The 56,316-nt window shown below is 59.1% G+C and carries 55 protein-coding genes (2 of these 55 only partly in view); 27 read left to right on the top strand and 28 right to left on the bottom strand.

Annotation, left to right across the window (positions count from 1 at the left end):
• The 7 genes from pstA to BM225_RS11645 all read right to left on the bottom strand — a co-directional run.
• Window positions 1-100 carry the beginning of a phosphate ABC transporter permease PstA gene (gene pstA / locus BM225_RS11675; RefSeq protein ID WP_092464408.1) on the bottom strand. It extends 1,241 nt beyond the left edge of the window, so 100 of the gene's 1,341 nt are visible here — the first part of the coding sequence; the start codon lies at window positions 98-100; its stop codon lies beyond the left edge, outside the window.
• A complete protein-coding gene (gene pstC, locus BM225_RS11670; protein WP_072706465.1) occupies window positions 100-1,572 on the bottom strand; it encodes a phosphate ABC transporter permease subunit PstC in 1,473 nt (490 codons plus the stop codon). Before pstC ends, pstA begins: the two co-directional genes overlap by 1 nt.
• Window positions 1,573-1,669: 97 nt before the next feature.
• Entirely contained in the window at window positions 1,670-2,698 is a 1,029-nt protein-coding gene (locus BM225_RS11665) for a substrate-binding domain-containing protein (protein WP_072706466.1), read from the bottom strand.
• Window positions 2,699-2,930: 232 nt separating this feature from the next.
• The gene (locus tag BM225_RS11660; RefSeq protein ID WP_092464406.1) at window positions 2,931-3,971 is read right to left on the bottom strand and encodes a sensor histidine kinase; all 1,041 of its coding nucleotides are present in this window, start codon (window positions 3,969-3,971) and stop codon (window positions 2,931-2,933) included.
• Window positions 3,972-4,097: 126 nt separating this feature from the next.
• Window positions 4,098-4,622 carry a gamma carbonic anhydrase family protein gene (locus tag BM225_RS11655; RefSeq protein ID WP_072706468.1) on the bottom strand — a complete coding sequence of 175 codons (525 nt, stop codon included), beginning with the start codon at window positions 4,620-4,622 and terminating at the stop codon, window positions 4,098-4,100.
• Complete coding sequence (gmk, locus tag BM225_RS11650; protein ID WP_072706469.1) at window positions 4,619-5,269, bottom strand: guanylate kinase; 651 nt, start codon at window positions 5,267-5,269, stop codon at window positions 4,619-4,621. Before gmk ends, BM225_RS11655 begins: the two co-directional genes overlap by 4 nt.
• A complete protein-coding gene (locus BM225_RS11645; protein ID WP_072706470.1) occupies window positions 5,269-6,156 on the bottom strand; it encodes a YicC/YloC family endoribonuclease in 888 nt (295 codons plus the stop codon). Before BM225_RS11645 ends, gmk begins: the two co-directional genes overlap by 1 nt.
• A 213-nt stretch (window positions 6,157-6,369) precedes the next feature.
• Between BM225_RS11645 and BM225_RS11640 the strand changes: the two genes are divergently transcribed.
• Window positions 6,370-6,960, top strand: a complete 591-nt coding sequence (locus tag BM225_RS11640; protein ID WP_072706471.1) for a PAS domain-containing protein — start codon at window positions 6,370-6,372, stop codon at window positions 6,958-6,960.
• A gap of 14 nt (window positions 6,961-6,974) precedes the next feature.
• Here the strand turns inward: BM225_RS11640 and BM225_RS11635 are convergent, their stop codons facing one another.
• Window positions 6,975-8,348, bottom strand: a complete 1,374-nt coding sequence (locus BM225_RS11635) for a class II 3-deoxy-7-phosphoheptulonate synthase (RefSeq protein WP_072706472.1) — start codon at window positions 8,346-8,348, stop codon at window positions 6,975-6,977.
• A 173-nt stretch (window positions 8,349-8,521) separates the two neighbouring features.
• Here BM225_RS11635 and BM225_RS11630 point away from each other — a divergent pair, with 173 nt between their 5' ends.
• On the top strand, window positions 8,522-9,547 hold the full coding sequence (locus BM225_RS11630) for a GlxA family transcriptional regulator (RefSeq protein ID WP_072706473.1): 1,026 nt from the start codon (window positions 8,522-8,524) through the stop codon (window positions 9,545-9,547).
• 3 nt (window positions 9,548-9,550) lie between these two features.
• Here the strand turns inward: BM225_RS11630 and BM225_RS11625 are convergent, their stop codons facing one another.
• The gene (locus BM225_RS11625; RefSeq protein ID WP_072706474.1) at window positions 9,551-10,615 is read right to left on the bottom strand and encodes a PQQ-dependent sugar dehydrogenase; all 1,065 of its coding nucleotides are present in this window, start codon (window positions 10,613-10,615) and stop codon (window positions 9,551-9,553) included.
• A gap of 163 nt (window positions 10,616-10,778) precedes the next feature.
• Between BM225_RS11625 and BM225_RS11620 the strand changes: the two genes are divergently transcribed.
• The 5 genes from BM225_RS11620 (at window position 10,779) to BM225_RS11600 (ending at window position 15,978) form a co-directional block, all read left to right on the top strand.
• Entirely contained in the window at window positions 10,779-11,975 is a 1,197-nt protein-coding gene (locus BM225_RS11620; RefSeq protein ID WP_072706475.1) for an ABC transporter substrate-binding protein, read from the top strand.
• A gap of 98 nt (window positions 11,976-12,073) precedes the next feature.
• Window positions 12,074-12,856: an ABC transporter ATP-binding protein gene (locus BM225_RS11615; protein WP_072706476.1), complete on the top strand. Its 783-nt coding sequence runs from the start codon at window positions 12,074-12,076 to the stop codon at window positions 12,854-12,856.
• 124 nt (window positions 12,857-12,980) lie between these two features.
• Window positions 12,981-13,664, top strand: coding sequence for an ABC transporter ATP-binding protein (locus BM225_RS11610; RefSeq protein WP_092464423.1), 684 nt, complete (start codon window positions 12,981-12,983; stop codon window positions 13,662-13,664).
• Between the two features lie 2 nt (window positions 13,665-13,666).
• The gene (locus BM225_RS11605) at window positions 13,667-14,677 is read left to right on the top strand and encodes a branched-chain amino acid ABC transporter permease (RefSeq protein WP_072706478.1); all 1,011 of its coding nucleotides are present in this window, start codon (window positions 13,667-13,669) and stop codon (window positions 14,675-14,677) included.
• Window positions 14,674-15,978, top strand: a complete 1,305-nt coding sequence (locus BM225_RS11600; RefSeq protein WP_072706479.1) for a branched-chain amino acid ABC transporter permease — start codon at window positions 14,674-14,676, stop codon at window positions 15,976-15,978. Before BM225_RS11605 ends, BM225_RS11600 begins: the two co-directional genes overlap by 4 nt.
• Before the next feature lie 52 nt (window positions 15,979-16,030).
• Here the strand turns inward: BM225_RS11600 and BM225_RS11595 are convergent, their stop codons facing one another.
• Window positions 16,031-17,569, bottom strand: a complete 1,539-nt coding sequence (locus tag BM225_RS11595; protein WP_072706480.1) for a helicase HerA-like domain-containing protein — start codon at window positions 17,567-17,569, stop codon at window positions 16,031-16,033.
• 422 nt (window positions 17,570-17,991) lie between these two features.
• Between BM225_RS11595 and BM225_RS11590 the strand changes: the two genes are divergently transcribed.
• Window positions 17,992-18,570, top strand: a complete 579-nt coding sequence (locus tag BM225_RS11590; protein ID WP_072706481.1) for an invasion associated locus B family protein — start codon at window positions 17,992-17,994, stop codon at window positions 18,568-18,570.
• Window positions 18,571-18,641: 71 nt separating this feature from the next.
• On the opposite strand, the gene BM225_RS11585 is transcribed toward BM225_RS11590, so the two are convergent.
• Genes BM225_RS11585 through BM225_RS11570 form a run of 4 tightly spaced genes read right to left on the bottom strand, consistent with a single transcriptional unit; the run spans window position 18,642 to window position 22,859 of the window.
• Window positions 18,642-19,850 (bottom strand): beta-ketoacyl-[acyl-carrier-protein] synthase family protein, encoded by a 1,209-nt coding sequence (locus BM225_RS11585; protein ID WP_092464404.1) that lies wholly within the window; start codon window positions 19,848-19,850, stop codon window positions 18,642-18,644.
• Window positions 19,847-20,104, bottom strand: coding sequence for an acyl carrier protein (locus BM225_RS11580; RefSeq protein WP_072706483.1), 258 nt, complete (start codon window positions 20,102-20,104; stop codon window positions 19,847-19,849). Before BM225_RS11580 ends, BM225_RS11585 begins: the two co-directional genes overlap by 4 nt.
• 32 nt (window positions 20,105-20,136) lie before the next feature.
• Window positions 20,137-21,231, bottom strand: coding sequence for a UDP-3-O-(3-hydroxymyristoyl)glucosamine N-acyltransferase (locus tag BM225_RS11575; RefSeq protein ID WP_072706484.1), 1,095 nt, complete (start codon window positions 21,229-21,231; stop codon window positions 20,137-20,139).
• 32 nt (window positions 21,232-21,263) lie between these two features.
• Complete coding sequence (locus BM225_RS11570) at window positions 21,264-22,859, bottom strand: L,D-transpeptidase family protein (RefSeq protein ID WP_420809850.1); 1,596 nt, start codon at window positions 22,857-22,859, stop codon at window positions 21,264-21,266.
• A 304-nt stretch (window positions 22,860-23,163) separates the two neighbouring features.
• Here BM225_RS11570 and mepK point away from each other — a divergent pair, with 304 nt between their 5' ends.
• From mepK to BM225_RS11550, 4 genes are all read left to right on the top strand, one after another.
• Window positions 23,164-23,724 carry a peptidoglycan L,D-endopeptidase MepK gene (gene mepK / locus BM225_RS11565; RefSeq protein ID WP_072706704.1) on the top strand — a complete coding sequence of 187 codons (561 nt, stop codon included), beginning with the start codon at window positions 23,164-23,166 and terminating at the stop codon, window positions 23,722-23,724.
• A gap of 181 nt (window positions 23,725-23,905) precedes the next feature.
• Window positions 23,906-25,126 (top strand): NAD-dependent epimerase/dehydratase family protein, encoded by a 1,221-nt coding sequence (locus BM225_RS11560; RefSeq protein ID WP_072706486.1) that lies wholly within the window; start codon window positions 23,906-23,908, stop codon window positions 25,124-25,126.
• Between the two features lie 2 nt (window positions 25,127-25,128).
• On the top strand, window positions 25,129-25,965 hold the full coding sequence (locus BM225_RS11555) for a glycosyltransferase (protein ID WP_072706487.1): 837 nt from the start codon (window positions 25,129-25,131) through the stop codon (window positions 25,963-25,965).
• A complete protein-coding gene (locus tag BM225_RS11550) occupies window positions 25,962-26,801 on the top strand; it encodes an NAD-dependent epimerase/dehydratase family protein (RefSeq protein ID WP_072706488.1) in 840 nt (279 codons plus the stop codon). The genes BM225_RS11555 and BM225_RS11550 overlap by 4 nt, the downstream gene beginning before the upstream one ends.
• Before the next feature lie 27 nt (window positions 26,802-26,828).
• Here BM225_RS11550 and hflX read toward each other — a convergent pair whose 3' ends face one another.
• The 9 genes from hflX to dusB form a co-directional block, all read right to left on the bottom strand.
• Window positions 26,829-28,082, bottom strand: a complete 1,254-nt coding sequence (gene hflX, locus BM225_RS11545; RefSeq protein ID WP_083595683.1) for a GTPase HflX — start codon at window positions 28,080-28,082, stop codon at window positions 26,829-26,831.
• Window positions 28,083-28,099: 17 nt separating this feature from the next.
• Window positions 28,100-28,339 (bottom strand): RNA chaperone Hfq, encoded by a 240-nt coding sequence (gene hfq, locus BM225_RS11540; RefSeq protein WP_072706490.1) that lies wholly within the window; start codon window positions 28,337-28,339, stop codon window positions 28,100-28,102.
• 128 nt (window positions 28,340-28,467) lie between these two features.
• Window positions 28,468-29,985 (bottom strand): TrkH family potassium uptake protein, encoded by a 1,518-nt coding sequence (locus tag BM225_RS11535; protein WP_072706491.1) that lies wholly within the window; start codon window positions 29,983-29,985, stop codon window positions 28,468-28,470.
• Window positions 29,986-29,989: 4 nt separating this feature from the next.
• Window positions 29,990-31,366, bottom strand: coding sequence for a Trk system potassium transporter TrkA (gene trkA, locus BM225_RS11530; RefSeq protein ID WP_072706492.1), 1,377 nt, complete (start codon window positions 31,364-31,366; stop codon window positions 29,990-29,992).
• Window positions 31,367-31,436: 70 nt separating this feature from the next.
• Window positions 31,437-32,831 (bottom strand): nitrogen assimilation response regulator NtrX, encoded by a 1,395-nt coding sequence (gene ntrX / locus BM225_RS11525; protein WP_072706493.1) that lies wholly within the window; start codon window positions 32,829-32,831, stop codon window positions 31,437-31,439.
• A gap of 1 nt (window position 32,832) precedes the next feature.
• The gene (locus tag BM225_RS11520) at window positions 32,833-35,094 is read right to left on the bottom strand and encodes a sensor histidine kinase NtrY-like (protein WP_072706494.1); all 2,262 of its coding nucleotides are present in this window, start codon (window positions 35,092-35,094) and stop codon (window positions 32,833-32,835) included.
• A 99-nt stretch (window positions 35,095-35,193) separates the two neighbouring features.
• A complete protein-coding gene (locus tag BM225_RS11515; protein ID WP_072706495.1) occupies window positions 35,194-36,558 on the bottom strand; it encodes a response regulator in 1,365 nt (454 codons plus the stop codon).
• Window positions 36,559-36,570: 12 nt separating this feature from the next.
• The gene (locus BM225_RS11510) at window positions 36,571-37,671 is read right to left on the bottom strand and encodes a two-component system sensor histidine kinase NtrB (protein ID WP_072706496.1); all 1,101 of its coding nucleotides are present in this window, start codon (window positions 37,669-37,671) and stop codon (window positions 36,571-36,573) included.
• The gene (gene dusB, locus BM225_RS11505) at window positions 37,668-38,651 is read right to left on the bottom strand and encodes a tRNA dihydrouridine synthase DusB (protein WP_072706497.1); all 984 of its coding nucleotides are present in this window, start codon (window positions 38,649-38,651) and stop codon (window positions 37,668-37,670) included. The genes BM225_RS11510 and dusB overlap by 4 nt, the downstream gene beginning before the upstream one ends.
• Window positions 38,652-38,830: 179 nt before the next feature.
• Here dusB and BM225_RS11500 point away from each other — a divergent pair, with 179 nt between their 5' ends.
• The 3 genes from BM225_RS11500 to BM225_RS11490 are packed head-to-tail and all read left to right on the top strand — an operon-like array spanning window position 38,831 to window position 40,910.
• Window positions 38,831-39,958, top strand: coding sequence for a bifunctional 2-C-methyl-D-erythritol 4-phosphate cytidylyltransferase/2-C-methyl-D-erythritol 2,4-cyclodiphosphate synthase (locus tag BM225_RS11500; protein WP_072706498.1), 1,128 nt, complete (start codon window positions 38,831-38,833; stop codon window positions 39,956-39,958).
• The gene (locus BM225_RS11495) at window positions 39,955-40,446 is read left to right on the top strand and encodes a phosphatidylglycerophosphatase A family protein (RefSeq protein WP_072706499.1); all 492 of its coding nucleotides are present in this window, start codon (window positions 39,955-39,957) and stop codon (window positions 40,444-40,446) included. Before BM225_RS11500 ends, BM225_RS11495 begins: the two co-directional genes overlap by 4 nt.
• A complete protein-coding gene (locus BM225_RS11490) occupies window positions 40,443-40,910 on the top strand; it encodes a CinA family protein (RefSeq protein WP_072706500.1) in 468 nt (155 codons plus the stop codon). The genes BM225_RS11495 and BM225_RS11490 overlap by 4 nt, the downstream gene beginning before the upstream one ends.
• Here BM225_RS11490 and BM225_RS11485 read toward each other — a convergent pair.
• Window positions 40,877-41,344 carry a type II toxin-antitoxin system RatA family toxin gene (locus BM225_RS11485; RefSeq protein WP_072706501.1) on the bottom strand — a complete coding sequence of 156 codons (468 nt, stop codon included), beginning with the start codon at window positions 41,342-41,344 and terminating at the stop codon, window positions 40,877-40,879. The genes BM225_RS11490 and BM225_RS11485 overlap by 34 nt on opposite strands.
• 100 nt (window positions 41,345-41,444) lie before the next feature.
• Here BM225_RS11485 and hpt point away from each other — a divergent pair, with 100 nt between their 5' ends.
• The 4 genes from hpt (at window position 41,445) to BM225_RS11465 (ending at window position 43,555) form a co-directional block, all read left to right on the top strand.
• Window positions 41,445-41,954 (top strand): hypoxanthine phosphoribosyltransferase, encoded by a 510-nt coding sequence (gene hpt / locus BM225_RS11480; protein WP_072706705.1) that lies wholly within the window; start codon window positions 41,445-41,447, stop codon window positions 41,952-41,954.
• A complete protein-coding gene (locus tag BM225_RS11475; RefSeq protein ID WP_072706502.1) occupies window positions 41,951-42,136 on the top strand; it encodes a hypothetical protein in 186 nt (61 codons plus the stop codon). Before hpt ends, BM225_RS11475 begins: the two co-directional genes overlap by 4 nt.
• 84 nt (window positions 42,137-42,220) lie before the next feature.
• Window positions 42,221-42,673, top strand: coding sequence for a c-type cytochrome (locus tag BM225_RS11470; RefSeq protein ID WP_072706503.1), 453 nt, complete (start codon window positions 42,221-42,223; stop codon window positions 42,671-42,673).
• Window positions 42,674-42,679: 6 nt separating this feature from the next.
• The gene (locus tag BM225_RS11465; RefSeq protein WP_072706504.1) at window positions 42,680-43,555 is read left to right on the top strand and encodes a cytochrome c; all 876 of its coding nucleotides are present in this window, start codon (window positions 42,680-42,682) and stop codon (window positions 43,553-43,555) included.
• A gap of 58 nt (window positions 43,556-43,613) precedes the next feature.
• Here the strand turns inward: BM225_RS11465 and lipA are convergent, their stop codons facing one another.
• Window positions 43,614-44,564: a lipoyl synthase gene (gene lipA, locus BM225_RS11460; RefSeq protein ID WP_072706505.1), complete on the bottom strand. Its 951-nt coding sequence runs from the start codon at window positions 44,562-44,564 to the stop codon at window positions 43,614-43,616.
• A gap of 320 nt (window positions 44,565-44,884) precedes the next feature.
• Here lipA and BM225_RS11455 point away from each other — a divergent pair, with 320 nt between their 5' ends.
• Window positions 44,885-45,436: a peroxiredoxin gene (locus tag BM225_RS11455; protein WP_072706506.1), complete on the top strand. Its 552-nt coding sequence runs from the start codon at window positions 44,885-44,887 to the stop codon at window positions 45,434-45,436.
• A 77-nt stretch (window positions 45,437-45,513) separates the two neighbouring features.
• On the opposite strand, the gene BM225_RS11450 is transcribed toward BM225_RS11455, so the two are convergent.
• Window positions 45,514-46,437 (bottom strand): LysR substrate-binding domain-containing protein, encoded by a 924-nt coding sequence (locus BM225_RS11450; RefSeq protein ID WP_072706507.1) that lies wholly within the window; start codon window positions 46,435-46,437, stop codon window positions 45,514-45,516.
• Between the two features lie 101 nt (window positions 46,438-46,538).
• Between BM225_RS11450 and BM225_RS11445 the strand changes: the two genes are divergently transcribed.
• Window positions 46,539-47,246, top strand: a complete 708-nt coding sequence (locus BM225_RS11445; protein ID WP_072706508.1) for a VIT1/CCC1 transporter family protein — start codon at window positions 46,539-46,541, stop codon at window positions 47,244-47,246.
• Here the strand turns inward: BM225_RS11445 and BM225_RS11440 are convergent.
• The gene (locus BM225_RS11440) at window positions 47,243-48,352 is read right to left on the bottom strand and encodes a DUF6456 domain-containing protein (RefSeq protein ID WP_072706509.1); all 1,110 of its coding nucleotides are present in this window, start codon (window positions 48,350-48,352) and stop codon (window positions 47,243-47,245) included. The genes BM225_RS11445 and BM225_RS11440 overlap by 4 nt on opposite strands.
• 230 nt (window positions 48,353-48,582) lie before the next feature.
• On the opposite strand from BM225_RS11440, the gene BM225_RS21585 reads away from it, so the two are divergent.
• Window positions 48,583-48,963 carry a DUF6477 family protein gene (locus BM225_RS21585; RefSeq protein ID WP_072706510.1) on the top strand — a complete coding sequence of 127 codons (381 nt, stop codon included), beginning with the start codon at window positions 48,583-48,585 and terminating at the stop codon, window positions 48,961-48,963.
• Here the strand turns inward: BM225_RS21585 and BM225_RS11430 are convergent.
• Window positions 48,873-50,417 (bottom strand): trimethylamine methyltransferase family protein, encoded by a 1,545-nt coding sequence (locus tag BM225_RS11430; RefSeq protein WP_092464400.1) that lies wholly within the window; start codon window positions 50,415-50,417, stop codon window positions 48,873-48,875. The two genes, BM225_RS21585 and BM225_RS11430, sit on opposite strands and share 91 nt — an antisense overlap.
• Before the next feature lie 196 nt (window positions 50,418-50,613).
• Here BM225_RS11430 and guaA point away from each other — a divergent pair, with 196 nt between their 5' ends.
• The 5 genes from guaA to BM225_RS11405 all read left to right on the top strand — a co-directional run.
• Complete coding sequence (gene guaA / locus BM225_RS11425) at window positions 50,614-52,176, top strand: glutamine-hydrolyzing GMP synthase (protein ID WP_072706512.1); 1,563 nt, start codon at window positions 50,614-50,616, stop codon at window positions 52,174-52,176.
• A 665-nt stretch (window positions 52,177-52,841) separates the two neighbouring features.
• Window positions 52,842-53,240, top strand: a complete 399-nt coding sequence (locus BM225_RS11420; RefSeq protein WP_072706513.1) for an SxtJ family membrane protein — start codon at window positions 52,842-52,844, stop codon at window positions 53,238-53,240.
• 35 nt (window positions 53,241-53,275) lie between these two features.
• Window positions 53,276-53,425 carry a DUF5989 family protein gene (locus BM225_RS21820; protein WP_092464421.1) on the top strand — a complete coding sequence of 50 codons (150 nt, stop codon included), beginning with the start codon at window positions 53,276-53,278 and terminating at the stop codon, window positions 53,423-53,425.
• An 18-nt stretch (window positions 53,426-53,443) separates the two neighbouring features.
• Window positions 53,444-55,282 carry a carbamoyltransferase family protein gene (locus BM225_RS11410; RefSeq protein WP_072706515.1) on the top strand — a complete coding sequence of 613 codons (1,839 nt, stop codon included), beginning with the start codon at window positions 53,444-53,446 and terminating at the stop codon, window positions 55,280-55,282.
• Window positions 55,269-56,316: the 5' portion of a hypothetical protein gene (locus BM225_RS11405; protein WP_072706516.1), read on the top strand. 215 nt of this gene lie beyond the right edge of the window; only the first 1,048 of its 1,263 coding nucleotides appear in the window; the start codon lies at window positions 55,269-55,271; its stop codon lies beyond the right edge, outside the window. Before BM225_RS11410 ends, BM225_RS11405 begins: the two co-directional genes overlap by 14 nt.

Here is a 56,316-nt window from a genome sequence, read left to right as displayed (position 1 = left end):
CATACATCTTGAAGCGGGCTTCGGCGGCATTGCGCTGTTTCACGCGCGGACTGACAGTGAGAAGCGAAGACTTCGGGGTGTTGTTGGTCGCGTCGGTCATTACTCGTACTGCTCCCGATATTTGCGCACGATCACGAGCGCGAGGACGTTTAGGCCGAGCGTCATGACGAACAGGGTCATGCCGAGGGCAAAGGCAACAAGCGCTTCGGGGCTTGCAAAGTCCGCATCGCCGGTCAGCTGGCTGACGATCTTGGCGGTGACGGTGGTCATCGCCTCGAGCGGGTTCATGGACAGGCGGGCCGCGGCCCCTGCCCCAAGAACCACGATCATGGTTTCCCCTATCGCGCGGCTTGCGGCCAAGAGGACGGCACCTACGATGCCAGGCAGCGCGGCGGGCAGAACCACTTGCTTGACGGTTTCAGATTTCGTCGCGCCAAGGCCCAGCGAGCCATCGCGCATGGATTGGGGCACGGCGTTGATGATGTCGTCGGACAGCGAGCTGACAAAGGGGATCAGCATGATGCCCATCACGAGGCCTGCGGTAGTGACCGAAGATGCACCGGACATCCAGTCGACCCCCAACGCGCCGCCCGACCCGAACACGTTCACCAAAAGCGGGCCAACGGTCAGCAGGGCAAACAGACCGTAAACAATGGTCGGGATACCCGCGAGCACTTCGATCAGCGGTTTGGCGATGCCGCGCGCCTTGGGGCCCGCGTATTCAGAGAGGTAGATCGCAGCAAAGAGTCCGATCGGCACAGCAACCGCCAGCGCGATCACTGAAATATAGAGCGTACCCCAGAGCAGCGGCAGAACACCCAGCTCCGAACCGCCGCCAAAGCTTGGGCTCCACGTGGTGCCAAAGAAGAAGTCGGCCGCAGGGTACAGCTTGAAGAATTCGATCGTGTTGAACACCAACGACAACACGATACCCACGGTGGTCAGGATCGCAATCGACGCGGCCACAATCAGAATGGCGCGGATTGCCTTCTCGACCACATTACGGGCGCGGAAATCTTTGTTCGTGCGGCCATAGGCATAGACAAAGCCCGCGATCGCCAGCCCCAAAACCAGAGCGGTCATCGCCAGATTGGCGGTCGATGCCATGGCGCGATACTCTTGCGCCGCGCTCAAGGTCGTCGCGCTCACGTCAGAGCCCAGAGCCACGCCGACATCGGCCAGAATGGCGCGCACGTCGCTGACACCTGCTTGCAGACCAGAGGCCTCTGCGCTCGTCAGCGCGCCTTGTGTCACGGCCAGATCCAGACCATCCGCCACGCGGCGCACGTCACTCATGACCAGACCAAGCGTACTGCTTTCGGGGATCGCGCTTGCGGGAATATCAGCGGCGACCGAGTTGTTGATCACAATCGGCTGCACGATCAGCCAAGCGACCATCACCAGCAGCGCCGGTACAACCACAAATAGGCTGACATTCGTTCCGTAATAGACGGGAAGCGAATGCAGGTGGCGTACATCGCCATCAGCACTCGTCATCGCCTTGTGCCGGCCAAGACCATAGCCGACGACACCAAGCGCCAGTACGATCAACACTAACCAAAGAAGGGGCATATTAGCTCCGTGCGGTCCAAAAATCGGAAAGGAGCGCCGACCCGTCGGCGGCGCTCCCTGTTCGTATCAGACGTCCCGTTGGGCGTCTTTCATCCACTTACATGGTTTCTTCGTTCGCAACAGCTTCCTGAGTTGCGGTCAGCTCGGGATCCGAAACCAGACCGTACTCGGCCATCGGGCCATCGGGGCCAGCAATCTCGTCTGCGACGAAGAATTCTGCGTACTCTTTCAGGCCGGGGATGACGCCGATGTGCGCCTTCTTCACGTAGAAGTACAGCGGACGCGACACAGGGTATTCGCCGGTTGCGATCGAGTCAGTCGAGGGAACGACGCCCGACATGGTCGCCACTTTCAGCTTGTCGGTGTTGTTCTCGTAGAAGGCCAGACCAAAGACGCCAACACCGTTAGTGTTGCTGTCGATGCGGGCCAGAGTTTCGGTGTAGTCGCCGTCGATGTCGACCGATGCGCCATCGGTGCGGACTGCCATACACGCGGCTTCAACTGCGTCTTCGTCCATGCCCATTTCGGTCATAGCAGCTGCGGCGCCGGTGTCTTCACAGCCCTGCAGCAGAACTTTTTCTTCGAAAACTTCACGGGTGCCGTGCTTGGTGCCAGGGATGAAGGCAGCGATTTCTACTGCGGGCAGCTCTGCGTTTGCGTCGGCCCAAGTTGCTGCGGTGTTGGCAACCATTGCGCCATCAACGGGCTTCTCTGCGGCCAGAGCGTTGTACCAGTCTGCAGGCTCGAACGCGTTGAACGCGGGGCCGTCGATCTGCGAAGCGAACACGATGCCATCATAGCCGATGCGGACTTCGATGATGTCGGTCACGCCGGCTTCGGCACAAGCTGCGATCTCTTTGTCTTTGATTTTGCGCGATGCGTTTGCAACGTCGATGGTGTTCTCGCCAACGCCTTCACAGAAGCGCTTCAAGCCTGCCGACGAACCGCCCGATTCAACAACAGGGGTCGGGAAGTCGAAGTTTTCGCCAAAGGCTTCGGCAACGATCGAGGCGTAGGGCAGAACGGTCGACGAACCAGCAACCTGCACGTTGTCACGTGCAGCAGCGGCGGTGGCGGAAACAGCGGCGATCGCCAGGGTCGAGGCGGTCAGTTTCACGAAGGACATAGGGTAGCTCCTGTTATACTCGAACGGTCCGGATCGTTGTGGACCTTGAGGTGGGTGCTAAAGGTTGCTGACAACGCTTTTGCGACAGTTCTGTAACAGGTTTATGACACATACAGATTTTGTGCGTTTTTTGTGCGTGGACAGTTTTAAGTTACTGTTCAGCAATGGTTTTTTATCACCGCTCCACTCCAAATTTTTACCGGTGCATAGCATTAGCCAGACACCGCGCCGCTCAAAGTCTCGGTAATGTAACAGTAAATGTAGAGCCTTCACCCAGCGCACTAGAAATCTGAATCCGCCCGCGATGACGGTTAATGATATGCTTAACAATCGCCAGCCCCAATCCAGTGCCGCCCATCTCGCGAGAACGGTGTGAATCGACGCGGTAGAACCGTTCAGTCAGGCGCGGGATGTGAATCGGATCGATCCCCTGCCCTTGATCCGTGACCTCGACCCGCACAGCCGGGCCACGGACCGTAGGATCGCGGTCCAAGACCGTGACGGTGACGCTCACATCACCGCCGTTGCCCCCATACTTGATCGCGTTTTCGATGAGGTTGGTAAAAACTTGGTTCAACTGGTCGCAATCACCGTTCACCATCACCTCGCCGTTTGGCGCGGTCAGGTTCACGCTGATCCCCTTATCCTCGGCGATGGGCTCCAATGCCTTCACCGTGCTCTGGACCGTCCCAAGCAGATCAAGCTGCTGGCCTGGTCGAATGCGCTCTTCGCTTTCAACACGGCTCAGGGACAGTAGATCGCGGACCAAGCGATTCATGCGGCTGGCTTCGGTCTGCATGATCCCTAGAAAGCGATCCCGTGCACGTGCGTCATCTTTGGCAGGGCCGCGCAATGTCTCGATGAAGCCAAGCAGCGCAGTCAACGGTGTGCGCAATTCATGACTGACATTTGCCACGAAATCGCGGCGCATCTGACCGACATCTTCCAGCGGGCTCACGTCTTCGAAGGTGACAAGGACCCCTTGGAAGGCCTCGCCCTCAATCGCTGCTACTTTCAACGAGAACGTGCTCTCGCGGCTGCCAATGATCGTGCTGATCCGCGTCTGAAAGGTTTTGCGATCGCGAAAGCACTCGGCGATCGCACCGGTCAAGACGGGATTGCGTAGGGCCACTTCGTAATGGCGGTTGGCAAGTCCGGTGCCCCAAATCTCTTCGGCCAGAGTGTTCAAACAGACCAGTCGGCGACTTTGGTCAACCACCATTGCAGCCAGAGGCAGACCATCGACAATGGTCTTGATGGGCATAAGGTCCATGCGAACGCTCCTCATTTTTCGAAAATTATCGCCGCTGCTTGTCACGAGAATGTAACAGTTTTGCTACAGAGCGGCCTCGGACAGCGGCACTGGGGTGTGCGGCCGTAGCGGCACACCCCGTCCAGATCAGTCGATCTTGGTCAGTCCGGCACGGAACCGGCGCATGTTTTCTTGGTAGCCGATGGCCGATTTGCGCAGACCTTCGATGGCCTCTTCGCTCAGTTCGCGCACGACTTTCCCCGGCGCGCCCATCACGAGCGACCCATCGGGGATCTCTTTGCCCTCGGTGACCAAAGCCCCTGCCCCGATCAAGCAGTTGTTCCCGATTTTGGCGCCGTTCAGGATGGTTGCGCCCATGCCAATCAGGGTGTTGTCTCCAACGGTGCAGCCATGCAGCATCGCCTTGTGGCCGATGGTACAGCCCTCGCCAATCATCAGCGGGTACCCCATGTCGGTGTGCAGCACGCAGTTCTCTTGCACGTTGCTGCCCGCGCCCACGCGGATTTCCTCGTTATCGCCGCGAAGGGTGCAACCGAACCAAACCGACCCTGCCGGTTCAACCACGATCTTGCCAATCAGGTTGGCGTCAGGGGCGATCCACGTGTCTTCGGCAATATCGGGTGAAATTCCGTCCAATGCGTATAGTGTCAAATGTCGAGCTCCTCGAATTGGTCCTGAAGGGCGCGGACGTGTTTCACCAGACCGGGCTGTTGCAAGCGGCGCAGGCGGGTGGCGGTCAGGATCGACTTCAGCATTTCTTCGGTCTTATCCAGATCGTCGTTCACCAGCACATAGTCATAGCTGCCCCAGTGGCTGATCTCGTCCCAGCTTTTCTTCATGCGCTTGGTAATGGTGTCTTCGTCATCCTGATTCCGGCTGATCAGGCGGCGGTGCAATTCGGGGATCGACGGCGGCAGGATGAAAATCGACAGCGTGTGCTGCCCAAGCGCCGAATTTCGAATTTGCTGTGCGCCCTGCCAATCGATGTCGAACAGCACATCATTGCCATCGTCGATCGCAGCCTGCACCGGGCCCTTGGGCGAGCCGTAGAAATTCCCAAAAACGTGGGCGTGCTCCAGCATCTCGTCATCGCTGACCATGTGTTTGAAGTCGGACTCGCTGACGAACTGGTAGTCCTTCCCGTCCACTTCACCGGGACGGGGTTTACGCGTGGTCGCAGAAACCGAAAAGGACAGCGTCGGATCCCACGCCATCAGGCGCTTGGCCAAGGTCGATTTGCCCGCTCCCGAAGGCGAGGACAGGATAACAAGAAGGCCGCGGCGGGTATCGTGGGGCATTATTCTACGTTCTGAATTTGTTCGCGCATCTGGTCGATGGTGACTTTCATCTCAAGCCCCAATTCGGTCAGACCGCTGTGTTGCGATTTCGAGCAAAGCGTGTTGGCTTCGCGGTTGAACTCCTGACACAGGAAGTCGAACTTCCGGCCAATCGGTACATCAGTGGAAACCAACTGGCGCGCGGCGGCGACGTGCGCGTCCAGACGGTCCAGTTCCTCGGTCACATCGGATTTGACGGCCAGCACGGCGGCCTCTTGGTGCAGACGGCCCGCATCCAGTTGCTCTGTCTCCAGCAGACGCGCCATCCCTGCGCGCAAGACTTCGGCCTGCGCTTCGGCGCGCGCCGGCAGGATGGCACGGATGGAGGTCAGCTGCCCTGCAATGGCATCCAGATGGCGGGTAATCACCGCAGACAGAGCGGCCCCTTCGGCGGCACGGCTGTCGACAAACGCCTTTAGCGCAAAGTCAAAATCACTGAGCAAGAGCGCACTCAGGGCATCTGTCATCCCGTCATTGCGCGCATCTTCGGACAGGACACCACGCATCCCAAGCACATCCGCAGCCGAGGTCGCCCCAAGGGCCAGACCACGATGCGCGGCTCGCTCTTGGACCAACGCCAACAGATCAAGCGTACGGTCCAGATGATCTGTATCAATTGACGTACCTGCTGTGCTGCCATCTGCATAAATGCGCAGGCCGATGGTGACATTGCCCCGCGCGATGGCCGCGCCTATGCGTTTGCGCATCTCAGCTTCTAGTGTGGAACACCAGTCAGGCATCCGGATGCGCAGGTCCAGCCCCTTGCCGTTGACACTACGCAACTCCCATTGCCAGCGCAGCCCTTCGCCTTGGTTTTCGAGACTGGCATATCCGGTCAGTGATTTCATGCTCGTTCCTTTATTCTGGCGCCCACTATGCCTGCCATGGCCCCACGTGCAAGAGGCAGCCCCGTCCACGCGTTAACCGGTTCTTCAGGTTTGGCGGGATTTTAAAGAGAAACTCTGTCAAATTCCCCTCGTAAGCGATGGAAATACCCCGAAACTTCCAAACGAGTTTTCGGCTCCTTTGCATCAACGAATTGAAAAACAGGAGGCTGCACTATGGGAGTGGTGCTGAGCTTGGCCGATTTCATCAAAGGGGCCCCACCGAGTGCCCTGCAGGACGTCGGCGCATACTGGCAAAGCTTGCGCGTGGACGGCGCTCTGCCGAAACGTAGTGATCTGCGGCCCAAGGATATGGCTGATCATCTGGACAAGGTCTTCTTGCTAGAGCGGATCGGTACAGGCCACGTCCGATTTCGGTTGTGTGGCAGTGTCTTGTGCGACGTTCTTGGCATGGACCTGCGGGGAATGCCCCTGTCTGCCCTGTTCGAGATGCCCTATCGTGACCAGCTGAGCGGATTGATCGAAGAATGTTTTCAGCGTCCTGCGATCCTGCAGATGCGGCTGTCTGCCGGATGGTCCGCCACGGGTAATTACCGCATGAACCTATGGCCGATGCTGTCGGATTTGGGCGATGCGAGCCGTATTTTGGGCTGTCTTGTCGCCGATGATGGCAGCGGCCCGACCAAACGGTTCCGGCTGGATTATGCCTCGACCGATGCGTTGTGCGGCGCGGTGCACCCCCCGAAAATGGAAAAACCGGCCCCGCTCGGGACCGGCTTCGAATTGATCGACGGTGGGGCGGACTAACCGCCCCATTGCCTTTAGCTGGCCAGCGCGGCGGCTGCCTGCTCTGCGTTGCGCTTCGACAGTTCTTCGGCCACGAGGAAAGCGAGCTCCAGCGATTGCGATGCGTTCAGGCGCGGGTCGCAAGCGGTGTGGTAGCGATCCGACAGATCCTCGTCGGTGACAGCGCGAACACCGCCGGTGCACTCTGTCACGTCTGCGCCGGTCATCTCGAAATGCATGCCGCCGGGGATGGTGCCCTCGGCTTTGTGGATCGCGAAGAACTCTTTGACCTCATTCAACACGCTGTTGAAGGCGCGGGTCTTGTAGCCGGTCGACGATTTGGTGGTGTTTCCGTGCATCGGGTCACAGGACCAAACGACGTTTGCCCCCTCTTCCTGAACGGCCTTGATCAGGCGCGGCAGGTGATCGCCAACGGCGCCAGCGCCAAAACGCGCGATCAGGGTCAGACGGCCCGCTTCGTTCTGGGGGTTCAGCTTGTTCAGCAGGATCTTCAGATCTTCAGCGGTCGTGGTCGGGCCGCACTTCAGGCCGATTGGGTTCTGAACGCCGCGCAGGAATTCCACATGCGCCCCATCAGGCTGACGGGTACGGTCGCCGATCCACAGCATGTGGCCGGAACCAGCCAGCCATTTGCCGCTGGTCGAATCTACGCGGGTCAGCGCTTCTTCGTACTCAAGCAGCAGGCTCTCGTGGCTGGTGTAGAAATCCACACTCTGCAGGGTGTGCTGCTGGCTGCTGTCCACGCCTGCGGCCTTCATGAAGTCCAGCGCGTCGCTGATGCGGGTCGCCATGGCGCGATATTTCTCGGCCTTCTCGCCTTCGGTAAACCCAAGGGTCCAGCTGTGCACTTCGTTTACGTCGGCGTAACCGCCGCTCGAGAACGCGCGCAGCAGGTTCAGAGTCGCCGCCGCCTGAGTGTAGGCCTCCAGCATCTTGTTCGGGTTCGGGATGCGCGATTCCGGCGTGAAATCCAGATCGTTGATGATGTCGCCACGGTAGCTGGGCAGTTCCACGCCATCCTTGACCTCAGTCGGGGCCGAGCGCGGTTTCGCAAACTGGCCCGCCATGCGGCCAACTTTGACCACGGGCACCTTGGCACCGTAAGTCAAAACCATCGCCATCTGCAGCATCACCTTGAAGGTGTCACGGATCAGGTCCGCGCTGAACTGCTGGAAACTCTCTGCGCAATCGCCACCCTGCAGCAGGAACGCTTCGCCGCGGCCCGCTTTGGCCAGCTCGGCCTTCAGCTTGCGGGCCTCTCCGGCAAAAACCAAGGGTGGATACGAAGAGAGTTTGGCCTCTGCAGCCGCCAGGGCGGCAGAATCGGTATACTCAGGCATCTGCACTCGGGGCAGGTTGCGCCAGGTCGATTTGCTCCACTCGGTCATCTCTCTCTCCGCTTATGAGATGTGAAAAGTGCAACCGCTATACATAACCAGAAAAGCGATGGCCATAACCGTTTTGCCAAAGACCCTTGACGTCGGGTTTCAGACTGGTCGAAATGGCTCCTTAAAATTTGGCGGAAGTCACTCCCGCCCCACGCCTATGACGGAGCGCTGGCATGGCCCAGACGGAAAGACTCGTTATCCCGATCGAAAATGCGGGCAACAAACCCAGACATTTTGTCTTTGCCCTGTTGGATCGTTTTACGCTGATGGCCTTCACCTCGGTGGTCGAAGGTCTGCGCATTGCCAACCGTATGGCCGATAAGCAAATCTATACGTGGACTCTGGTTGGCGAAGGCGGTGGTACCGTTACCAGCTCTTCTGGAGTTGAGTTCAAGCTGGATTCCGACCTTGAGGACCTGCCCCGCGATTCCACCATTCTGGTGTGTGGCGGCGTCGAAGTTCAGAAGTCGACGACCAAGCGCTTGCTGAGCTGGTTGCGGAAGGAATCCCGCCGCGGAGCGCCCATCGGCGGGCTTTGTACGGCCTCTTACGTTCTGGCCAAGGCGGGCCTGCTGGATGGCAAGCGCGCGACCATCCACTGGGAGAATCAGGACAGCTTCACCGAAGAGTTTGACGAGATTGATCTGACCAAATCCGTGTTTGTGGTGGACGGAAACCGGATCACAGCGGCTGGCGGCACTGCCTCGATCGACTTGATGCTGAAAATTATTGCAGATGATCACGGCGAAGATTTGTCGAACGCGGTGGCTGACCAGCTGATCTACAGCTCGATCCGAACGGACCGCGACACCCAACGCTTGTCGATCCCGACCCGCATCGGCGTGCGCCATCCCAAGCTGTCGCAAGTCATCCAGATGATGGAAAAGAACATTGAGGAGCCGATCAGCCCAGCCATTTTGGCCAAAGACGTGGGCATGTCCACGCGCCAGCTGGAACGCCTGTTCCGCCGCTATCTGAACCGCAGCCCCAAACGCTATTACATGGAACTGCGACTGTCCAAGGCCCGCAACCTGTTGATGCAGACCGACATGAGCGTGATTAACGTGGCGCTGGCCTGCGGCTTTGCCAGCCCCTCGCATTTCTCCAAGTGCTATCGCGCGCACTATGAAACCACTCCCTATCGTGAGCGCGGCAGCCAAGGCACACGCCGCAACGAAGAGCCCGAAGATCTGGAATAGTCCTTAGGGCTCAAGCCGGTAGAGCGCGCCGTTAATTTCTGACAGGAAATAGATCGCACCATCCGGCCCCTCGACCACGTCGCGCACGCGCATGGTTTCGGGGGTCTGGATGCGCTCGACCTCTTGCATCGTGTCTGCATCAACGCGGGCGATCATGTCGAACTTCAGCGACCCGACGAGGAAGTCCCCCTTCCATTCGTCATTCAGTGCACCGCTGTAAATCGCCATCCCGCTGGGGGCGATAGAGGGGTCCCAGTAGAACTCGGGCTGCTCCATGCCGTCTTTGGCCGTGCCCTCGCCGATTCTGGCCCCGCTATAGTGGCGGCCATAGGAAATGACCGGCCAACCGTAGTTTGCACCGCGCTTGATCCGGTTAATCTCGTCGCCACCCCGTGCGCCGTGTTCGTCCACCCACAGATTGCCTTGGGCATCCAGCGCCGCGCCCTGCGGATTACGATGTCCGTAACTGTAGATTTCCGGCTGCACACCCGATTGCCCGACAAAGGGGTTGTCCTCTGGAACCGAGCCATCCCGATTGATCCGAATGACGCTTCCGTTGTGCCGGTTCAGATCCTGCGCCAAGTCGGCATCGCCACGTTCGCCAATCGTCAGGAACAGCGTCCCATCGGTGGCTTCGACGATCCGGCTGCCAAAGTGGTTCCCGCCGCTGCTGCCTGCGGTCATCACGAACAGGTCGCGCACATCCGTGAGTTCGGACGCGCCGTCTGCCAGAATACCCCGAGTAAGCGCCGTTCCTTGACCGCTTGATAAATTCTTGGCGTAGCTCAGAAAAACCTCTCGGCTGTCAGCAAAGTCCCTCGGAACCATGACATCTAGAAGTCCGCCCTGCCCGATCTCGCGGATTTGAGGCAACCCGCCGATGCGCGTGGCGGTGCCATCCGACAACAGGATCAACTCTCCTGCCTTTTCGGTTACTAGAATGCCACCATCGGGCAGAAAACCCACAGCCCACGGCGCATCAAAACCGCGCGCCACTGGTGTAATCTCGGGCTCCGCATGGGCGGCCCCCGCTAGGCAAATCGTCAAAGCTAAAATGGATCGGCGCATAGTGTCCTCCTTTACGTAAGACCTAGCATGGCTGAACGGTCTCTGGGCTGACGATTGCGTGTATCAAAGGGTCAGGAGGTGCCGTCGCTTCACCTCTTTCTTTTTCCACAAAGCCGTCCTAGGCTTCGCACCGGACAACGCGTTCCAACTGGGAGAAAAATCAATGAAAAAGCTTCTGCTGGCCACTGCGGCCACCGCTCTGACCGCAGGTGCGGCGATGGCCGAAGGCCACGGCGAAACTGTCAAAATGGGCGTTATTCTGGGCTTTACCGGGCCTATCGAATCCCTGACCCCCGCGATGGCAGACTCGGCCGAACTCGCGATGAAAGAAATCAACGACGCTGGCGGTCTGCTGGGTGGCAAGATGCTCGAAGCTGTGCGCGCGGATTCGACCTGCGTTGATGCAGCGGGCGCAACCGCAGCCGCTGAACGCCTGATCACCTCGGATGGTGTGGCCGCGATCATGGGCGCGGACTGCTCGGGCGTGACCGGCGCGATCCTGACCAACGTGGCTGTGCCCAATGGCATCGTCATGGTCTCGCCCTCGGCGACCAGCCCCGGCCTGTCGACCGTCGAAGATAACGGCCTGTTCTTCCGCACTGCTCCGTCGGACGCGCGTCAGGGTGTCGTTCTGTCGGACATCCTGATGGACAAGGACATCAAGGAAGTCGCCGTCACCTACACCAACAACGACTACGGCAAGGGCCTGAGCGATAGCTTTATCGCAGCCTACGAAGAAGCCGGCGGCACCGTCACCATCAACGCACCCCACGAAGACGGCAAAGCCGACTACTCGGCCGAAGTTGGCGCTCTGGCTTCGGCGGGTGGCGACGTGCTGGTCGTGCTGGGCTACACCGACCAAGGCGGCCGCGGCGTGATCCAAGGCGCGCTCGACACCGGTGCATTCGACACCTTCATGCTGGGTGACGGCATGTATGGCGACCAGCTGGTTGCTGATCTGGGTGACGACATGGAAGGCTCGTTCGGTGCGGTTCCGTGGTCCGAAGGCGAAGGCACAACGGCCTTTGCCGCTATGGCAGTTGACGCGGACATCAACCCCGAAGGTGCCTACACCCGTGAAAGCTATGATGCAGCGGCGCTGATCGCTCTGGCGATGGCAGCAGGCGGCGAAGCGACCTCGGCTGCGGCAGCATCCAAGCTGCTTGAAGTGGCGAACGCCCCTGGCGAGCCCATCCTACCCGGTGAACTTGGTAAAGCGCTCGAGATTCTGGCGAATGGCGGCGACATCGACTACGTCGGCGCAACCAACGTCGAACTCATCGGCCCCGGCGAAGCGGCTGGCACCTACCGCGAGTACGTGATCACCGGCAGCGCGTACGAGACCGAGAACATCCGCTAAACGTGACCTAACGTTACACAGTGCAGCCCGGCTTGTCCGGGCTGTGCTTTTATGACAAAGCGCCAACGCTTGAATAAAAAGCACGGAGAGAACACACCGTGATACGGGTTGAAAACCTGCACAGACATTTTGGCGGCTTTCGCGCGGTGGATGGGGCCACGCTAGAGATTGCCAAAGGGTCGATTACCGGATTGGTCGGGCCAAACGGCGCGGGCAAGTCCACCTTGTTTAACGTCATCGCTGGCGCACTGCCCCCGACGTCGGGAAAAGTCTACTTGGATGGCGAGGACATCACCGGTCTGCCGCCCCACGAATTGTTCGCCAAGGGGCTGCTTCGGACGTTCCAGATTGCCCACGAGTTCAGTTCAATGACCGTGCGCGAGAACCTGATGATGGTTCCCCCTGCGCAAACGGGCGAGAATCTGTGGAACAGTTGGTTTCAGCGCGGCAAGATTGCCCGCGAGGAAGAAGCCCTGCGCCGCAAGGCCGACGAGGTTCTGGAGTTCCTGACGATCACCCACGTTGCCGATGAAAAGGCCGGCAACCTGTCGGGCGGTCAGAAAAAGCTGCTCGAACTCGGCCGCACCATGATGGTCGACGCCAAGATCGTATTTCTGGACGAGGTCGGCGCGGGCGTAAACCGCACGCTGCTGAACACCATCGGCGACGCGATCATCCGCCTGAATCAGGAAAAGGGCTATACCTTCTGCGTGATCGAACATGACATGGATTTCATCGGGCGCTTGTGCGACCCCGTGATCGTCATGGCCGAGGGCAAGAAGCTGGCCGAAGGTACGATCGAGGAGATCAAGTCCAACGAACAGGTGATCGAGGCCTATCTGGGCACGGGCCTGAAGAACAAAGATCAGGTGGGCGTATGAGCGGCTGGCGTAGCTGGGGGGCCGTCTGCCCCCCGTCGATGCGCGGCATCGACTCCCCCCGAGAGTATTTTGGCAAAGATGAAAGGGGCGCGTTGTGACTTCGTCCTTTTTGAGTGCGACCGACATGGTTGGTGGCTACGGGCGCGGGCCGGACATTTTGCATGGTGTGACGATCGAGGTGGATCGCGGCGAGATTGCTGTGATCGTGGGCCCGAACGGCGCAGGCAAATCGACCGCGATGAAGGCTGTGTTCGGGATGCTGAATGTGCATTCCGGATCGGTGATGTTCGATGGCGAAGATATTCGCACCCTGACCCCGCAGGCCCGCGTGGCCAAGGGCATGGGTTTTGTCCCGCAGACGCACAACATCTTTACGTCTATGAGTGTGGAAGATAACCTCGAGATGGGGGCTTTTCTGCGCAAGGATGATTTCGCGGACACCATGGAACAGGTCTATGATCTGTTCCCGATCCTGAAAGAGAAGCGCAACCAGCATGCGGGCGAGCTGTCCGGCGGTCAGCGTCAGCAGGTGGCCGTGGGCCGCGCGCTGATGACCCAGCCCAAGCTCTTGATGCTGGACGAGCCGACGGCAGGTGTGAGCCCGATCGTGATGGACGAGCTTTTTGACCGGATCATCGAAGTCGCGCGCACGGGCATTTCCATTTTGATGGTGGAGCAGAACGCCCGACAAGCACTTGAAATCGCGGACAAAGGCTATGTTCTGGTGCAGGGCGCGAATGCTCATACCGGAACGGGCAAGGAATTGCTGGCCGATCCGCAAGTCCGCAAATCTTTCTTGGGGGGCTGAGGATGGACATCCTGAATACACTCGTCCTGCTTGCGAATTTCGTGTTCGTGCCCGCCATTGCCTATGGCAGCCAATTGGCGCTCGGGGCGCTGGGAGTCACGCTGATCTATGGCATTCTGCGGTTCTCGAACTTTGCCCACGGGGACACCATGGCCTTTGGCACGATGGTGACGGTGCTGGTGACGTGGCTGCTGCAAAGTTGGGGTGTCTCGCTGGGGCCGCTGCCTACGGCGCTACTTGCCCTGCCCTTTGGTATTGCGGTGACGGCGGCGCTGGTGCTGTGGACGGACCGCGTGGTTTACAAATTCTATCGCAAACAAAAGGCCAAGCCGGTCATTCTGGTGATCGTCTCCATGGGCGTGATGTTCGTGATGAACGGTCTGGTGCGTTTTATCATCGGGCCCGATGACCAGCGGTTCGCGGATGGTGAACGCTTCATCATCGGCGCGCGGGATTTCAAGAAGATGACCGGCCTGGACGAGGGCTTGGCGATCAAGACCTCTCAGGGTTTGACCGTTGTGACCGCTGTTCTGGTGGTCGCCGCGCTGTTCTGGTTCCTGAACCACACACGTACCGGAAAATCCATGCGTGCCTATTCGGACAACGAAGATCTGGCACTGCTGTCAGGGATCAACCCCGAACGGGTGGTTGCCGTAACGTGGATCCTCGTGGCAGCTTTGGCCACGGTCGCAGGTGTGCTCTATGGCCTAGACAAGAGCTTCAAACCCTTCACGTATTTCCAGCTCCTGCTGCCGATCTTTGCTTCTGCCATTGTGGGCGGATTGGGCAGTCCTTTGGGCGCGATCGCGGGTGGTTTTGTCATCGCGTTTTCCGAGGTGACCATCACCTATGCATGGAAAAAGGCCGCTGGCTACATCCTGCCTGAATCGCTGGCGCCCGATGGGCTGCTGCAGCTCTTGGCGGTGGATTACAAATTCGCTGTCAGCTTTGTCATTCTGGTGGTGGTGTTGCTGTTCAAGCCCACCGGCCTGTTCAAGGGGAAATCGGTATGAACGACACCGTGAAAACAACCGCGCTGTTCGGTCTGGTGGCGGTTCTGATCCTTGGCACCGGCTTTTTCCAAAGCTGGAACTCGGCGCTTGGCATTCTGAACATGGGTCTGATCAGCGCGATCATGGCTATGGGCGTGAACCTGCAATGGGGCTTTGCGGGCCTGTTTAACGTCGGGATCATGGGATTTGTCGGGCTTGGCGGTCTGGCGACTGTGCTCGTGTCGATGCCGCCCGTACCCGCCGCTTGGGCGGCTGGGGGCGTCAACATCTGGGTCGCACTTCTGGTTGGGGCGCTGTCTTTGGCGGCTGTGATCTTGGTGCGCTCGCGCCTGCCCCAAGGCAACCTGCGCGCCGTCGTGACTTGGGTTCTGCTGATCGCAGGGTTTGCCATCTACCGCAGTCTGTTTGATCCTGCGCGCGACGCCATTGAAAAGGTGAACCCCGCCCTAGAGGGATACCTCGGCGGCCTTGGCCTGCCCGTTCTGTTGGCGTGGCCTGTGGGCGGTTTGCTGGCTGCGGGCGCCGCGTGGATCATCGGCAAAACCGCTTTGGGTCTGCGCAGCGACTATCTGGCCATCGCGACGCTTGGCATTGCCGAGATCATCATCGCGATCATGAAGAACGAAGACTGGCTGGCGCGCGGCGTGAAAAACGTAAACGGCCTGCCCCGCCCGCTGCCCTACGAGATTGATTTGCAAGCCGATCCGTCCTTTGTGGAAAAGGCAGCGTCGTTCGGGCTGGACCCAGTGACCGCGTCAACGCTCTACGTGAAGCTGGGGTATAGCGTTCTGTTCACCATCGTTCTGCTGATCATCCTGTTCCTGATGCAGCGCTCGCTGCACAGCCCTTGGGGCCGGATGATGCGCGCGATCCGCGATAACGAAGACGCCGCCCGCGCGATGGGCAAGAACGTGACCCGTCGCCACCTGCAAATCTTCATCCTCGGCTCTGCGATCTGCGGTTTGGCGGGTGCGATGATGACCACGCTGGACGGACAGTTGACACCGGGCACCTATCAGCCTCTGCGCTACACCTTCCTGATTTGGGTGATGGTGATCGTGGGCGGGTCGGGCAACAACCTGGGCGCTGTGCTCGGGGGGTTCCTGATCTGGTTCCTGTGGGTGCAGGTCGAACCCTTTGGCCGCTGGCTGATGGAGCTCGTGACCGCTGGCATGGAGCCTGGCAATGCTCTGCGCGAACACCTGCTGGCATCCGCTGCGCATATGCGTTTGCTGACCATGGGGCTTGTGATGCTCGTGATGCTCAGGTTTAGCCCGCGCGGCTTGCTGCCTGAGAAATAAGGTACAAGGGCGCTCTGATCGGAGCGCCCTTTCTCTTTTCTGTACTTGCGGTCTAGCGGGCTTTGAACAGCCCGCCAAGGATACCGCGGACAATCCGCCGCCCCGTGGTGCCCCTCAGTTCTTTGACCAGAGCCTCTGTCAGCGCGCCGCTAAAGCTGTCATCGCGGCTCATGCGCTTGGAAGTCGACCGGCTGACCCGCGATCCCGTATAGCGCCGCGCAGTGCGGTATTCCCGCTCTTGAGCTTCGACCTGCTCTTCTTGAGCCTCGGCCTGTGCTGCGGCAGCTGCCGCGGCGTCCGCCCGCTTGGTCAGAATTTCGTGGGCGCTCTCGCGATCCACGGCTTGATCGTATTTGGCCGACATGGGTGACGCAGCAATCAGCGCGCCGCGTTCCGCCACGGTCAAGGGTCCGATGCGCGAAGACGGCGGACGGATCAATGTGCGCTCCGACATCCCCGGCACGCCCTTCTTTTCCAAAAACGAAGTCACCGCCTCGCCGACTCCGACCTCGCGGATCGCTTCTTCGACGCTAAAGGCTGGGTTCTCGCGATAGGTCTCGGCGGCCAGCTTCAAGTTCTTTTTGTCCCGCGCGGTAAAGGCCCTCAGGGCGTGCTGGATCCGGTTGCCAAGCTGGCCCAGAATATCCTCGGGGATGTCGGCCGGATGCTGCGTGATAAAGTAAACGCCAACACCTTTGGACCGGATCAGCCGCGCCACCTGCTCGACCTTGTCCACCAGCGCCTTGGGCGTGCCGTCGAACAGAAGATGCGCCTCGTCGAAAAAGAACACCAGCTTTGGCTTGTCCGGATCGCCGACCTCTGGCAGCTCTTCGAAGAGTTCCGACAACAGCCAGAACAGGAACGTCGCATAGAGCCGCGGTGCCTGCATCAAGCGGTCAGAGGCCAGAATGTTGACCGCGCCGCGCCCCGTGTCATCCACGCGCATCAGATCAGCCAGTTCCAGCGCAGGCTCGCCAAAGAAGCCAGACGCGCCCTCATTCTCGAGCATTAGAATAGACCGCTGGATCGCGCCGACACTCGCCGGAGAGATGTTGCCATACCGCATGGAAATCTCTGACCGGTTGTCCCCAAGCCAAACCAGCATCGTCCGCAGATCATCCAAGTCTAGCAGCGGCAACCCTTGCTCGTCTGCAATGCGAAACGCGATGTTCAGCACGCCCTCTTGCACCTCGGTCAAGTCAAGCATCCGCGACAGCAGCAATGGGCCCATCTCGGCCACGGTGGCGCGCACGGGGTGACCTTGCTGCCCCCACAGATCCCAGAATGTGACGGGTGCCGCGCTGTAGGTCAGGTCGAGCCCAATTTTCTGGGCGCGTTCCATAAACGGTGCGTGCAATTTGTGCGTTTCCGCCCCTGCCGCGCCAAGGCCGGACAGATCGCCTTTGACGTCCGAAACAAAGACCGGAACACCGGCATCAGAAAAGGCCTGCGCCAGAATCTGCACGGTCACAGTCTTGCCCGTGCCTGTCGCGCCGGCGATCAGCCCGTGCCTGTTTGCATATTTCAGCACAAGTTGTTGCGCCTCACCGTATTCTAAACCACCACCACCAACAAAAATGCCATCCGACATGCCGAAACTCCCTTGGGTACGGTCCGACAATACAGCGTTAACCATCTGGTGCCAGCATTGGGTTGTGTCGTGATGAAGGGCACATTTCCTCCCTGTTGAACTGGCCGCGCCCTTGAAAAGGCGCGGCTTTTTTCGCGTTTTGATATCAAGAAAAAGATTGTTGAAGATAACTGATGTTTATCTGTTGACGATCCCGAGAGGACTTCGTAGCGTTCGGTCAATTACTAAGTCGGCCAGTCCGACAGGGAGCAAAAAATGAAAGGAGGCCTACGGTCTCCTTTCTTCTTTTCTGCATTACAGGGTCATCTTTTATCGCCCGCAACATCCTGCCTTCACGATTATTTTCATAGAATCCGGACTGCCATCAGGCGCCAACCCGTGTTAGGCATTTGCCAAAGAAATTTGAGACACTGGGGAAACAAATGCCCAAGCACTATCTGAGCCTAACTCTTGCCACCATTCTCGCTCTGGGAACGCCTGCACTGGCGCAGGACGACGCAGCCCCTGCGGCTGATGTCGATCTGGGCACCGAGGTCGCAGAGCAGGGCAACGCTCTGGGAACAACCTACGACGCGGAAACCAGCGGTGACTGGATTGTGCGCTGCCTGCGCACCGAGCAAGAGCAAGATCCCTGTGAAATGAACCAGATGCTCGACGATGGCGAGGGCAACACTGTGGCCGAAGTCAGCCTGTTCAAGCTGCCCGAAGGTCAGGCCGCGGCCGCTGGCGCGACCATCGCGACGCCGCTAGAAACTTTGCTGACCGAGCAATTGATGATCTCGGTCGATGGCGGCGCAGCCAAGAAATACCCCTTCCGCTTCTGCACTCAGCAAGGCTGCTTTGCGCAGATTGGCTTTACTGCAGCGGAACTGGACGCTTTCAAAAAGGGTAAAGAAGCCAGCCTCGTCATCGTGCCCCGTGTTGCACCGGACCAGCAGGTCACCTTGACCATGTCGCTGTCAGGTTTCACCAGCGCCTTCGACGCGATCCCCGCGCGCTGATCTGACAGTCTCTCGAAAACACAAAGGCCGCCTCATCTGGGCGGCCTTTTTTGTTGAGCGCTGTCTATGGCTCAGTGCTTGCGCAGGGCCAACACAGCATTCAATCCCCCAAAGGCGAAGGCGTTTGACAGGACCACGTCAACGTTGGCCTCGCGGGACTCGTTCGGAACGACGTCGAGCGCACATTCCGGATCGGGCTCCTCGTAGCCAATGGTTGGCGCAATGATGCCATCCCGCAGCGCCATGATGCACGCCAAGAGCTCCACCGCGCCGGTGCCGCCAATCAGGTGCCCGTGCATGGATTTGGTCGATGAGATCATCAATTCGTCCGCGTGATGGCCAAAAACATCCGCCACTGCCGCGCATTCGGTTTTGTCATTCGCTGCTGTGCCAGTGCCGTGGGCGTTGATGTACCCGACATGCGATTTGTCGATTTTGCCGTCTGCCAGAGCCCCAGAAATCGCTCGTGCCGCACCCTGCTTGGACGGCATCACGATATCGCCCGCGTCAGAGGTCATCGCAAAGCCACTGACTTCACAAAGAATTTCCGCGCCTCGTTTCTTCGCATGGTCGTATTCTTCGAACACAAAGATCGCTGCACCTTCGCCCTGAACCATGCCATTGCGGTTGGCAGAGAACGGACGGCAGGCGTCTTTGGACATGACACGCAGACCTTCCCACGCCTTCAGGCCACCAAAGCACAACATCGATTCTGAGCCGCCTGTGATCATCACATCCGACATCCCTGCACGCACCATGTGAAAGGCTTGGCCCATGGCGTGGTTCGAACTCGCACAGGCAGTCGCCACGGTGTAGGACGGACCCTTCAGGTTATGGGCCATCGATATGTGGCTGGCAGCGGCGTTGTTCATCAGCTTGGGCACGACAAAAGGGTGAACGCGGTTCTTGCCCTCTTCGTACACCGTCCGGTAGTTCTCGTCAGAGGTTTGCAGACCGCCGCCCGCCGTTCCCAGCACGACGCCGGACCGCGCGGCCAGATCACCGGTAAAGGCCAAACCTGACTGCTGCAGCGCCTCTTCTGCGGCAATCATCGCAAATTGCGTGTAGCGATCGTACAGAGCGATTTGCTGGCGGTTCCAACGGTCCTCGGGGTGGTAGTCCAGAATTTGGCCGCCGATGCGGATGGCCAGACGATCCAGATCACGGATGTCCAGCTCGGCGATCCCGCAACGCCCCTCGCGCAAGGATTCCAAAGTCTTGGGGACATTAGACCCCAGCGGGTTAATCGTGCCCGCGCCGGTGATGACGACGCGTCTCACGACTGCTCCGCAACCAGTTTTTCAACCGCGTCCACGATTGCCTGGACAGAACTGATGTCAAAGTCGCTTTCCGAGGGATCGTTGGCGTTGAACGGAACCGAGATATCAAAGGCTTCTTCGATGGCAAAAATGCTCTCGACCAGACCCATGCTGTCGATTCCAAGGTCCTCTAGGGTGCTATCCATGGTCACATCCGACGGCTCCAGAACGGCCTGTTCGGCGATGATTGCGATAACTTTATCCTTCACGGTCATGGGTTTACCCTTCTCGTTGGCTTCTTGGCGATTTAGCCACTTAACCCGTCTTTTGAAACAGTTTTCTTAAGCTCCGCGAATTCCCGCAAGAGACGTGGCAATCTGCGCAGGGCTTTGTAGGTCTCGACATGGGTGTCCATCTTGACCGCCGGATAGCCGAGCATAGCACGACCCGCAGGAACGTTCGACAAAACTGCCGATGCCGCGCCGATCACCACGTTGTCGCCAATCTTGATGTTGTCCGCGACGCCGGATTTGCCGCCAAGCACACAGTTGTTCCCGATCACGGTCGACCCCGCCACCGCTGCCTGCGCACAGAGCAAGCAGTCGGTGCCGATAACGACGTTGTGGCCCACCTGAACAAGGTTATCGATCTTGGTGCCACTGCCGACGCGGGTTGCGCGCACGGACCCTTGGTCGATGGTCGAGTTCGCGCCAACCTCGACATCATCGCCGATCTCGACCCCGCCAAGGGAATGGATCCGCGCCCACGCCTGCGCTCGGGTCCCGCTGCTGTCACCAAGGGTATCGCGAACCTGTTCAACCGCTGACTTTTCGGGCGTGACAAAGGAGAAGCCGTCGCCCCCGATCACCACGTTCCCGTGCAAGATCACACGATCGCCGATCCGCGTATCGGCCATGATGCGAACACCGGGGTGGATCAGGGCGTCCGCTCCGATCGACACACGCGGCGCGATGGTGACGTGGCTGGCGATGACGGCGTTGTCGCCAATCACCGAACCCGCGCCAATAATAGAGAACGGCCCCACGCTGGCATCCGCGCCGATCTGCGCAGTCGGGTCAATGATCGCTGTGGGGTGAATGCCGGGTGCATAGCCCTGCCCCGCGTCCATCATGGCGGACAGCTTGGACATGCCATAGCGCGGTCGGTCCATCAGGATCGCTCCCTTCAGACCATAGCTTTGCCAATCCGCGCCCTGCCAAAGCAACGCCGCCTGAGCAGCGCCCGCTGAAATCTGATCCGCAAATTCGGGTTTCATGGCCAGCGCCAGATCAGCGCCCGTGGCCGTCGCAGGTTCTGCAACCCGCGTGATGGTCAAAGAGCCGTCGCCCTGAGCGTCCACGCCCAAGGCGGCGGCGATTTCGGCAAGTGTAAAGGTCGTCATTCAGTGCCTCCCGGCCTAGTCCGGGATTTGATCTAGCCCTGAATGCCGCGCAGTACCACCCCCCGCTGTTCCAACGCGCGCCAGATCGCGGCGTCACGCCCATAGACATCGCGGCGGTATTGCACGTGTCCTTTGGCCGACGTGAATGCGGTCCTATATATAATGTGTACCGGCACAGGCTCCTTCAACGGGACCGTGGTCTCGCGGCCCGTGCTCAGAACGCTCTGGAAGTAGCCCTGCGGGTCGGCTTCTTGTTTGGCCAGCAAGGCGTAGGCGAAGTCAAAGGGTTTGTGCAGACGCACGCAGCCATGGGAATAGGCCCGCACTTCGCGCCCGAACAGGCTCTTTGCCGGAGTATCATGAAGATAGATATTATAGGGGTTCGGGAACATGAATTTCACCAAACCCAGCGCGTTGCCTTGGCTCGGCGGCTCTTTCAAGCGGAAGGGAAAGGTCTTGCCCGAGTACTGGGCAAAGTTCACCGCCGAGCGCGGAACAACGCGGCCGCGGCTGTCGATCAGATTCAGGTGACCGACGGCGTTGGGGTTCTTCTGCAGCATCGGCAGGTATTCTTTGACTGTAATCGAGCGCGGCACGTTCCAGGTCGGGTTGATGACCATATGCTCCATCACATCGCTGAACTCGGGCGTCCGGCGGTCTAGGGATTTCGCACCGATCACCGAGCGGGTCTCGAACGTGATTTTGTCGTTGTCGATGATTTTGGCCGTGAAGTCGGTCAGGTTCACCAGAACGTGGCGTTTGCCGCGTTCTTTGTTCAGCCAACGCTCTCGCTCCATCGCAACGATGACCGAGGCCAAACGCTCTGCGGCTGACTTGTTAATCTCTTCGATGGTGGCGGGTCCTGCCACACCGTCAGCGGTCAAGCCGTGGTCCATTTGGAACACCTGAACCGCCTGCTGAATCGAAGGATCATAGGTGCTGGTCGCGCTGCGCCCCAAATAGCCCATGGCTTGCAAACGGTTGCGCAGGATGGCCACGCTGTTGCCAGTCGCGCCGGGTTTCAGCGCCCCAGGGACCTTCTGGCCCCAATCGCCCAAGCCCACCTGACGCTCCAGATCGGCTTTGACACCGAACAAGCGGTTATACTCTTGGGTTTGCGGCGCCAAAGCGCGGAAGAACGGACGCGGCGACGATTTCACCAGCGAGGTCAGGTATGACACGCGCGCGCGGTACGGGATTTCCCGCACAATCAGGGAATCGATCCGCTGCGGGACCAGAACACCGGTCTGCAGATCGCGCGCATACTTCAAAAACGTCTCGCTGATTGCGACTTCGACCGCACCTGCCTGCCGCGCAGTCGTCGCATTGGCGATGTCGTTGCGCAGCGCATCAACTTTGTAGCTGGCAGTCGGGAGCCCGTGGTTCCCACTGGTTTCCAGCGCTTCGAACAGAGCCTGAAGACGGCGCTTGTTTTTCCCGCGGCCAAGCCAGATCGGCTCAAAATCCGTTTCACGATAAAAGGATGCGATGTCCTCGTCCCCGACAGAGGCCTCGGCAATAGCTTGTTTTATTGCTGCACTCTGCGCCTGCGCAGGTGCCCCGACACTCGCAAAGACAAAAGCGATCACAACAACGATAAGCTGTATCCGCATTAGTTTTTTAGCCATTAAGGAAAGCATGGCACGTCCTTTGCAGTTCTGAAAATGTTCACATCAATCATCGTGTCCTGACAGGCTTTGTCCATTCACAAAAGAACCAATCAATACTGGGGAATGGAATTAACCAAGCTTTGTATACTTTGGGTCACAATCGGGGGGTGTTGAGCGGAAAAATGCCAATTGGTGATATCAGTATGGAACCAATTGGATTCGAGCCTTGGTGTGTTTCGGCAGATATGTCATAAAGTGCGCACATCTGGGGATGGATCAAAAATCCGCGAAACTGCGGAACAAGACGAATGGGACAGGCATAATGACGATCACGAATGTGACTCGACGTGGGTTGCTACAGGCTTTCGCTGCGACTGCTGTGGCCGCCGCCCCTACCTACTCTAACGCTTTCGGCTTCCTTCGTGGGTCGGGCGACGTACGTCGTGTTCAAATGTATTCTGGCCGCACTGGCGAGAAGATCAATACGATCTACTGGGTCGATGGGGAGTATATTCCCGAAGCCCTCGACGAGATTAACTATTTCATGCGCGATTGGCGGACCAATCAGGTCAAGAACATCGATGCACGTACAGTAGACATCATGTCTGCAGCGCACCGTCTTATGGACGTGAGCGAGCCCTACATGATGCTGTCGGGCTACCGCAGCCCGAAGACCAACAACATGCTGCGGTCGCGCTCCTCCGGCGTGGCAAAAAATTCGCTGCACATGCGCGGTCAGGCTGCTGACCTGCGTCTTGCCTCGCGCTCGGTCAGCCAGATGGCCAAAGCAGCGGCAGCCTGTAACGCAGGCGGTGTCGGCAAATACAGCCGCTCCAACTTCGTTCACATGGATTGCGGTCAAGTTCGCAGCTGGGGCAGCTAATCGCGCCTCTCAAATCAAGACTCTGCCAAGAGATGAAGCCGCCCTTTGAGGCGGCTTTTTTCATTTTTCTGTGACCCTCTCTTTTGCACTGTCACAATAGCTTTGTCTTTGCTTCACAAATGCTAGGCTTACCTCAGATAATGATTTGAAATCTGATAATTACGTCCGAAATGAGGTTGATATGAAGATCGCGGTTCTAGGCGGAGACGGTTTCGTAGGATGGCCCACAGTGCTGCATCTGTCCGATTTGGGGCACGAAGTGCACATCATCGACAACCTGTCGCGCCGCTGGATCGACACAGAGCTCGGAGTTCAGTCGCTGACCCCCATGGACTCGATCCAAGAGCGCTGCCGGATTTGGAAAGAAGTCACAGGCAAGACACTGCGCTTCCACCTTCTGGATCTGGCCAAAGAATACGAACGCCTGAAATCCTGGCTGGTCGAAAACAAGCCTGACGCGATCATCCACTTTGCCGAACAGCGCGCCGCACCCTACTCGATGAAAACCGATCGTCACAAGGTCTACACGGTTAACAACAACGTAAGCGCAACCCATAACCTATTGGCAGCAGTTGTAGAATCCGGAATAGACCCACATATCGTGCACCTTGGCACTATGGGGGTGTACGGCTATTCGAGTGTCGGCGCCGCAATCCCCGAGGGGTATCTGGACGTCGAGATCGAGAACCTAGAGGGCGAGAAAAAGGAACTGGAAATCCTGTATCCGACGAAGCCCGGCTCAGTCTATCACATGACGAAGTCGCTCGATCAGATCCTGTTTCAGTTCTACGCGCAGAATGACGGGCTACGGATTACCGACCTGCATCAGGGCATCGTCTGGGGCACACATACAGAACAGACGCGCCGCGATGAGCAATTGATCAATCGCTTTGACTACGACGGCGATTACGGTACGGTTCTCAACCGGTTCCTAATCCAAGCGGCCATAGGATATCCGCTGACCGTCCATGGCACGGGCGGGCAAACCCGCGCCTTTATCCACATTCAAGACTCCGTGCGTTGCATCGAGCTGGCATTGTCAGACGCCCCCGAACGCGGCGACAGGGTCAAGATTTTCAATCAAATGACAGAGACACACCGCGTCCGCGATCTGGCCGCGCTGATCTCGAAGCTGACCGGCGCCGAGGTCATGAACCTGCCGAACCCACGTAAAGAGGCTGCCGAGAATGATCTAATCGTGAAGAACGAGCAGTTCCTCGCGCTAGGCCTGAACCCGACCACCCTCGAAAACGGTCTGTTGGCCGAAGTCGTTGAGGTGGCCAAGAAGTACGCCCATAGGATTGACCGCAGCCGTGTGCCCGCGGTTTCCGCATGGACCAAGGACATTGCCCCAACGGTAAACCACGATCCCGAAGGCAAAGCGTTGAAGTCGGTCGGCTGAGAATGGAAGGACTGACGGCCTCGCGCCCTGCCCGCGCGCAAACGGCGTATGTAACCTTGGTGACGAACGCTGACTACGCCATGGGCGCGACGGCTTTGATGAAGTCTCTGGTTTGGGCCGGAACGCAGGCCGATCTGGTGGTCATGTACACCGGCGGGGTCGCACCCGAGGACCTAAACCCGCTCGAAGCGCTTGGAGCGCGGCTGATCCAAGTCGCGCTGCTACCGACGTCCGACGCTTTCAACGAACGGCACGCGCGGCGAAACCTGCATGGCGCGGCCCCATTCACCAAGGGCGAGAAACCCAGCTTTCACACGCCTTTGGACAACTTTGCGAAACTTCGCCTCTGGCAGATGACTGACTACAGTTCGGTCGTCTTTCTGGACGCGGATACGCTGGTTTTGCGCAACATCGACACTCTGTTCGCCTATCCACAATTCTGCGCGGCCCCGAATGTCTACGAAAGCCTCGGCGATTTTCACCGCATGAACAGCGGCGTCTTTACCGCGCGGCCGTCGCTGCAAACCTACGACTCGATGCTGGCCCAACTCGACCAACCCGATGTCTTTTGGCGCCGCACAGACCAAACATTTCTGGAACATTACTTTCCCGATTGGCATGGTTTACCAGTGACTTACAACATGCTCCAATATGTGTGGTTTAATATGCCGCAACTCTGGCGCTGGTCTTCGGTCAAGGTGTTGCATTACCAGTATGAAAAGCCATGGCAGGACCCGCACCCCAAAGCCGCGGAACTGGCGCCGCTCATCACTCTGTGGCACCGGTATCTGGACGGCAAGGCGGCGCCTGATCTGGATATTTTGGAGAACCCCGCATGAAAATAGCTGTCACCGGCGCTTCTGGATACCTTGGTCACTTTGTGATGAACGGCCTAAAGCGCGCGGGACACGATGTATTAGCACTGAGCCGCCAGCCGTGTGCGTCTCATGATCATGTAGAATACCAATTGGGCGATGCGCCCGACATGGCTGGCGTTGATGCCGTGGTGCACTGTGCCTTCAGTCACGTCCCCGGGAAATACCGTGGCGGAGAAGGCGACGATCCCGAAGGTTTCCGCATGTTGAACGTGGACGGGTCGATCACCCTGTTCAAAGCGGCCAAGGCCCAAGGCATCAGCCGTCTGATTTTCCTGTCGTCTCGGGCCGTCTATGGGACGCACCCCAATGGTGTGACGCTTGCGGAACACACCCCCTGTGCGCCCGACACGCTCTATGGGCAGGTCAAATGGGAGGCGGAGGTCGCTCTTCTTGCGCTGGCTGACGCTGGATTTCATCCAACCACCCTGCGTGCGACGGGGATTTACGGTGCAGCGTATCCCCAAGGCTGGCACAAATGGCGCGGACTCTTCGAGGAATTCGAGCAAGGCGCAGAGTTGCCCCCGCGCCAAGGCACCGAGGTCCATGGAGAGGATTTCGTCGATGCGGTGAACCTGATCCTAGGCGCTGCGAAGCCTCCACAGATTGCAAACGTCTCGGACATCCTACTAGATCGGCGCGATTTGCTGGCAGAGTATGCGGCCTTGCGCGGTGCCAATCGGCCCCTGCCCAATGCTGCCGCGTCCACGCCAAACGTCATGACGTGTGACGTCCTCAAGAAGCTTGGTTGGCGTCCCGGCGGGCGCGATCGGCTGACGGCCTTTTTACAGAGCCTTTAACGAAAAAGCGCCCCAAAGGGCGCTTTCCTAGATTTCTCGGAACCGTTTGGCGTCTTTAGCGCTCCACCGGACATCAATGTCGTATCCGGTGTCTGTTTGCGTTTCCTCCAGAACAACCCCGCGCTGGAACAGCCAAGCCCGCTCTTTGCCTTCGGCAAAGGTCAGGGAAAGTGTTTCTTCCCAGCGTCCGCCTTCGAGCCGATCGGAGACCAGTTCCAACAGCTGATCCATCCCCGTGCCTTCGAGCGCGGACAGGACCATTACGTCGTCAGACCGGTCTGCCATATTTTCCAGCGCGATCCGGTTTTCCTCGTCCACGCGGTCGATTTTGTTCCAAACCTCGATCATTGGCGTCGAATCGTTCACGCCCAAGGTTTCCAAAATCTCGCGCACGTCGGCGGCTTGCTCTTTGGTTTCAGCGTGGCTGATGTCCCGCACGTGCAGGATCAAATTGGCGCTCAGCACCTCTTCCAAGGTGGCGCGGAAGGCCGCAACAAGTTCCGTAGGCAGATCGCTGATGAAACCCACGGTATCAGATAGAATGACCTCTGGGCCGTCCGGCAGCTTCACCCCGCGCATGGTCGGATCGAGCGTCGCAAAGAGCATGTCTTTGGCCAAAACGTCCGCTCCGGTCAGGCGATTAAATAGGGTTGATTTGCCAGCGTTTGTGTAGCCAACCAACGCCACGATCGGAAATGGGACCTTGGCCCGTGCAGCGCGGTGCAGGTTGCGGGTCTTTACGACCTTTTCCAACTGGCGACGTAGGCGCACCAGTTGTTCATCAATGGCGCGGCGGTCAGCCTCGATCTGGGTTTCGCCGGGACCGCCGACAAAGCCCAATCCGCCCCGCTGACGTTCAAGGTGGGTCCAAGCCCGCACCAGTCGCGTCCGCTGATAAGACAGGGCCGCCATCTCGACCTGCAGCACACCTTCGCGGGTGGCAGCCCGGTCAGAGAAGATTTCAAGGATCAGACCTGTCCGGTCCAAGACCTTGCATTTCCACTCTTTTTCAAGGTTGCGCTGTTGGATCGGGCTCACTGGGCCGTCGATCAGCACCAGCTCTGCTTCCATGTCATGGATCTGCTCTTTCAGCTCTTGGATTTTACCAGAGCCGAACAACATCCCGGGATGCGGGCGTGGCAAGCGCACGACAGATGACCCCACCACCTCGAGGTGCGGCAGGGCTGCGGCCAGTGAGACGGCCTCTTCTAGGGCGGGACCAGCGTCACGCCGTTGACTATCGCTACGGATGTCCGGATGCAGAACTAACGCGCGAGTCAGTTCGGATTTTGTTTCGGTCAATTGTCGCCGTCACCGTCATAGAGATTCAGCGGTTGCGCCGGCATGATCGTCGAAATCGCATGCTTGTACACAAGCTGAGATTGGCCATCGCGGCGCAGAAGCACACAGAAATTGTCGAACCAAGTAATTACGCCCTGCAATTTAACCCCGTTGATCAGGAAAATCGTGACCGGGATCTTGGTCTTCCGGACGTGGTTTAAAAATGCGTCCTGCAGGTTTTGCTTATCGGAAGCCATTGTATTTTTGCCTTTATTCTTGCCAATGCTGCTCGGGATACCCCGCGCTGCTCATGCAGTATGGAGACGGAAATTATGAGTTTCCAGTCCGAATTTTGATTGAGTGGGCGAAAATCGGCAAAGATGTGTCAGTTTCGCCAGAAATTTGGGTTGAAGACCGCGATAAGCGCAAGCGCCTCTAACCGGCCAAGAACCATCGCGAAACACAAGATCAGCTTGGCCCCAGATCCCAAAGCGGCATAGCTAAAAGACGTCTCGGCCGCTGCATGGGCCAGCGGACCAGTGGTCGAGAGCGCCGCAACCGCAACCACCATCGCCTCTTCGAAGGTGACGCCGACAGCCGTTAGCATCGCCATGATCGCCGCAATCGACAGGGCGAAGATCATAAAAAACAGCCATGCCAGATAGGCACCCTGCTGGTGGATCCGCCGACCCGGACCACCGATCGCGCGGACCGAGGACGGGTGGACCAGCTTTTCCATCTCGCGCAGGCCATGCATATAGAGCGCGTAGACCCGCAGCAATTTCACACCGCCTGTCGTTGTCGCCACGCCGCCCCCGATAATCGCGAGCCCGATCAGCACCACACCCGGCGCGGGCAGCCCCGACCATCCGCGCGCGGCCTCCCAGTGCATCGACTCGTACCCAGTTGTCGTCAGGAACGACATCACAGTAAACATCGAGCCCCAAAAGGCATTGATGCCCGCGACCCAGTTGGCCTGTTCGTTCACCTCGATTGCACCAATCCAATGGCGCAGGAAAAGCAGCGACGGCACGCACACGACGATCAGCATCCCGACCTTGAACTCGGGGTCGATCAAGACGCGCTCTGGGTTCAGCAACACCTCGCGCGAGAAGGTCATGCGCGACAAAGCGGGAATCAGGAACAGGAACAGCACAACTTCGCCGCCGACACCGCTCGACGCGTACTCGGTCCCTCCGACCGGCGAAATACCAGAGGTCGACAGCACACCCATCGCGTGGCACAGCGCGACCAAGGGGCGGTCCCCGGCGATCAGCAACAGCACCCAAAGCCCGAGCGTGAGCGCGGCATAGAGCGGGGCCAACACACCGGCGGTTTGCCATACCCGGCCAGCTTGGGTCTTTTTCCCCATGCCGCGATGGACCACGGATTGATCGCCGCTCACCGTGCCCGCGCCGGTGATTTCAAACCCGCCCAAGTTCATCGGCGCGAGGGTCGCCGCCGCGACAATCCAGATCAGCAGACCGCCCATCCACCCAACAATCGAGCGCCACAAATGCAGGCTTGGCGACAGGCTTCCTGCCTTGTCAAACAGGGTCGCGCCGGTCGTCGTAAAGCTTGAGACCATCTCGAAATACGCGCTCAGAAATCCGATGGTGCGCGTGGCCTCTTGGAATGGCACCGCCATGATCACAGGCAAGAAGACAAAGGACACCACAAGGGTCAGCAGTTGGTCGCGCTGGCTGTAATGCTTGGTCCGTCCAGAGATGGCGATCCCGATAAAGGTGGTGATCACGAACACCAGAATGCCCGCGTAAAAGAAGGTGCGCGCCACGTGGAATTCTTCGATCACCAAGGCATGGGCCGCAGGCACCAGCATGGCCGCCCCTGCGATCAAGCACAGGTGCAACAGAAGCGGCAGTTTGGCGAGCGCGCTGAGCATCGGCCTAGAAGTAATCGATCGAGACCTGAAGCAGGCGCTCGACTTCGGGGACGTCTTTGGTCAGTGCAAAGAGGGCAACGATATCGCCTTCTTCGACGATTGTTTTGCCACGGGGTCGAATGAATTTGTCATCGCGCATGATCCCGCCAAGCAGCACACCTTCGGGGAAGTCGATGTCCCCGACTGCGGTGCCGGACATCGGGCTGGTGGACAGGACCTGCGCTTCGATCACCTCAGCCTCGGCATCGCCAATGGAGTAGACGTTGCGCACACGGCCATGGCGGATATGGCGCAGGATCGAACTCACGGTCGTGGCGCGTGGGTTGATGAAGGCATCGATCCCCAGCGGTTCAATCATTGGCAGCAGCGTCGGGTCGTTGATCAAGGCGATCGACATCGGGCACCCCAACGACTTCGCGCGGGTCGCGGCCAGCATGTTCGTTTTATCGTCGTCCGTCACGCAAAGGACAGCGTCGGCGCGTTGGATGTTCGCCTCTTGCAGGATTTCGGCGTCCAGGCCATCGCCGTGCAGAACAATTGTCCGCTCCAGCGCATCGGCAGCCTTCTCGGCGACCTTGCGGTTCTTTTCGATCACCTTCAGGCGCACGCGGTTTTTCTGGCTTTCCAATTCTTTGGCCACCGCCAAACCGACGTTTCCGCCACCGACCAGCACCACCCGCTCTTGTTTGCGGGGGTTCTTGCCGAAAATCTCCATGCAGCGATTCACGTCCTCTTCGTAGGCAAAGAGGTAAATCTGGTCACCCGCAAAGATCTGGTCACCTGCCTCTGGGGCATACAAGGTCCCCTCGCGGCGGATGCCCACCACAGTCGCCCGCAGAGTCGAGAACAGGTCGGTCAGCTGACGCAGCGGCGTGTTCAGAACGGGGCAGTCTTCTTCGGCCACGATCCCAAGCAAACGCCCACGCCCGTCAAAGAATACATCCGTGTCAAAGGCATCAGGGGCTGACAGGCGCTGCAAAGCGGCCGCAGCCACCTCGCGTTCGGGGCTGATCACCACGTCAATCGGCAAGTGTTCGCGGCGATACAGGTCTGAATAGATAGCGGTCAGATAACTCTGGGCCCGTAGGCGCGCGATCTTGCGCGGAATGTCGAAAACCGAGTGCGCGACTTGACAGGTGACCATGTTCACCTCGTCGGAATAGGTTGCCGCGATGATCATATCGGCGTCCCGCGCCCCTGCCCGTTCCAGCACGTCTGGATAGCTGGCAAAGCCCGCGATCCCCTGAACATCCAACGAGTCCGTCGCGCGGCGCACCAGTTCGGGGTTGCTGTCCACGACAGTCACATCGTTCAACTCGCCGGACAGGTGCCGGGCAATCTGCCAGCCGACCTGACCTGCACCGCAGATGATCACTTTCATCGCCGGAAGCCTCCTGCTCTTGGGCCTTTTCCTTGGCAGTTTGTCAGTGCCCCGTCAATCGGGGGCACGATCACTCTTCTTCGCTGCCGTCGGACTTGCTGCCGGTTTTGGCACCAATTCCCAGCGATTTCAGTTTTCTATGCAGCGCGCTGCGCTCCATGCCAACAAACTGTGCCGTCCGGCTAATGTTCCCGCCAAAGCGATTGATCTGCGTCATCAGGTATTCCCGCTCAAACGCCTCGCGGGCTTCACGCAGGGGCAGCGCAGCCAAAGCGCCGGACAGAACCACGCGATCGCCGCCCGCGTCCGACGGCGTATCTGTTCCAGACACTTCAGCAGCGGTGATCGGACCGTCTCCGTCCCCAAGGATCAAGACGCGCTCAATCAGATTGCGCAACTGACGCACGTTGCCCGGCCAAACATGAGACTGCAGCACAGCAGCCGCCTCTTCGCTCAGGGTTCGCTTGGGCAGGCCCTGCTGCGTGTGCAACTCGTCAATGAAATGGTCCACCAGCAGCGGCAGATCCTCGCGGCGGTCCGACAGCGCGGGCACTGCCACGGGTACCACGTTCAGGCGGTGATACAGCTCTTCGCGGAAATTGCCTTGTGCGATCTCGTCCTTCAGATCGCGCCCCGTTGACGAAATCACGCGCAGATCAACGCGCACCTTGTCCGTGCCGCCAACCCTCTGAAACGTCTGATCCACTAGCACGCGCAGCATCTTGGACTGGGTGCCGAGCGGCATGTCGGCAACTTCGTCCAGATAAAGGATGCCGCCGTTCGCTTGTTCCAGCATGCCCTTCTCGACACCGCGCTCTGCGTTTTCGCGGCCAAACAGAACCGTCTCCATCTGGTCGGGCTGGATCGAGGCGCAACTCACGGTCACAAACGGCGCCGTTGCGCGGTTCGAATGCTGGTGGATATAACGGGCGGCCACTTCCTTGCCGCTTCCTGCGGGGCCCGTCAGCATGACCCGTCCATTCGAGCGCGTGACTTTGTCGAGTTGCCCGATCAGCGCGCGGAACACGGCGCTCTCTCCCAGCATGACCAGCGGCTTCTGGTCCACCCGCTTCAGGCTCTGGTTTTCACGGCGCAAGAGGCTTGTCTCCATCGCGCGGCGGATCACCACCAAAAGCTGGTCGATGTTAAACGGCTTTTCGATGAAGTCATACGCGCCCTGCTTGATCGCAGCGACCGCAATCTCGATGTTCCCATGCCCTGAGATGATAACCACTGGAATGCCAGGATTGTCGCGTTTCACGACTTTCAGGATGTCGATCCCATCCATCTGGCTGTCCTTGAGCCAGATATCGAGGATCATCAGCGCTGGCGGCGTGGCATTCAGCTGCTGCATACATTCGTCCGAAGACCCCGCAAGACGGACGGCATATCCTTCGTCTTCCAGAATGTCTCCGATCAGCTCTCGGATGTCGCGCTCGTCGTCAACGATAAGAATGTCGCTCATCTTACTCAGAAGCCTCGTTTTTTGGCGTTTTACCTTCGTCCAGCGGCAGAACAATCTCGGCGCGGGCGCCGCGATGTGCCCCGGGGGCAAAAGGTTCGGCGTCCTCTAGGGTCAGAAGACCGCCATGTTCTTCGATAATCTTTTTAACAATCGGCAGACCAAGGCCGGTGCCTTTGTCGCGGGTGGTCACATACGGTTCAAACAAGCGCGCGCGATCCTCGGGCAGTCCGATCCCGTTGTCCGAGATTGTGATCCGTGCGCGGGTATCATCATGGGTCATGGCAATCCTGATTTCGGGCTTAAACCCATCTGGAACACCATTTTCCTGCAAACTTTCAATAGCTTCCCCTGCGTTCTTGATCAAGTTGATCAGCGCTTGGGAAATCATGGTTTCGTCCAGAAGCGAAGTGACTTCCTCTTCCGGAATATGCGCGTCGAAACGTACACCGGTCTGGCCGATGTCCTGCAAAACAACTGCATCACGCAGGATTTTGGACAGATCCACGGGGCGGCGTTGGGGCTGCGGCATCCGCGCGAACTTGGAGAATTCATCCACAATCCGGCGCAGGTCTTCGGTCTGGCGGACAATCACATCGGTGAGCTGCTCCAGCTTCTCTGCGTCGTCCCCCGCCACCTTGACAAACTTCCGGCGAATGCGTTCTGCGGACAGCCGGATCGGCGTCAGCGGGTTTTTGATCTCGTGGGCGATCCGGCGCGCCACGTCGCCCCATGCGGCCATACGCTGCGCAGAGACCAGATCGCTAACGTCATCAAAGGCCAGCACGTATCCTTCGAGCATGCCTTCGTGGTTCATCCGCGCCGACATACGCACCAGCAGGGTTTCTGTCCGCCCATCACGGGTCAGACGCACCTGCTCTTGGGCCGCATCATTGGGATCATGGCTCAGGCGTTCGAACACTGGGATGAATTCGGGGACGATCAGGCTCAGCGCTTGGCCTTCTTCGTCGCCCTCCAGCCCCAGCAGAGACATGGCAGAGCGGTTCGCCAGCGTGATCTGACCCTCGCGGTCGAGCGCGACCACCGCAGAGGTCACGGAACTCAGGATCGAGTCAAACAGTCGGCGCCGACGCTCGATCTGATCCGTATTGTCCAGCAAGGTGTCGCGCTGCACCTTTAGCTGCCGCGTCATCTGGTTAAAGTAGCGCCCCAGCATGGCGATCTCGTCATCGCCCTTTTCCTCGCGCACCTGAATGTTCAGATCGCCAGACCCCACACGCTGCGCCGCGCCGGCCAACCGCCCAATCGGCCGCGCCAAACGCTCGGCGAAATATAACCCAAGCCAGATCGCAGCCAAAATCAGGATCAGCGCAAACCCCAAGTAGAGCAGCCCGAACTCGAACAAAAGCTTGCCGCGATCATTTTCCAATTGCTGGTAGAGCTTTACGGTCTGCTGCGTGTCATCCAAGAGCCGCAAAATATCGCCATCCACGCGGCGACTGACATACAAGAACCTGTCCACAAATCCGGGCAGGTTCACGAGGGCGCGGAATTCGTCCAGATCCCAGTCTTCGATCACCTCGAGCCCATTCAAACGGGCCGCATCCAGCTGTTCGGTCGAAGGCGCCTCGTAGTTGAACAGATAAGAGCTTTCGCCCCGCGCCTTGATTTCACCGGCGGAGTTCACAACGAACGCCTCGCTCAGGCCGCGCTGGATTTGGCTTTGCCCTTCGGCCAACAGTTTGCGCACATCCCCGTCAGTCAGATAGCCTGCGGCACGGCGATTGAGCTCCAAGAAGCTGGCCAGAGCGCGGGCATCCTCGGACAAGTCTTGACGATGCTCTTGCTCATACGCCTGCGCTGCCGCGAGAGAGCTGCCCAATACGCGCTGGACACGATCAGAGAACCAGCCTTCGAGACCGAAATTCACGGTCAGCGTCGCGAACACCGCCACGCACACGGTCGGCACCAGCGCCAGCATCACGAACACGCCGGTCAGACGCAGGTGCAATCGCGACCCAGCGGACCGCGCACGCCGCGCTGCAATCATCTGCGCAACGCGGCCCAAGACCAATGCAGCCACCAGCAGGACATAGACAAAGTCTGCCAAGAGCACGCCGCGCAAATGGGTCGAGGACATGCCCTGATCCAACGGACCCAGCACAAGGAAGGTCGCAAGCGCCAACATCGGCCCCAGGATCACCAACCCAAGGGCGGCGACATTCTGGACCTTTCGCTGGAAACGCAGTTGATTGACGCGTTCCCAAGTCAGAGCGCGGCCAAGCCGCTGTGCCCCTGTTACCACGGACCTACCTCAAGTGATGGGGGCCATGATGGCCACCGACGCAATATAGGCCGCAATACACCAGAAGTGATCCCGAAATGCCAGCCTACTGTTGCGTAATTACATCAACTTGCGGCGCCGTGTCACCTGAATATCGAGATCGGTGATTTTTTTCCGCAGAGTATTCCGGTTGATCCCCAACAAATCCGCGCATTTGGCCTGATTTCCGCCCGTCGCATCCAGCGCAATCTCTATCAAAGGCAGCTCAATCTCGTGCAGGATCCGCTGATACAGGCCAGGGGGCGGCAAGACGCCTCCGTGTAGGTCAAAGTAACGGCGCAGGTGGCGGGCCACGGCGGCCGAGAGCTTTTCTTGGGGCGCGCCGCTGACCATGGGTTCGATACTGGGCTGGTTGCCAAGCACGGATTCAACCTCGGTCTGGGTGATGCTGGGCTCGCGAGAAGTCACCACCAGACGCTTCATCGCGTTTTCCAGCTGGCGCACGTTGCCAGGCCAGCTGTAGGCGCGCACCATCTTTTCGGCCTCTTCCGAGAGCTGACGCGAGGGCGCACCGTCCTGTTCTGATTTGGCCAGGAAATGCGCGGCAAGCAGCGGAATGTCATCCACCCGTTCGCGCAGTGCAGGCACCTGAATGGTAACGCCGCCAAGACGATAGAACAGATCCTGACGGAATTCGCCGCTTTCCATGCGGTTGGTCAGATCGGTCTGGCTGGTCGCCATAATTCGCGGGGCGTTGTCGGTCAGACTATCCAGCATCCGCACCACACGGGCCTGCGCCTCGGCACTCAGGTCGCCGACTTCGTCGAACAAAAGAGAGCCGCCACGGGCCTTGGCCAGCGCCTGCGCGGGGCCTTCGAGGGTTTCCAGATCGTTGGAGTTCACGGTCACAAAAGGCAGGGTCCGGCGATCACTGAAGTCATGAATTGCCTTGGCAATCAGGGATTTACCAGAACCACTTTCACCGGAGATCAACACCGGCAATTCGGTATTCATCACCCGCGCGACCAGCCGGTACAGCGCCTGCATTGCGGGCGTGCGGCCCACCAAGGGCAACTCGCCGGGGCGATCGGGTTCTTCGACGGCGCGGGGGGCGCTGCGGGCACTGCTCTCCAAGGCGCGGGCGGTGCGCTTCATCAGGTCGGGCAGGTCAAAGGGTTTGGGCAGATAATCGTAGGCCTTGGCCTCGGCGGCCTGAATGGCGGTCATGATCGTGTTCTGTGCCGAAATCACGATAACCGGCAGGTTCGGACGCTCTTCCCCGATCTTGGGCAGCATCTCGAGACCGTTCCCGTCGGGCATCATCACATCGCTGATCACAACGTCGCCTTTGCCCTCGCTGACCCACCGCATCAACGTGGTCAGAGAGCTCGTGGCGTGCACTTTACAGCCTGCGCGAGTCAGGGCTTGGGTCAACACCGTGCGAATGGTGCGATCGTCATCTGCGACCAATACAGTTCCGTCCATAACCCGTTCTCCTTACTTCGAATTTGCTTCTTGGGCTGCCTTCATCTCCTGGCGCACCGCACGGGGCACCTGAGGCAGCGAAATGCGAAAAGTCGTTTTGCCGGGGACCGAGTCCACCGAGATCCAGCCGTCATGTTCCGAGATAATCTTGCTGACCAAAGCAAGCCCCAGTCCAGTCCCGTTCTCCCGACCCGAAACGAATGGATCGAACACATCGTCGGCGATTTCCGGCGGCAGACCGGGGCCGTCATCCTGAATCTCGATCTGTAGGGGCAGAGCTTTGCCGCCTCCGTCCTTTCGGCGCAAACGCAAGGAATACTCGTAATAGGTCCGCATCTTGATGGTCCCGCCGCCGTTCCCCGCCGCTTGGGACGCGTTCTTGAGCAGGTTCAGGACCACCTGAAGCAATTGGTCCGCATCCACCCATGCTTCGGGCAGCGATGGGTCAAAATCCTCGACAAAGGTCATGTTCGCGCCAAAGCCAAGGATGGCCGACCGGCGGGCGCGGTCCAGAATATCGTGCAGGTTCACCGCCGCCAGCTTGGGCGGACGCTGGTTACCGAACTGTTCCACCTGATCCAAGAGTCCCGCGATCCGGCGGGTTTCCCCGACGATCAGGTCAGTCAGTTCCAGATCCTGCTTGGGCAGGCTCATGGACAACAGCTGCGCCGCGCCAGCAATGCCCGCCAGAGGGTTCTTGATCTCGTGGGCCAGCATCTGCGCCATGCCGATGGCGGATTTTGCGGCGGATTTTACAGTCTGTCCTTGAGTAATCCGGCCCGCGAATTCACGGGTCGACAGTAAGAACAGAAATTTGCCCGGCGCGCCGATCAGCGGCGCGATCTGCAAGGTACACTGCAAGGGCGCGCGGTCCCCCGTCCCCACATCTACATCGTTCACGATCAGAACCGAGTTGTCTTTGCGGGCGCGGCCAAAGGCCTCTTCGATGGGCGCGTCCACGGCCAGCACGTCGAACACCGGATAGCCGATCATCGAGCGGGTCGAATGGTTCAGGAACCCCTCGGCGGCAGGGTTCATATCCGCGATCTTGTTCTCTTCGTCGATCAAAAGGCCGGGAATGGGCAGCGAATTCCATAGGGTATCAAGGGTCATGCCGCCTCTCCCATGGGGTTCAGCAGCGCCTCTTCCAGATGCTCGAAAACAGCGGACGGCTCTTTTGCCGTCAGGATGTGACGCCGTGCTGCGGCGTTCGTTTGTGCGTTGTCCATATACCAGCCTAGATGTTTGCGCGCGACCTTGAGGCCAAGCTCGCCGCCATAAAAAGAGAGCATTTCGTCGTAATGTCCGGCGACCATATCCACGAGCGCCTGCCCCTCGGGGATGTCCGGTGCGGGGGTCCCAAAAAGCTCATGCGCGATCTCGGCCAGCACCCAAGGGCGCCCCTGTGCGCCGCGTCCGATCATGACCCCATCCGCTCCGGACTGATCCAGCGCCATACGGGCCGTGTCCGCATCCACGATATCGCCATTTGCAATGACTGGAATGCTGACCGCCTGTTTGACGTTGGCAATCGCAGCCCAATCGGCAGACCCTTTGTAAAACTGACAGCGGGTGCGGCCATGAATGGTCATCATCTGCACGCCCGCTACTTCGGCGCGCTTCGCCAATTCCGGTGCGTTCAGGCAGTCATCATCCCAACCAAGGCGACACTTCAGGGTCACGGGCACATCCACCGCGGCCACCACAGCCTCGATCAAGGTCAGGGCATGATCCAGATCGCGCATCAAAGCCGAGCCAGAATAACCGTTGGTCACCTTTTTGGCGGGGCACCCCATATTGATGTCGATGACACGCGCACCGTCACCGGCCACGCGCTTCGCAGCTTCGGCCATCCAGTAGGCGTCCTTGCCCGCGATCTGCACACTGGTCCTGTCTACACCAAGCCCTAACTCAGCCTTGGCCCGCACACCGGGTTTGGACTGAATCATCTCTTGGCTGGCGACCATTTCACTGACCACCAGTCCGGCACCAAAGCGCGACACCAGATTGCGGAAGGGCAAATCGGTGATCCCCGCCAAGGGGGCCAAGAGAACTGGAGGCTCGATCGAGAGGTTTGCCACGCGAATGGACAAATGATTAATCCTTGTGCAATTGGTAATGTGTTACCCAGCATGCGCCTTTCTTTCAACGGCACGGTGCTGATTTAGCGCCCGCAATTGAGCGAACGCACATTTTTTAATCACAACCGAGGGGTGGATTGCCAGCGCTGTTTGGACAGCCTAAGCAGGGCGGGAATTACAGGACGAGGGCTATGACCACAGCAGCAGTCATTGTCGCCGCAGGCCGCGGCACCCGCGCAGGCGGCGATATTCCCAAGCAATGGCGGTCTTTGGGCGCGCGTCTGGTGGGCGAATACAGTGTCGCGACGCTGACAGCGCACCCCGATGTGGCGCATGTGGTCGTGGTCGTGCACCCGGACGATCTGGCGCGGGCCGAAGCCTTGGGCTGGAGCTGCGTCACGGGTGGCGCCAGCCGTCGGGATTCGGTGATGAACGGGCTAGAGGCTCTGGCGGGCAAGGGCGTGACCAAGGTGCTGATCCACGACATCGCGCGCCCCGGACTGACCGATCAAGTGATCGACGATGTGATCGCGGCGCTGGATACTCATCAGGGGGCTGCACCCGCCCTGCCCGTTGTCGATGCGCTCTGGATCGGGGCGGACGGGAATGTGAACGGGACCCAAGCACGCGACGGGCTCTATCGCGCTCAGACGCCCCAAGGGTTTCACTATGATGCGATCCTGCACGCCCATCGCACGCACGGACAGGACGCCGCCGATGACGTTGAGGTCGCCCGCGCCGCAGGCATGACCGTCGCGATCACCGCAGGGTCCGCAGATAATTTCAAGATTACGCACCCGCAGGACTTTGCCCGCGCGGCGCGACTGTTGGAGACAGGTATGGATATCAGACTAGGCAATGGCTACGACGTGCACGCGTTCGAAGAGGGCGATCACGTCATCCTCTGCGGCGTGAATGTGCCGCACACCAAGGCATTGAAGGGCCATTCGGACGCGGATGTGGGCATGCACGCCATCACCGACGCGATCTATGGCGCTTTGGCCGAGGGCGACATCGGCCGCCACTTCCCCCCGTCGGACCCGGAGTGGAAGGGGGCCGCGTCAGAGATTTTCCTGAAACATGCGGTGGATCTGGCGACCGCTAAAGGGTTCACCATCAGCAACGTCGATTGCACCCTGATCTGCGAGCGCCCCAAGGTCGGCCCCCACGCGGATGCTATGATGGAGGCCCTGTCGGCGATCATGGGCATCGCCAAGGACCGCATCTCGGTCAAGGCGACCACCAGCGAGCGTCTGGGGTTCACGGGCCGTGAAGAGGGCATCGCCTCGATCGCAACAGCAACATTGGTGAAGCTATGAGCAAGTTTATCGCAACCTTCTTTGGCGTCGGAAACCTGCCCAAGGCACCGGGCACTTGGGGGTCACTGGCCGCCCTGCCCGTCGGGTATGTGCTGCACGAAACCGTGGGCTTCTACGGGTTCGCCATTGCCACTGTGGCGGTATTCATCATCGGCTGGTGGGCGACGGCCGCCGCGACCAAGGGCAGAGACAACCATGACCCCAGCGAAATCGTGATCGACGAAGTCGCGGGCCAGTGGATTGCCCTGCTGCCGGTGTCATTGGGCGCGACACATGCGGGCGCAGATATGCTGGCCCTGTGGCCGGGCTGGGTTGTGGCTTTCGTCGGCTTCCGCCTGTTTGACATCTGGAAGCCCGGGCCTGTGGGTTGGGCAGACCGCCGCGGCGACGCGCTTGGCGTGATGCTGGACGACGTTTTCGCAGGAATCATCGCGGCCATCTGTGTTATGATCGGCGCGGGTATCAGCCACGGGTTGCTTGGCGTATGAGCTTGGCCGTCGAAATTCTGAATCGCTACAAGGCGGAGGGGCGCATGATCGCCACCGCCGAAAGCTGCACGGGCGGCATGGTCAGCGCCGCCCTGACCGACATCGCAGGGTCCAGCGCTGTGGTCGAGCGTGGCTTTGTCACCTACACCAATCTGGCAAAACAGCAGATGCTGGGTGTGAAAGCCGCAACGCTAGAGGCTGTGGGCGCTGTGTCCGAGGGGGTCGCGCGAGAAATGGCGAGCGGCGCCTTGGCTAATTCCGCGGCGCAGGTCGCTGTCAGCATCACAGGAATTGCTGGTCCTGGCGGGTCAGATCACAAGCCCGAAGGTCGCGTCTGCTTTGGCATCGTGACCGAGGCTGGATACCTTCATACCGAGACGATTGAGTTTGGTGCCTTGGGCCGCGACATGGTTCGTGCCGCGGCGCGGGATCACGCGCTCGCGCTCTTGCTGTCTGCGCCGTAAAGGGTGTTTGCGCGTTCTAGAAACGCGCGGACAATCCGCTGCATCGCTTCGTTGAACACGAGGCCGATGATCCGCTGCAGCATGGCGTTCTTGAATTCGAAATCCACAAAGAACGCCACTTCGCAGCCCCCTTCGACATCTGTGAACGACCAGTTGGACTTCATGTACTTGAAGGGACCATCCAGATATTCGGTGTCGATCTTCTTGTCGTTCGGCCACAGGGTCACGCGGCTGCCGAACCGTTCGCGGAACACCTTGAAGCTGATCACCAGATCGGCGTCCATGACGGTCGCCTCGCCCTGTTCGGTGGTCTTGCGCACACGGGCAGCGGCACACCACGGCAGGAACTTGGGATAGCTGTTCACATCCGCCACCAGATCATACATCTGTTGGGCGGTGTACGGCATAAAGCGGTTTTCAGAATGGGTCGGCATAGCACCAAGGATTATTCGTGACAGTGGTGCAGCATTTCGTAGTATACGCCCGAAACTTCAAGGGGGATCTCCTGTGTCGCGTCCATATGTCATCGATGAAATGATCTCGGCCAAGGCGATTGCCGCCCGGATCGAAGAGCTGGCCAAGGAAATTTCACAGGAATACGCAGACACCGAACAGGTCGTCGTTATCGGTCTGTTGCGGGGCAGCTTCGTGTTCATCGCGGACCTTGCCCGAGAGCTGGACCTGCCGGTCGAGGTCGATTTCATGGAGGTCAGTTCCTATGGCAACGAGATGGTCAGCTCGCGGGAAGTCCGCATCCTCAAGGATCTGCGCGGCCAGATCGAAGGGCGCGATGTGCTGGTGGTCGAGGATATCGTGGACACCGGATACACCCTGTCGCACGTGATTTCCCTGCTGAAATCGCGCAAGCCCAAGCGTTTGAAAACAATCGCTCTTTTGGATAAACCCTCGCGGCGCGAGGTGGATTTCAAGGCGGACTATATTGGTTTTGAAATTCCAGACGAATTTGTTGTGGGCTACGGGATCGACTATGCGCAGCGCAACCGGAACCTTGGCTATATCGGCAAAGTCAGGTTCCCCGAATGAACCTGATCTGGCTGGTCCGCATGTCGAAATGGGCGCGGAACCCTCCGTCGCCCCAACGGGTCAAACTGGTTCTTGGCATCATCGCCCTGTGCTTGATCATCGTCGGGATCGAATTCTTTTTCGGTTGGCCCGACTGGCTCACCACCAACGGAAACCTGCGCGGCGGCGCGCCAAAATTCTAACGCGACTGTGAAAAACATCACAGAGTTCGCGGGCCGGATTGCCGCTCCTCTGTGCTAGCCTTCTGGTCAGAAGAGGAGATTTTCATGAAAACTTTACTGACCACTATTGCACTCAGCGCGACCCTCGCCTTGCCTGCCGCCGCGCAGGACATGTCGGCCCAGCTCAAGGCACGCCAAGGCCAATTCCGGATCATGGCCCTGAACCTTGGGGTTCTGGGGGACATGGTCAAAGGCGCCACTGAATATGACGCGACCGCCGCGCAAGCAGCAGCGGAAAGTCTGGTAGGGATTTCCATGGTGCACCAGCCCACGCTCTTTGCCGAAGGGTCCGATGAAATGAGCGTCGATGGCACCCGCGCCCTGCCCGCCATTTGGGAAAACCCCGATGATTTTGCCGCCAAGTGGGCCGCCTTTGGCGAGGTTGCGGCGCAAATGCAAACCGCTGCCGCCACTGGCACCGACGCGATGGGGCCTGCGATGGGCGCATTGGGCGGGGCCTGCAAATCCTGCCACGAGACCTACCGCGCACCGCAGTAAAGACCGATGTCCAAACTACTCAAAACGGCCGCAATTCTGGCCATCCTCGGGGGAGGCACCGCTTGGTGGCTCTCTCGTCCAATTCATGCCGACCCCTCTGATTTTGAGGGCTTGACCGGCGACGCCACCCATGGCGAGCAAGTTTTTTTGGCCGCGGGTTGCGCCTCGTGCCACATGAACGAAGAGACCAAGGAAAAGACTGTCTTGACTGGCGGCATGGAATTGCCGTCGCCCTTTGGGTCCTTTGTGGTGCCGAACATCTCGACCGATCCGGAGCATGGCATTGGTGGATGGACGGTAACCGAATTCGCGACCGCGCTGCAAAAGGGCGTGTCGCCAAAGGGCCAGCATTACTATCCGGCCTTCCCCTACACGTCCTACACCCACATGGCCGCGCAAGACATCGTCGATCTCAAGGCGTATATGGACACCCTGCCCGCCTCGTCGCAGGAAAACGCAGACCACGATATGCCGTTCCCCTTCAACATCCGGCGCAGCCTTGGATTGTGGAAGCAGCTGTATCTCAAGGACAGTTACGTGGTGACAAACACCCCGGGCAGTGAAATCGAGCGCGGACGCTATCTGGTCGAGGCGATGGGCCATTGCGGCGAGTGTCACACTCCGCGTGACCAGTTCGGCGGGCTGGACCGGTCAGCGTGGCTACAGGGCGCACCCAACCCGTCGGGCAAAGGCGAAATTCCCGGCATCACCCGCGGCATACTGAACTGGAGCAAAGAGGATATCGCCTACTATCTGTCCTCTGGCTTCACCCCTGATTATGACAGCGCTGGCGGCCACATGGCCTTGGTGATCGAGAACACATCAAAGCTGCCCGACGAAGACCGCGACGCGATCGCCGCCTACTTGCTGGCCTTGCCCTGAGGGGAAATGCAAAACGGGGCCAAAGCGGGCCCCGTTCGAACGTCGATCTTTCTGAAAATCAGGCCTCGGCCAATTTCTTCAGGCGGTTTTCGCGCAGGCGCGCAAAGTCGTCACCCGCATGGTAGCTTGAACGGGTCAGCGGTGTCGCCGACACCATCAAGAAGTTCTTGGCCCACGCAGCTTTCTCGTAGGCTGCGAACTCCTCTGGGGTCACAAAACGGTCGACAGCGTGGTGCTTGGGCGTCGGCTGCAAGTACTGGCCGATGGTCAGGAAATCCACGTCAGCGGCGCGCATGTCATCCATGACCTGGCGGACCTGTTCGTTGGTTTCGCCAAGGCCGACCATAATGCCCGACTTAGTAAAGATGGTCGGGTCGATCTCTTTGACGCGTTGAAGCAGGCGCAGCGAGTGGAAGTAGCGCGCACCGGGACGCACGGTGGGGTACTGGCCGGGAACAGTTTCAAGGTTGTGGTTGAACACGTCGGGCTTTGCAGCAACGACCGCCTCGAGCACCGACGGATCACATTTCAGGAAGTCCGGCGTTAGAATTTCAATTGTGGTGGTCGGGCTGCGATGGCGCACGGCGCGGATGGTCTGGGCAAAATGCTCTGCCCCGCCGTCCTCCAGATCGTCGCGGTCCACCGAGGTGATGACCACGTGATTGAGCCCCAGCTTTTGAACGGCATCTGCGACGCGGCCTGGTTCGAACACGTCCAGCGCATCGGGACGACCTGTCGCGATGTTGCAGAACGAACAACCGCGGGTACAGATGTCGCCCATGATCATCATGGTGGCGTGACCCTGCGACCAGCATTCCCCGACGTTGGGGCAACCCGCCTCCTCGCAGACGGTGACCAGTCCATGGTCGCGCATGATTTTGTGGGTCTCGCGGTATCCCTCGCTCGTGGGTGCCTTGACGCGGATCCACTCTGGCTTCTTGGGCTGAGCGTTGTCAGGGCGGTGCGCCTTTTCGGGGTGGCGCTGGCTGGGGATCTTGAGGTCTCGCACGGGGTGACTCCAGACGGGGTTTTGTTGCGTTGTCCTACTTTAGTGCGCGTTTGATGAAAGTTCCAGTTCTGTCCACGTGGTTTGCATGTGACGCATCGCGCGTTTGCGTTACGCGAATAGCTGCCCGAAGCTGCATGTTTTTATGGCAAAATCCCAAAGTCTCGCGGGCATAACCCTTCGCTTTTGCGTGAGAATTGGGGTGTGGCTCGAAATTGCCACAGACGGGATTGCACCCGACTTGGAACGATTCTATTTCTTGCTGCAGGCGCAGCACTGCGTCGCAGCATACCTCCCTTCCCCAACTCTACGGAGAGACCGACATGAAGCCTGGCATCCGTCTGCCCGAAGTCACCTTCCACACCCGCGTACGCGACGAAGCTGTTGGTGGCCCCAACCCCTTCCGCTGGGAAGACAAGACCACTGCCGACTACTTCGCTGGCAAGCGCGTGATCCTGTTCTCGCTGCCCGGCGCGTTCACCCCCACCTGCTCGACCTACCAGCTGCCCGGTTTCGAAGAGAACTTTGCCAAATTCCAGGACCTGGGTGTCGACGAGATCTACTGCATGTCCGTGAATGACAGCTTTGTCATGAACAAGTGGGCCCAGATGCAGGACATCAAAAACGTCAAAGTCATCCCCGATGGCTCGGGCGAATTCACCCGCAAGATCGGCATGCTTGTCGCCAAAGAGAACCTTGGCTTTGGCATGCGTTCGTGGCGCTATGCCGCTGTCGTAAACGACGGCATCATCGAAGCATGGTTCGAAGAGCCCGGCCGTTGCGACAACTTTGGCGAGGATCCCTATGGCGAGAGCTCGCCCGAGACCCTGCTGGCCTATCTGGAAAACGCGTCGAAGCCCGTCGCAGCTGAGTAATCGGCGTTCCTGATTGTTTGCGCCCTGCGCTCCTGAGCGGAGCGCAGGGCGTTTGCGTATTTAGAGCAAAAAGAAGCCTAGAAGGCAGCGCGGGCGTCGTGAACCAGCTCTTCGCCCACGCGTGTCAGGATATCGCCGAGTTCCGTGAACCAGCCATCGTCCCCGGCCACGTCACGACGCACAAGGCCGATGGTCCGATTTGGCTCGGGCCCATGAAAGCGCGAGAGCGCCATGTCTGGCGCAGCGCGGCATTCGGTGACGGCTGCAATCTCAGGCAAGAGCGTCAGGCCAAACCCGGCTGCCACCATTCTGGACAGAGTCGCGAGAGATGACGCACCCATATTGATTTGATGGTTCGAGCGGCCGCAAACTTCGAGCGCTTGGTCCGTGAGGCAGTGGCCGTCTTCGAGCAGAAGGAGTTGGTCTGGGTCTAGTGAAACCGGTCGCAACTCTTCGAGGCTTTGGCCAAGGTTCGCGATCCGTGCGTGAGAGCCTGCGAGAAGAAAGCGATCCTCGAACAGGGGGCGTTCGACCAAACCAGTCGCCTCGGCTGGGAGGGCGATGACAGCAGCATCGAGCTCCCCTTGTTGAAGCGCCGTCAGAAGGCGCGCCGTCTTGGCCTCTTGGACTTGAACATCAAGGCTCAGGTCGCGCGCGCGCAACTCTGCCAGCGCCGAGGGCAAGAGATAGGGCGCGACGGTAGGAATCATTCCGATCACCAGTTTGCCGGCTAAGCCGTCGCGCCACCGGGCAGAATGCTCCAGAGCGCGCACCTGCGCCACAATCTCTTTGGCTTGTTCCAGCGCAAGGCGCCCGAAGGGCGTCAGGGTCAGGTCGCGCGCGTGCCGCTCTACCAAGGGGCCACCAAGGGTCGCCTCCAGTTCCTTGATCTGCACGGACAAGGCAGGCTGGCTGATGTGGACCTTGGCCGCTGCATGACCAAAGTGGCGCATCTCGGCCAGAGCGATGAAGTATTCTAGCTGTCGAAGGGTAAGTTTCATAAGAACAGATTATCGCTCTTTGACGGGGTGTGCCAGAGCGCGCGCTTGTGGTCGCGGGGGATGAGTTTACTGTGGGCACGCCATCCAAAGGGACAGCCCAAATGCAGACAGCGCCACAGAAACCAGAAAGCAGAAGCATCGCGCGGACGCGGGACTTTCTGAAGCAAATCGTGTTTGGCGGGAACGATGGAATTGTCACAACCTTTGCCATTGTCGCAGGATTTGCGGGGGCGCAAGCGGACGGGACGGCACAGATCGGCGGAATCGCCGTGCTGGTGTTTGGTTTGGCGAACCTGTTTGCGGATGCGGTCAGCATGGGCTTGGGCGAATTTCTGTCCCTGCGGTCGCGCCACGCCATGTATCGTACGCGCCGCAGCCAGTTCGAAGGGACGCGGTCTGCCGCGACAGTGCGCCGGTTCTTACTGGCGCGCGGTGTGGCGGATCAGAACGCCGCGCAGGTGACCGAAGTTCTGGAAAGTCACCCAGATGTACTGGCGGATCTGGCCATGACCTTTGAGCACGGCATGACCGATCCCGATCAGGAAAGCCCTTGGGTCAGTGGGCTGGTGACCTTTCTGGCCTTTGTCGCATTCGGCTCCCTGCCCTTGCTGCCCTATTTTGTGGGAGGTGTGGGCGACGCGGCACTGGGGGGGTCGGTGGCCACCACCGCGAGCGCCCTGATCGCTTTGGGGCTACTGCGTTGGCGGGTGACAGAGGACCCTGCCCTGCGCGCGGTGGGCGAGACTGTGCTCGTTGGGGCCATTTGCGCAGGGGTGGCTTATGGGGTGGGCTGGGTCGTCGGCGGCTAGCCGATCAACTGACCCGAGCTCTCGAAGAGTTGGTAATAGCGCTTGAGCCGTTGCAGCGCGATCCGAAGAACAATTTTGCCAGATCGAGCTGACCAACCGAGCTGCTTTTCGGCATTTTCCAACCCTTCGAGCAAGCAGCAGCAGCGCAGCACCACATCGCCAAGGCCGGGCCCCAGATCGCGCAGGGCTGCTGCGACACGGGCGCGGGCCGCTTCGGGGCTGTAGCCGACCATATCGTCCCCTTGGTACGAGGTCTGTGCTGCACCGCTCAGAACCTTTTCCCAGTCTTGATCGCCGGACCTACCCATCTGAGCCAGCTCGAAATCCTCTCGCAGGCGCTCACCGGCGCGAACCAGATCCTCTTCGAGGAAGAGCGAGCCGTCTTTGTCGCGGCGCCGCGCCAGCACGGCCAACGGGGTCTCGTAACTGGTAAAGCGCATGCGCCGCTCGGACCCTTCGGAGGGGCCTGCAACACCGGCGGCCTGCGCCATAAAGGGGGTCTGCGCTTCGGCAAAACCGCTGGCACGGTTCTCGTCCTCGGCCAACATGCGTTTGAGCGCGGCGCGCCCCTCGGGCGTGATGCAATATTTGGAGATGCGGCCCGGATCCGTGCATTCCAACCAGTCCTTGAGCGCCAGAGCGCGGGCAATCGCCCGATCAGTGACGGCGGTGTTCTGGGCTTCGCCATTCGTGCTGCGCACAACGACGGCTTTCTCCATTCCCTCTGCCACGGCAAGCACAGCGCCCCGCTCGGCCAGATGGCGCAGGATGCGTTTGCCTTCGCGGCGCAGGGTGTCGGGGTCTGGTTGAACAGCGGGCTGATAAGCGGTTTGGGACATGGCAGTGTCCTCCTCTGGGTGTGGGTCTTTGGCGCCGGACAGCGCATGGCCCAACTGCAAGAGCACTTCGTCAACCAGAGGATCGTCGCGCCGCGTTTCGACCTTTTGGACTTGGCGCAGAATGGTCGAGGCATGACACCCTGCCGCTCGCGCCAGTTCACGGATCGAGAGCCCTTCTTCGGTGTGGGCCAAATAGCGACGTGCGCCACTGGGCACCCATTGGGGCAACGTGTTGGCCAGAGAGCCGGACGGGCGCGACGAATGCATGTGAACCTCCTTGTGTGTCTCGTCGAGAGCGCAGGGCAACCTGGCTGCGGGATCATGGTTAACGTATTGGAACAGCTGTTACCGATGCGTTAAAAATCCTTTGCAAAGCCATTTTTTGTTTCCATTTGGAAAACAGTCTTAAAGGCACCGTGCGCCCCTCCGTACGGTGACGCAACACCTCGGAAGTCGTGCTGTGATGATCTGACCCCAGACATCAAAGAGAGCGCGAAATGACTGATATTACGCAAGAACTACAGAACCTGCGCCGCCCCAAGCTGCTGGCTCGTGCCGCCCGTGCAGGGGCCGCAATGTATGATCGGAGTCGTCATCTGTCCCGAATTTTGGGCACAGATATCCCCCAAAAACATGAGGTCATCCTGGAATTGTTGCTGAACCGAGAACAAGAACTGGAGTCGCAACGCAAAACGGGCAACGCGGAATATCGCGCTGCCCGTCATGTAGAGGTGCTGATTGCCCTAAGGTGCGAGGCCGCTCAACGAGAGGCTGCGCAGGACGAAGATCAGGTAAAGGCGTCCGGCATGGAGGCTTTCTTCTCGGCCACATATGCGGCCAGTGCCTCGTTGATGGCGGGATCAAGCGCGGGCTGCTGATAGTCGGACAGCAACTTCTTGACCTTGATGCTGGCGAGCGTCTGGGTGTCACGCGCACCTTCTTCGTACCATGTCTCGAAGGGCTTGTAGTCCAGCACATTGGTGCGCCAGAACGCGTCTTTGAAGTTCGCCTGTGTGTGGGCACACCCAAGATAGTGACCACCCGGGCCGACTTCCCGAATAGCGTCCATCGCTTGGGCGTTCTCGTCGAACTTCACGCCCTCGGCGATGCGGTGCAGCACGCCAAGCTGGTCGGCATCCATTACGAACTTCTCGTAGGATGACACCAGACCACCTTCGAGCCAACCGCACGAGTGCAGCATAAAGTTCACGCCACCCATCAGGGCCGCGTTCAGGGTGTTCGCGGTTTCATATGCAGCCTGCGCATCAGGCAGCTTAGAACCACAAAGGCTACCACCCGAACGGAACGGCAGACCCAGACGGCGCGCCAACTGGCCTGCACCATACAGGATCAGGCTCGCTTCGGGGGTGCCGAAGGTCGGTGCACCAGAGTTCATGTCGATCGACGACACAAAAGTACCAAAGATCACAGGGGCGCCCTGACGGATCAACTGGCTGTAGGCGATGCCGGCCAGAACCTCTGCCAGAACCTGTGTCAGCGTGCCAGCCACAGAGACAGGCGCCATCGCACCGCCCACGATGAACGGCGAAATAATGCAGCCCTGACCCGCTTCGACGTAGACCTCCAGCGCACCCATCATCACGTCGTCGAAGGTCATCGGCGAGTTGATGTTGATGAGCGAGGTCATAACAGCGTTGTTCTGCACGAACTCCTTGCCGAACAGGATTTCCGACATCTCGACCGAGTCGCGCGCACGGCTGGGTTCGGTCACAGAGCCCATGTACGGCTTGTCCGACAGGGTCATGTGCGCCATCAGCATATCAAGGTGACGCTTGTTCACGGGCACGTCGGTGGGTTCGCACACGGTGCCGCCCGAGTGGTGCAGCCACTTGGACATGTAGCCAAGTTTCACGAAGTTGCGGAAGTCTTCCATGGTCGCGTAGCGGCGGCCGCCTTCGAGATCGCGCACGAAGGGAGGTCCGTAGACAGGCGCCAGAACAAGGCTTTTGCCACCGATTTCTACGTTCCGCTCAGGATTACGAGCGTGCTGGGTGTAGCTCGACGGTGCGGTTTCGCAGAGCTTGCGGGCCAGACCACGGGGAATGCGCACGCGATCACCCTGCACATCAGCACCAGCATCACGCCAGCGCTGCAGCGCTTTGGGGTTCTCGGGGAAGTTAACGCCGACCTCTTCGAGCAGGGTGTCGGCGTTATACTCGATGATTTCCAGTGCTTCCTCGTTCAGCACCTCGAACAGCGGGATATTGCGTTCGATAAATTTGGCGCTTTCGATACGGACTGCGGTGCGTTCTGCCCGGCGGGCTGCGCCGCCACCCCCACGTGCGCGTTTGCGGGTCGCTGTCTCGGTCATTCGTGAAACCTCCAATTCGTGCGCAACTGCGCATGTTTGGACCAGTATATACCCTGCGTCACCGCCGCAGGGATTCAAGGTTTGCGTCCTCTCCGTCGCGAAAGCGACATTTGGGGATCGTGAACATGCCAAAACACTATCACAACCCGCTCTGCTTCCCCTTGCCTAAAATGTGATCTCGCCCTAAGGGGTGGCCATGACACAGCACGAAGCCCTCCTCATCATCGACTTTGGCTCTCAGGTCACGCAGCTGATTGCGCGCCGCCTGCGCGAGCTGAACGTCTACTGCGAAATTCGCCCCTACCAGAACGTGACCGCGGACAGCATCCGCGAGCTCGCGCCCAAGGCCGTCATCCTGTCCGGCGGCCCTGACAGCGTCACCCGTGACGGCAGCCCCCGCGCCCCTCAGGAACTGTTCGAGATGGGCCTGCCCATCTTTGGTATCTGCTATGGCCAGCAGGTCATGATGGAGCAGCTGGGTGGCAAGGTCGAAGGCGGCCACCACGCCGAATATGGCCGTGCCTTTGTGACCCCGGCCGAAGGCCACAAGCTGGACGGCATCTTTGCCGGTCTCTTTACCCAAGAGAACAAAGAACAAGTCTGGATGAGCCACGGAGACCGCGTCACCAAGATCGCCCCCGGTTTTGAAATTGTCGCGACCTCGCCCAACGCGCCGTATGCCATGATCGCCGACGAGGATCGCCAGTTCTACGCTGTGCAATTCCATCCCGAGGTGCACCACACCCCGAACGGCAAAATCATGCTCGAGAACTTTGTTCGCAAAGCGGGTTTCACCGGTGACTGGACCATGGCCGCCTACCGCGAAGAAGCCATCAAGGCGATCCGCGCGCAGGTTGGCGACAAGCAGGTGATCTGCGGCCTGTCGGGTGGCGTTGACAGCTCGGTCACCGCGATCCTGCTGCACGAAGCGATCGGCGACCAGCTGACCTGTGTGTTTGTGGACCACGGCCTTCTGCGTCTGAACGAAGCCGAAGAAGTCGTCGCAATGTTCCGCGACAACTACAACATCAAGCTGATTCACGCGGACGAAGCTGACCTGTTCATCGGCGCGCTCGAAGGCGTGTCTGACCCCGAGGTCAAGCGCAAGACCATCGGCAAGCTCTTCATCGACGTGTTCCAGAAGCACGCCGACACCATCGAAGGGGCCGAATTCCTTGCCCAAGGTACCCTGTATCCCGACGTGATCGAGTCGGTCTCGTTCTCGGGCGGTCCTTCGGTTACCATCAAGTCGCACCACAACGTGGGCGGTCTGCCGGAAAAAATGGGCCTGAAACTGGTCGAGCCCCTGCGCGAGCTGTTCAAAGACGAAGTCCGCGCTTTGGGCCGCGAACTGGGTCTGCCCGCCAGCTTCATCGGTCGTCACCCCTTCCCTGGGCCGGGTCTTGCGATCCGCTGCCCCGGCGAGATCACCCGAGAGAAGCTGGAGATCCTGCGCAAGGCAGACGCGGTCTATATCGACCAAATCCGCAAGCACGGTCTGTACGATGACATCTGGCAGGCCTTCGTGGCGATCCTTCCTGTTCGCACCGTTGGTGTTATGGGCGATGGCCGGACCTACGACTACGCCTGCGCTCTGCGCGCCGTAACCTCGGTCGACGGCATGACAGCGGATTACTACCCCTTCACCCACGAATTCCTTGGCGAAACCGCCACGCGGATCATCAACGAGGTTAAGGGCATCAACCGCTGCACCTACGACATCACCTCGAAGCCTCCGGGCACCATCGAGTGGGAATAATCCAAGTCAAAGCCGCCCCGAAACGGGCGGCTTTTTCATTGGCGTCTGCTCGTAATCAACCGACAAAAAAGTCCGCCCGAAGATCTTATGCGTCGGCGCACACCAGCGTGCTCACAACGGCAGTGCGGGGTGCAGGCTCAAACTGATCCCCCAAGTCGGCAGACCTCTGCTTGCGTGTCTCGCATCGTAGGAATCACTCCGCCGATCTGAGGGCGGGTTCGCCAGCGCATGATCCTGCATTTCTGAGCATCGCCCCGATAAAGTTTTCAGGACGTGTTGCTCTGCGGCACTCTGACAATCGGAGTCTTTGGCGATACCTGCTGCTACAGCTCATGCAGGTCTGCTTACGCGACCCCGTGGCAGCCTATCCCATCTATTCAAGCAAAATCAGCAGTCTGATCACGCGTCCGTGAGAATTCAATCAAGCCGGAAAGGTAGCCGTTTTGAAAGATGATCGCGCAGCCAAACTTTATTTTACAGGGGTTCCAGACCCCCAGAAAATGAGCCGCGGCATTAAATCTGATTGAATCCGCGATTCAAAAGATCAATAATCTGGATGCACGAATTTGAAACATGATCCATTGGATCGAATTATATCAAAGTGAAATAATTAACTGGCAGCTGCGCAAACTTAAATTTTGCAAAGCACTATCTCAGGGAAGCCAATGAAACTGCCTGACACTGATTTACCGTCAAACAAAAAGTTTGGCCTGTTTTTCGCGTTTGTATTTATCGTAGTCGCATGGCGGTTTTTCGCCCATGATGCGACAACCTTTGCAATTATCTCCGTCGTTGCGGCGATTGCATTTTTCATCATCTCTTTTGTCAAAGCAGACATTCTGCTGCCTTTAAACAAGGCATGGATGGGGCTCGGGCTGCTGCTTGGGATGATCGTCAGCCCAATTGTCCTCGGCGTTATTTACTTCGGTCTTTTCACCCCGATCAGCATGATCATGCGGGCGATGGGCCGAGACGAACTGGGTCTGAAAATGCAGACCAGCGGATCCCACTGGAAAGTGCGCGCGGACGATGCGGCACAGGGATCTTTCAAAAATCAATTCTAATGAACAAGTGTTACTTTTGGAGTGAGGGAAATTTTATGGAATTTATCGGCGAGCTCTATTCCTTTTTAGGGGCCAAAAAGAAACTTTGGCTTCTTCCCATTATTACTGTGATGTTCATTCTCGGCGGCCTGCTTATTCTGGCGCAGGGCTCGGTTGTGGCACCGTTTATTTACACCCTATTTTAAGTTCGGTCTGATCTTACAATGTATATTTTGGGTATTTCCGCGTTTTACCATGATAGCGCGGCCTGCCTGCTGAAGGATGGCGTGATCATCGCAGCAGCACAGGAAGAACGTTTCACACGCAAGAAACACGATCCGGGATTCCCCCATAAGGCGGTGCAGTATTGCATCGCCGAAGCTGGGATTTCGGCCGCAGACGTGGACAAAGTCGTCTTCTACGAGAAGCCTTTTGTGAAATTTGAACGCCTACTGGAGACCTATTTGGCCTTCGCGCCCAAGGGCTTCAAAAGCTTCCGGACCTCGATGCCCCTGTGGATCAAGGAAAAACTGTTCCAGAAGTCGATGCTGACCAAAGAGCTCGAGGCCACGTTGGGCAAGGACGTCAAATGGCGTGACAGGATCCTGTTCTCCGAACACCACCTGTCCCACGCGGCGAGTGCGTTCTACCCCTCGCCCTTTGACAGCGCAGCAGTGCTGACGCTGGATGGTGTGGGCGAGTGGACCACGACGTCGCTGGCAATCGGCAAGGGCAAAGACCTGAAAGTGCTCAAGGAACTGCACTTCCCGCATTCTTTGGGTCTGCTCTATTCGGCGTTCACCTACTACACGGGTTTCAAGGTAAACTCCGGTGAGTACAAGGTGATGGGCCTCGCTCCCTATGGCGAGCCGGTCTATGCCGACAAGATCCGCGAACATCTGATCCACGTGGCCGAAGATGGCAGCTTCCAGCTGGACATGAGCTACTTCGACTACGCGACCGGTCTGACCATGACCAACAAGAAGTTCGACGATCTGTTCGGGGGCCCTGCGCGGACCTCGGAAACTGAACTGACCCAGCGGGAAATGGATCTGGCAGCTTCGGTGCAAAAAGTCACCGAAGACATCGTTCTCGAGATTGCGCGCGGCATTGCCGAAGAAACCGGCGAAAAGAACCTCTGCCTTGCAGGCGGTGTGGCTTTGAACTGTGTGGCGAATGGCATTCTGCTGCGCGAAAACATCTTCGAGAACATCTGGATCCAGCCTGCCGCCGGTGACGCGGGCGGTGCGCTCGGTGCGGCGCTGGCGGTCTGGTATCAGGACTATGCCAAAGAGCGCACGCTGTCGAACGACCGCGATGCGATGCAAGGTGCCTATTTGGGTCCGGTCTACGAAGATGCCGAGATCGAGAACGAGCTTCTGGCGTGTGGTGCCAAGTTCCACAAGATGGACGACGACGGTCTGATCGACAGCGTTGCCAGCGCGCTTGCGGACGAAAAGGCGATTGGCTGGATGCAAGGCCGCATGGAATTCGGTCCGCGCGCCTTGGGCGGTCGGAGCATCATCGCGGACCCGCGCTCGCCGGTTATGCAAAAGCAGCTGAACCTGAAAGTGAAGTATCGCGAAAGCTTCCGCCCCTTTGCCCCCAGTGTCCTACGAGAGCATGTGAACGAGTGGTTCGAACACGACAGCGACAGCCCTTACATGCTGCTCGTCGCCGATGTTCAGGAGAGCAAGCGCCGCAAGATGACCGAAGAAGAGGACGCACTTTTCGGGATCGAAAAGCTGAACGTGCCCCGTTCGTCGGTTCCGGCGATCACCCACGTCGACTATTCGGCCCGCATCCAGACTGTCCACGAGGACACGAACCCGCGCTACCACGCGGTGATTTCGAAGTTCTATGACAAGACCGGCTGCCCACTGGTGGTGAACACATCGTTCAACGTTCGCGGAGAGCCGATCATCTGTACCCCCACCGATGCGTTCAAATGCTTCATGGGAACAGAGCTCGATGTTCTGGCGGTCGGCAACTACTTCCTGGTGAAGGATGAACAGGACCCCGCGCTCAAAGAGAACTACGAGGAGCGTTATGAGCTGGATTGAGAAGACTTGGGGGAGCGAGAAAGAGAACCAATACAAAGGGTTCATCGGCTCCTTCATCGCTTTGATGCTCGCTTTTGTTGTTCTGGTGATGATGCTGTTCCGACTTGTCGGAATCGGAGAACAGGTTCTGTTCTACGCGCAGGTTTACCTGATGGTGCTGGCAGGGCTCGCTCTGCTGGCTTCGTTCAAAAGCTGGCACATGGTGTCCGCCGTTCTGTCGATGTTCCTGTTTGTCGAACTGGCAGTGGGATACATTCCTCTTGCCTTGGCGATGGCGGGCGTCCCCACACGGATGGAGACCACCTTCCCTGTCGAAGAAGGCGACCGGTATCAGTTCCACCCGCTTCTGGCCTCTTTGCCCGTGGCGAATTACAGCGCGCCGACCGTGTCGCATAATGCGAACCATCTGCGGAATAACGCGCTGCCCTTTGATCCGGCAAAACCACACGTCGCTGTGTTCGGCGGGTCTTCGACCTATGACCTTGGCGTCAGCAGCGATGCCGCGACATGGGTCAGCCAACTGGACACCCTGATCCCCGAATATTCGGTTTCGAATAACGGCGTCCCGGGCTATTCCAGCAGCGAGCATGTGGTTCAAACGACCTTCTACGAAGATCGCGCGGGGACCGAGCCGTTCTGTGCTGTCTACTACATGGGTTGGAACGACATCCGCGACTACGGCTTTGACAAGCTGGACAACGGCTATGCGGACTTTCACCTGTTGTCCCAATACGGGGCGCAGAAAATCCGCTTCAGTCTGGGCTCGCCCTCTCCGACGCTAAACTTGTTGGCCGCGTACTTCATGCGCAATGAACTGCCGTTCCCGCAGGCTCAGGGCACCGTGGGCAAGGACGTGACCGCCGATGACGATCTGTTCCGCGTGGCAGAACGCAACGTGCGCAGCATTGCCGCCATCAACGAGTCGCGGGGCATCAAGACGGTGTTCGTGGCGCAGATGCTGAACCGAGCCCGCCTGACAGATCCCACACGGATCTACGGCTGGCTGCCCTTTGTCTATGACGGGGACACGTGGC

It is taken from the genome of Donghicola eburneus (assembly GCF_900115865.1).
Classification (GTDB): Bacteria; Pseudomonadota; Alphaproteobacteria; order Rhodobacterales; family Rhodobacteraceae; genus Donghicola; species Donghicola eburneus.
The sequence above is the reverse complement of the archived record's forward strand: the minus strand, read 5'-3'. Positions and strand labels throughout refer to the sequence as shown.

What these genes read in the sequence shown, in the direction of transcription:
- pstC (WP_072706465.1), bottom strand. Translation starts at nt 1,572, where the DNA reads ATGCCCCTTCTTTGGTTAGTGTTGATCGTACTGGCGCTTGGTGTCGTC.
- BM225_RS11665 (WP_072706466.1), bottom strand. Translation starts at nt 2,698, where the DNA reads ATGTCCTTCGTGAAACTGACCGCCTCGACCCTGGCGATCGCCGCTGTT.
- BM225_RS11660 (WP_092464406.1), bottom strand. Translation starts at nt 3,971, where the DNA reads ATGGACCTTATGCCCATCAAGACCATTGTCGATGGTCTGCCTCTGGCT.
- gmk (WP_072706469.1), bottom strand. Translation starts at nt 5,269, where the DNA reads ATGCCCCACGATACCCGCCGCGGCCTTCTTGTTATCCTGTCCTCGCCT.
- BM225_RS11645 (WP_072706470.1), bottom strand. Translation starts at nt 6,156, where the DNA reads ATGAAATCACTGACCGGATATGCCAGTCTCGAAAACCAAGGCGAAGGG.
- BM225_RS11640 (WP_072706471.1), top strand. Translation starts at nt 6,370, where the DNA reads ATGGGAGTGGTGCTGAGCTTGGCCGATTTCATCAAAGGGGCCCCACCG.
- BM225_RS11635 (WP_072706472.1), bottom strand. Translation starts at nt 8,348, where the DNA reads ATGACCGAGTGGAGCAAATCGACCTGGCGCAACCTGCCCCGAGTGCAG.
- BM225_RS11630 (WP_072706473.1), top strand. Translation starts at nt 8,522, where the DNA reads ATGGCCCAGACGGAAAGACTCGTTATCCCGATCGAAAATGCGGGCAAC.
- BM225_RS11625 (WP_072706474.1), bottom strand. Translation starts at nt 10,615, where the DNA reads ATGCGCCGATCCATTTTAGCTTTGACGATTTGCCTAGCGGGGGCCGCC.
- BM225_RS11620 (WP_072706475.1), top strand. Translation starts at nt 10,779, where the DNA reads ATGAAAAAGCTTCTGCTGGCCACTGCGGCCACCGCTCTGACCGCAGGT.
- BM225_RS11610 (WP_092464423.1), top strand. Translation starts at nt 12,981, where the DNA reads ATGGTTGGTGGCTACGGGCGCGGGCCGGACATTTTGCATGGTGTGACG.
- BM225_RS11605 (WP_072706478.1), top strand. Translation starts at nt 13,667, where the DNA reads ATGGACATCCTGAATACACTCGTCCTGCTTGCGAATTTCGTGTTCGTG.
- BM225_RS11600 (WP_072706479.1), top strand. Translation starts at nt 14,674, where the DNA reads ATGAACGACACCGTGAAAACAACCGCGCTGTTCGGTCTGGTGGCGGTT.
- BM225_RS11595 (WP_072706480.1), bottom strand. Translation starts at nt 17,569, where the DNA reads ATGTCGGATGGCATTTTTGTTGGTGGTGGTGGTTTAGAATACGGTGAG.
- BM225_RS11590 (WP_072706481.1), top strand. Translation starts at nt 17,992, where the DNA reads ATGCCCAAGCACTATCTGAGCCTAACTCTTGCCACCATTCTCGCTCTG.
- BM225_RS11580 (WP_072706483.1), bottom strand. Translation starts at nt 20,104, where the DNA reads ATGACCGTGAAGGATAAAGTTATCGCAATCATCGCCGAACAGGCCGTT.
- BM225_RS11575 (WP_072706484.1), bottom strand. Translation starts at nt 21,231, where the DNA reads ATGACGACCTTTACACTTGCCGAAATCGCCGCCGCCTTGGGCGTGGAC.
- BM225_RS11570 (WP_420809850.1), bottom strand. Translation starts at nt 22,859, where the DNA reads ATGGCTAAAAAACTAATGCGGATACAGCTTATCGTTGTTGTGATCGCT.
- mepK (WP_072706704.1), top strand. Translation starts at nt 23,164, where the DNA reads ATGACGATCACGAATGTGACTCGACGTGGGTTGCTACAGGCTTTCGCT.
- BM225_RS11560 (WP_072706486.1), top strand. Translation starts at nt 23,906, where the DNA reads ATGAAGATCGCGGTTCTAGGCGGAGACGGTTTCGTAGGATGGCCCACA.
- BM225_RS11555 (WP_072706487.1), top strand. Translation starts at nt 25,129, where the DNA reads ATGGAAGGACTGACGGCCTCGCGCCCTGCCCGCGCGCAAACGGCGTAT.
- BM225_RS11550 (WP_072706488.1), top strand. Translation starts at nt 25,962, where the DNA reads ATGAAAATAGCTGTCACCGGCGCTTCTGGATACCTTGGTCACTTTGTG.
- hfq (WP_072706490.1), bottom strand. Translation starts at nt 28,339, where the DNA reads ATGGCTTCCGATAAGCAAAACCTGCAGGACGCATTTTTAAACCACGTC.
- BM225_RS11535 (WP_072706491.1), bottom strand. Translation starts at nt 29,985, where the DNA reads ATGCTCAGCGCGCTCGCCAAACTGCCGCTTCTGTTGCACCTGTGCTTG.
- trkA (WP_072706492.1), bottom strand. Translation starts at nt 31,366, where the DNA reads ATGAAAGTGATCATCTGCGGTGCAGGTCAGGTCGGCTGGCAGATTGCC.
- ntrX (WP_072706493.1), bottom strand. Translation starts at nt 32,831, where the DNA reads ATGAGCGACATTCTTATCGTTGACGACGAGCGCGACATCCGAGAGCTG.
- BM225_RS11515 (WP_072706495.1), bottom strand. Translation starts at nt 36,558, where the DNA reads ATGGACGGAACTGTATTGGTCGCAGATGACGATCGCACCATTCGCACG.
- BM225_RS11510 (WP_072706496.1), bottom strand. Translation starts at nt 37,671, where the DNA reads ATGACCCTTGATACCCTATGGAATTCGCTGCCCATTCCCGGCCTTTTG.
- BM225_RS11500 (WP_072706498.1), top strand. Translation starts at nt 38,831, where the DNA reads ATGACCACAGCAGCAGTCATTGTCGCCGCAGGCCGCGGCACCCGCGCA.
- BM225_RS11495 (WP_072706499.1), top strand. Translation starts at nt 39,955, where the DNA reads ATGAGCAAGTTTATCGCAACCTTCTTTGGCGTCGGAAACCTGCCCAAG.
- BM225_RS11490 (WP_072706500.1), top strand. Translation starts at nt 40,443, where the DNA reads ATGAGCTTGGCCGTCGAAATTCTGAATCGCTACAAGGCGGAGGGGCGC.
- BM225_RS11485 (WP_072706501.1), bottom strand. Translation starts at nt 41,344, where the DNA reads ATGCCGACCCATTCTGAAAACCGCTTTATGCCGTACACCGCCCAACAG.
- hpt (WP_072706705.1), top strand. Translation starts at nt 41,445, where the DNA reads ATGATCTCGGCCAAGGCGATTGCCGCCCGGATCGAAGAGCTGGCCAAG.
- BM225_RS11475 (WP_072706502.1), top strand. Translation starts at nt 41,951, where the DNA reads ATGAACCTGATCTGGCTGGTCCGCATGTCGAAATGGGCGCGGAACCCT.
- BM225_RS11470 (WP_072706503.1), top strand. Translation starts at nt 42,221, where the DNA reads ATGAAAACTTTACTGACCACTATTGCACTCAGCGCGACCCTCGCCTTG.
- BM225_RS11465 (WP_072706504.1), top strand. Translation starts at nt 42,680, where the DNA reads ATGTCCAAACTACTCAAAACGGCCGCAATTCTGGCCATCCTCGGGGGA.
- BM225_RS11455 (WP_072706506.1), top strand. Translation starts at nt 44,885, where the DNA reads ATGAAGCCTGGCATCCGTCTGCCCGAAGTCACCTTCCACACCCGCGTA.
- BM225_RS11450 (WP_072706507.1), bottom strand. Translation starts at nt 46,437, where the DNA reads ATGAAACTTACCCTTCGACAGCTAGAATACTTCATCGCTCTGGCCGAG.
- BM225_RS11445 (WP_072706508.1), top strand. Translation starts at nt 46,539, where the DNA reads ATGCAGACAGCGCCACAGAAACCAGAAAGCAGAAGCATCGCGCGGACG.
- BM225_RS11440 (WP_072706509.1), bottom strand. Translation starts at nt 48,352, where the DNA reads ATGCATTCGTCGCGCCCGTCCGGCTCTCTGGCCAACACGTTGCCCCAA.
- BM225_RS21585 (WP_072706510.1), top strand. Translation starts at nt 48,583, where the DNA reads ATGACTGATATTACGCAAGAACTACAGAACCTGCGCCGCCCCAAGCTG.
- BM225_RS11430 (WP_092464400.1), bottom strand. Translation starts at nt 50,417, where the DNA reads ATGACCGAGACAGCGACCCGCAAACGCGCACGTGGGGGTGGCGGCGCA.
- guaA (WP_072706512.1), top strand. Translation starts at nt 50,614, where the DNA reads ATGACACAGCACGAAGCCCTCCTCATCATCGACTTTGGCTCTCAGGTC.
- BM225_RS11420 (WP_072706513.1), top strand. Translation starts at nt 52,842, where the DNA reads ATGAAACTGCCTGACACTGATTTACCGTCAAACAAAAAGTTTGGCCTG.
- BM225_RS21820 (WP_092464421.1), top strand. Translation starts at nt 53,276, where the DNA reads ATGGAATTTATCGGCGAGCTCTATTCCTTTTTAGGGGCCAAAAAGAAA.
- BM225_RS11410 (WP_072706515.1), top strand. Translation starts at nt 53,444, where the DNA reads ATGTATATTTTGGGTATTTCCGCGTTTTACCATGATAGCGCGGCCTGC.